The sequence below is a fragment of the Methanomicrobium sp. W14 genome, from assembly GCF_017875315.1.
Lineage (GTDB): Archaea > Halobacteriota > Methanomicrobia > Methanomicrobiales > Methanomicrobiaceae > Methanomicrobium.
In genome coordinates this window covers 1-57,671 of the sequence record NZ_JAGGMM010000004.1, presented here as the reverse complement: position 1 = coordinate 57,671, position 57,671 = coordinate 1, and the positions used below count along the sequence as shown (strand labels likewise).

Annotated in this window: 54 protein-coding genes, 1 tRNA gene and 1 pseudogene (1 of these 56 running past the window's edge); 29 read left to right on the top strand and 27 right to left on the bottom strand. The window is 42.0% G+C overall.

What is annotated here, in order from left to right:
* Positions 1-122, bottom strand: the start of a protein-coding gene (larB, locus tag J2128_RS12480; RefSeq protein WP_209691790.1) for a nickel pincer cofactor biosynthesis protein LarB. Its footprint begins 655 nt before the window's first position; the window shows 122 of its 777 coding nt (coding positions 1-122); the start codon lies at positions 120-122; the stop codon falls past the left edge of the window.
* 16 nt (positions 123-138) lie between these two features.
* Here larB and J2128_RS12475 point away from each other — a divergent pair, with 16 nt between their 5' ends.
* The 5 genes from J2128_RS12475 to J2128_RS12455 all read left to right on the top strand — a co-directional run bounded on the left by J2128_RS12475 (position 139) and on the right by J2128_RS12455 (position 5,811).
* Positions 139-504, top strand: a complete 366-nt coding sequence (locus tag J2128_RS12475) for an ABC transporter permease (RefSeq protein WP_245323797.1) — start codon at positions 139-141, stop codon at positions 502-504.
* 164 nt (positions 505-668) lie between these two features.
* Positions 669-1,886 (top strand): histidine--tRNA ligase, encoded by a 1,218-nt coding sequence (gene hisS / locus J2128_RS12470; protein WP_209691789.1) that lies wholly within the window; start codon positions 669-671, stop codon positions 1,884-1,886.
* A 3-nt stretch (positions 1,887-1,889) separates the two neighbouring features.
* Positions 1,890-3,689: a DNA topoisomerase VI subunit B gene (locus J2128_RS12465; protein ID WP_209691788.1), complete on the top strand. Its 1,800-nt coding sequence runs from the start codon at positions 1,890-1,892 to the stop codon at positions 3,687-3,689.
* A complete protein-coding gene (locus tag J2128_RS12460; RefSeq protein WP_209691787.1) occupies positions 3,686-4,774 on the top strand; it encodes a DNA topoisomerase IV subunit A in 1,089 nt (362 codons plus the stop codon). Before J2128_RS12465 ends, J2128_RS12460 begins: the two co-directional genes overlap by 4 nt.
* Positions 4,774-5,811, top strand: coding sequence for a glycosyltransferase family 4 protein (locus J2128_RS12455; RefSeq protein ID WP_209691786.1), 1,038 nt, complete (start codon positions 4,774-4,776; stop codon positions 5,809-5,811). The genes J2128_RS12460 and J2128_RS12455 overlap by 1 nt, the downstream gene beginning before the upstream one ends.
* A 32-nt stretch (positions 5,812-5,843) precedes the next feature.
* Here the strand turns inward: J2128_RS12455 and J2128_RS12450 are convergent, their stop codons facing one another.
* The gene (locus J2128_RS12450) at positions 5,844-6,704 is read right to left on the bottom strand and encodes a glycosyltransferase family 2 protein (RefSeq protein WP_209691785.1); all 861 of its coding nucleotides are present in this window, start codon (positions 6,702-6,704) and stop codon (positions 5,844-5,846) included.
* A gap of 843 nt (positions 6,705-7,547) precedes the next feature.
* Between J2128_RS12450 and J2128_RS12445 the strand changes: the two genes are divergently transcribed.
* Positions 7,548-8,705: a glycosyltransferase family 4 protein gene (locus J2128_RS12445; protein WP_209691784.1), complete on the top strand. Its 1,158-nt coding sequence runs from the start codon at positions 7,548-7,550 to the stop codon at positions 8,703-8,705.
* A gap of 18 nt (positions 8,706-8,723) precedes the next feature.
* On the opposite strand, the gene J2128_RS12440 is transcribed toward J2128_RS12445, so the two are convergent.
* Positions 8,724-9,665 carry a GDP-L-fucose synthase gene (locus J2128_RS12440; protein WP_209691783.1) on the bottom strand — a complete coding sequence of 314 codons (942 nt, stop codon included), beginning with the start codon at positions 9,663-9,665 and terminating at the stop codon, positions 8,724-8,726.
* A 121-nt stretch (positions 9,666-9,786) separates the two neighbouring features.
* Positions 9,787-11,589 (bottom strand): ABC transporter ATP-binding protein, encoded by a 1,803-nt coding sequence (locus J2128_RS12435; protein ID WP_209691782.1) that lies wholly within the window; start codon positions 11,587-11,589, stop codon positions 9,787-9,789.
* 120 nt (positions 11,590-11,709) lie between these two features.
* Here J2128_RS12435 and cfbC point away from each other — a divergent pair, with 120 nt between their 5' ends.
* Genes cfbC through J2128_RS12420 form a run of 3 tightly spaced genes read left to right on the top strand, consistent with a single transcriptional unit; the run spans position 11,710 to position 14,714 of the window.
* Positions 11,710-12,534, top strand: a complete 825-nt coding sequence (cfbC, locus tag J2128_RS12430; RefSeq protein WP_209691781.1) for a Ni-sirohydrochlorin a,c-diamide reductive cyclase ATP-dependent reductase subunit — start codon at positions 11,710-11,712, stop codon at positions 12,532-12,534.
* On the top strand, positions 12,494-13,585 hold the full coding sequence (locus J2128_RS12425; protein WP_209691780.1) for a nitrogenase component 1: 1,092 nt from the start codon (positions 12,494-12,496) through the stop codon (positions 13,583-13,585). Before cfbC ends, J2128_RS12425 begins: the two co-directional genes overlap by 41 nt.
* Positions 13,578-14,714: a nitrogenase component 1 gene (locus J2128_RS12420; RefSeq protein WP_209691779.1), complete on the top strand. Its 1,137-nt coding sequence runs from the start codon at positions 13,578-13,580 to the stop codon at positions 14,712-14,714. The genes J2128_RS12425 and J2128_RS12420 overlap by 8 nt, the downstream gene beginning before the upstream one ends.
* Before the next feature lie 136 nt (positions 14,715-14,850).
* Here the strand turns inward: J2128_RS12420 and J2128_RS12415 are convergent, their stop codons facing one another.
* From J2128_RS12415 to J2128_RS12380, 8 genes are all read right to left on the bottom strand, one after another.
* Positions 14,851-15,375, bottom strand: coding sequence for a NifB/NifX family molybdenum-iron cluster-binding protein (locus tag J2128_RS12415; RefSeq protein WP_209691778.1), 525 nt, complete (start codon positions 15,373-15,375; stop codon positions 14,851-14,853).
* A 61-nt stretch (positions 15,376-15,436) separates the two neighbouring features.
* On the bottom strand, positions 15,437-16,036 hold the full coding sequence (locus tag J2128_RS12410; protein WP_209691777.1) for a CDP-alcohol phosphatidyltransferase family protein: 600 nt from the start codon (positions 16,034-16,036) through the stop codon (positions 15,437-15,439).
* Positions 16,033-16,545 carry an adenylate kinase family protein gene (locus tag J2128_RS12405; protein WP_209691776.1) on the bottom strand — a complete coding sequence of 171 codons (513 nt, stop codon included), beginning with the start codon at positions 16,543-16,545 and terminating at the stop codon, positions 16,033-16,035. Before J2128_RS12405 ends, J2128_RS12410 begins: the two co-directional genes overlap by 4 nt.
* Before the next feature lie 5 nt (positions 16,546-16,550).
* Positions 16,551-17,609: a histidinol-phosphate transaminase gene (locus tag J2128_RS12400; protein WP_209691775.1), complete on the bottom strand. Its 1,059-nt coding sequence runs from the start codon at positions 17,607-17,609 to the stop codon at positions 16,551-16,553.
* A 55-nt stretch (positions 17,610-17,664) separates the two neighbouring features.
* On the bottom strand, positions 17,665-18,813 hold the full coding sequence (locus J2128_RS12395) for an aspartate aminotransferase family protein (protein WP_209691774.1): 1,149 nt from the start codon (positions 18,811-18,813) through the stop codon (positions 17,665-17,667).
* Between the two features lie 117 nt (positions 18,814-18,930).
* Positions 18,931-19,848, bottom strand: a complete 918-nt coding sequence (guaA, locus tag J2128_RS12390) for a glutamine-hydrolyzing GMP synthase (RefSeq protein WP_209691773.1) — start codon at positions 19,846-19,848, stop codon at positions 18,931-18,933.
* Between the two features lie 142 nt (positions 19,849-19,990).
* Positions 19,991-21,568, bottom strand: a complete 1,578-nt coding sequence (locus J2128_RS12385) for a CTP synthase (RefSeq protein WP_281069321.1) — start codon at positions 21,566-21,568, stop codon at positions 19,991-19,993.
* A 297-nt stretch (positions 21,569-21,865) separates the two neighbouring features.
* On the bottom strand, positions 21,866-22,273 hold the full coding sequence (locus tag J2128_RS12380) for a PaaI family thioesterase (protein WP_209691771.1): 408 nt from the start codon (positions 22,271-22,273) through the stop codon (positions 21,866-21,868).
* Positions 22,274-22,499: 226 nt separating this feature from the next.
* Between J2128_RS12380 and J2128_RS12375 the strand changes: the two genes are divergently transcribed.
* From J2128_RS12375 to J2128_RS12350, 6 genes are all read left to right on the top strand, one after another.
* Entirely contained in the window at positions 22,500-22,736 is a 237-nt protein-coding gene (locus tag J2128_RS12375; protein ID WP_209691770.1) for a hypothetical protein, read from the top strand.
* A gap of 77 nt (positions 22,737-22,813) precedes the next feature.
* The gene (locus J2128_RS12370; protein WP_245323794.1) at positions 22,814-23,332 is read left to right on the top strand and encodes a DJ-1/PfpI family protein; all 519 of its coding nucleotides are present in this window, start codon (positions 22,814-22,816) and stop codon (positions 23,330-23,332) included.
* Between the two features lie 29 nt (positions 23,333-23,361).
* Positions 23,362-24,063, top strand: coding sequence for a glycosyltransferase (locus tag J2128_RS12365; protein WP_209691769.1), 702 nt, complete (start codon positions 23,362-23,364; stop codon positions 24,061-24,063).
* 18 nt (positions 24,064-24,081) lie between these two features.
* A complete protein-coding gene (locus J2128_RS12360) occupies positions 24,082-25,125 on the top strand; it encodes an HD domain-containing protein (RefSeq protein WP_209691768.1) in 1,044 nt (347 codons plus the stop codon).
* Between the two features lie 17 nt (positions 25,126-25,142).
* Positions 25,143-25,757, top strand: coding sequence for a Yip1 family protein (locus tag J2128_RS12355; RefSeq protein ID WP_209691767.1), 615 nt, complete (start codon positions 25,143-25,145; stop codon positions 25,755-25,757).
* A gap of 100 nt (positions 25,758-25,857) precedes the next feature.
* Complete coding sequence (locus J2128_RS12350; protein WP_209691766.1) at positions 25,858-26,637, top strand: hypothetical protein; 780 nt, start codon at positions 25,858-25,860, stop codon at positions 26,635-26,637.
* A 24-nt stretch (positions 26,638-26,661) separates the two neighbouring features.
* Here the strand turns inward: J2128_RS12350 and J2128_RS12345 are convergent, their stop codons facing one another.
* The gene (locus tag J2128_RS12345; RefSeq protein WP_209691765.1) at positions 26,662-27,069 is read right to left on the bottom strand and encodes a winged helix-turn-helix domain-containing protein; all 408 of its coding nucleotides are present in this window, start codon (positions 27,067-27,069) and stop codon (positions 26,662-26,664) included.
* 203 nt (positions 27,070-27,272) lie between these two features.
* Here J2128_RS12345 and groES point away from each other — a divergent pair, with 203 nt between their 5' ends.
* Entirely contained in the window at positions 27,273-27,545 is a 273-nt protein-coding gene (gene groES, locus J2128_RS12340) for a co-chaperone GroES (RefSeq protein ID WP_209691764.1), read from the top strand.
* Positions 27,546-27,557: 12 nt separating this feature from the next.
* The gene (gene groL / locus J2128_RS12335; RefSeq protein WP_209691763.1) at positions 27,558-29,171 is read left to right on the top strand and encodes a chaperonin GroEL; all 1,614 of its coding nucleotides are present in this window, start codon (positions 27,558-27,560) and stop codon (positions 29,169-29,171) included.
* Between the two features lie 148 nt (positions 29,172-29,319).
* Here the strand turns inward: groL and hisD are convergent, their stop codons facing one another.
* Together hisD and J2128_RS12325 are read right to left on the bottom strand one after the other, a co-directional pair.
* A complete protein-coding gene (gene hisD, locus J2128_RS12330) occupies positions 29,320-30,567 on the bottom strand; it encodes a histidinol dehydrogenase (protein ID WP_209691762.1) in 1,248 nt (415 codons plus the stop codon).
* 136 nt (positions 30,568-30,703) lie between these two features.
* Positions 30,704-32,179, bottom strand: coding sequence for a response regulator (locus J2128_RS12325; protein WP_209691761.1), 1,476 nt, complete (start codon positions 32,177-32,179; stop codon positions 30,704-30,706).
* A 238-nt stretch (positions 32,180-32,417) separates the two neighbouring features.
* On the opposite strand from J2128_RS12325, the gene modA reads away from it, so the two are divergent.
* From modA to J2128_RS12285, 8 genes are all read left to right on the top strand, one after another.
* On the top strand, positions 32,418-33,272 hold the full coding sequence (modA, locus tag J2128_RS12320; protein ID WP_209691760.1) for a molybdate ABC transporter substrate-binding protein: 855 nt from the start codon (positions 32,418-32,420) through the stop codon (positions 33,270-33,272).
* Positions 33,273-33,382: 110 nt separating this feature from the next.
* Entirely contained in the window at positions 33,383-33,928 is a 546-nt protein-coding gene (gene tsaA, locus J2128_RS12315; protein WP_209691759.1) for a tRNA (N6-threonylcarbamoyladenosine(37)-N6)-methyltransferase TrmO, read from the top strand.
* A complete protein-coding gene (locus J2128_RS12310) occupies positions 33,921-34,715 on the top strand; it encodes an ABC transporter permease (RefSeq protein ID WP_209691758.1) in 795 nt (264 codons plus the stop codon). Before tsaA ends, J2128_RS12310 begins: the two co-directional genes overlap by 8 nt.
* Positions 34,716-34,726: 11 nt before the next feature.
* A complete protein-coding gene (gene wtpC / locus J2128_RS12305) occupies positions 34,727-35,776 on the top strand; it encodes a tungstate ABC transporter ATP-binding protein WtpC (RefSeq protein WP_209691757.1) in 1,050 nt (349 codons plus the stop codon).
* Positions 35,777-36,084: 308 nt separating this feature from the next.
* Positions 36,085-36,267, top strand: a complete 183-nt coding sequence (locus J2128_RS12300; protein ID WP_209691756.1) for a hypothetical protein — start codon at positions 36,085-36,087, stop codon at positions 36,265-36,267.
* 126 nt (positions 36,268-36,393) lie between these two features.
* Positions 36,394-37,170, top strand: coding sequence for an MBL fold metallo-hydrolase (locus J2128_RS12295; RefSeq protein ID WP_209691755.1), 777 nt, complete (start codon positions 36,394-36,396; stop codon positions 37,168-37,170).
* A gap of 25 nt (positions 37,171-37,195) precedes the next feature.
* Positions 37,196-38,836 carry an ATP-dependent DNA ligase gene (locus J2128_RS12290; RefSeq protein WP_209691754.1) on the top strand — a complete coding sequence of 547 codons (1,641 nt, stop codon included), beginning with the start codon at positions 37,196-37,198 and terminating at the stop codon, positions 38,834-38,836.
* A gap of 176 nt (positions 38,837-39,012) precedes the next feature.
* The gene (locus J2128_RS12285; RefSeq protein WP_209691753.1) at positions 39,013-39,852 is read left to right on the top strand and encodes a hypothetical protein; all 840 of its coding nucleotides are present in this window, start codon (positions 39,013-39,015) and stop codon (positions 39,850-39,852) included.
* Positions 39,853-39,867: 15 nt separating this feature from the next.
* Here the strand turns inward: J2128_RS12285 and J2128_RS12280 are convergent, their stop codons facing one another.
* The 5 genes from J2128_RS12280 to J2128_RS12260 form a co-directional block, all read right to left on the bottom strand.
* A complete protein-coding gene (locus J2128_RS12280) occupies positions 39,868-41,031 on the bottom strand; it encodes a hypothetical protein (RefSeq protein ID WP_209691752.1) in 1,164 nt (387 codons plus the stop codon).
* 68 nt (positions 41,032-41,099) lie between these two features.
* On the bottom strand, positions 41,100-41,771 hold the full coding sequence (locus J2128_RS12275; protein ID WP_209691751.1) for a hypothetical protein: 672 nt from the start codon (positions 41,769-41,771) through the stop codon (positions 41,100-41,102).
* Positions 41,772-41,894: 123 nt separating this feature from the next.
* Complete coding sequence (locus tag J2128_RS12270; protein ID WP_209691750.1) at positions 41,895-42,983, bottom strand: glycosyltransferase; 1,089 nt, start codon at positions 42,981-42,983, stop codon at positions 41,895-41,897.
* Positions 42,984-44,500: 1,517 nt separating this feature from the next.
* Positions 44,501-44,917 carry a hypothetical protein gene (locus J2128_RS12265; protein ID WP_209691749.1) on the bottom strand — a complete coding sequence of 139 codons (417 nt, stop codon included), beginning with the start codon at positions 44,915-44,917 and terminating at the stop codon, positions 44,501-44,503.
* 322 nt (positions 44,918-45,239) lie between these two features.
* Positions 45,240-45,313: transfer RNA gene (locus tag J2128_RS12260), tRNA-Val, on the bottom strand.
* A gap of 1,163 nt (positions 45,314-46,476) precedes the next feature.
* Between J2128_RS12260 and J2128_RS12255 the strand changes: the two genes are divergently transcribed.
* The 4 genes from J2128_RS12255 to J2128_RS12240 all read left to right on the top strand — a co-directional run bounded on the left by J2128_RS12255 (position 46,477) and on the right by J2128_RS12240 (position 50,245).
* The gene (locus J2128_RS12255) at positions 46,477-46,725 is read left to right on the top strand and encodes a hypothetical protein (protein ID WP_209691748.1); all 249 of its coding nucleotides are present in this window, start codon (positions 46,477-46,479) and stop codon (positions 46,723-46,725) included.
* A 1-nt stretch (position 46,726) separates the two neighbouring features.
* Positions 46,727-47,845: a hypothetical protein gene (locus J2128_RS12250; protein WP_209691747.1), complete on the top strand. Its 1,119-nt coding sequence runs from the start codon at positions 46,727-46,729 to the stop codon at positions 47,843-47,845.
* On the top strand, positions 47,842-49,227 hold the full coding sequence (locus tag J2128_RS12245) for a hypothetical protein (protein WP_209691746.1): 1,386 nt from the start codon (positions 47,842-47,844) through the stop codon (positions 49,225-49,227). The genes J2128_RS12250 and J2128_RS12245 overlap by 4 nt, the downstream gene beginning before the upstream one ends.
* Positions 49,228-49,672: 445 nt before the next feature.
* On the top strand, positions 49,673-50,245 hold the full coding sequence (locus J2128_RS12240) for a pentapeptide repeat-containing protein (RefSeq protein WP_209691745.1): 573 nt from the start codon (positions 49,673-49,675) through the stop codon (positions 50,243-50,245).
* Between the two features lie 476 nt (positions 50,246-50,721).
* Here the strand turns inward: J2128_RS12240 and J2128_RS12235 are convergent, their stop codons facing one another.
* The 7 genes and pseudogenes from J2128_RS12235 to J2128_RS12205 form a co-directional block, all read right to left on the bottom strand.
* Positions 50,722-51,915 (bottom strand): hypothetical protein, encoded by a 1,194-nt coding sequence (locus tag J2128_RS12235; RefSeq protein ID WP_209691744.1) that lies wholly within the window; start codon positions 51,913-51,915, stop codon positions 50,722-50,724.
* A gap of 81 nt (positions 51,916-51,996) precedes the next feature.
* Positions 51,997-53,034 carry an ABC transporter permease subunit gene (locus J2128_RS12230; RefSeq protein WP_348632411.1) on the bottom strand — a complete coding sequence of 346 codons (1,038 nt, stop codon included), beginning with the start codon at positions 53,032-53,034 and terminating at the stop codon, positions 51,997-51,999.
* A gap of 4 nt (positions 53,035-53,038) precedes the next feature.
* The gene (locus J2128_RS12225; RefSeq protein ID WP_209691742.1) at positions 53,039-54,052 is read right to left on the bottom strand and encodes an ABC transporter permease; all 1,014 of its coding nucleotides are present in this window, start codon (positions 54,050-54,052) and stop codon (positions 53,039-53,041) included.
* Between the two features lies 1 nt (position 54,053).
* Positions 54,054-54,959, bottom strand: coding sequence for an ABC transporter ATP-binding protein (locus J2128_RS12220; RefSeq protein ID WP_209691741.1), 906 nt, complete (start codon positions 54,957-54,959; stop codon positions 54,054-54,056).
* 78 nt (positions 54,960-55,037) lie between these two features.
* A complete protein-coding gene (locus tag J2128_RS12215; RefSeq protein WP_209691740.1) occupies positions 55,038-56,090 on the bottom strand; it encodes a YcdB/YcdC domain-containing protein in 1,053 nt (350 codons plus the stop codon).
* Positions 56,091-56,327: 237 nt separating this feature from the next.
* Positions 56,328-57,374, bottom strand: a complete 1,047-nt coding sequence (locus J2128_RS12210) for an ABC transporter permease subunit (protein WP_209691739.1) — start codon at positions 57,372-57,374, stop codon at positions 56,328-56,330.
* Between the two features lie 9 nt (positions 57,375-57,383).
* Positions 57,384-57,671 (bottom strand): annotated as a pseudogene (locus J2128_RS12205) (hypothetical protein); the annotation flags it as partial.

Sequence of the window (57,671 nt, the reverse complement as noted above, 5' to 3'; positions counted from 1 at the left end):
TTTGCACATTCCCCTATCATGTCAAGCCTGATTCCTCCAATCTTTACCTCTGCTTCCTCTACAGATATCTCACCGTTTTTGAAGCTTTCGAGTACACTTTTAAGAGTTTTGTTTTTACTCATACCGGATAACTAACATATGGTCAGAAGTCAAATAATAAGTATTGTCATGTCAATGAGCTATCTTGTATATATAGCTGTCTTCGGTGCAGCAGCTGTAGCCTACCTGTGGCTGCGGGACGCGAGAGTCTTTTACAGGACAGGTCTTGCAGGATACCGGAAATCTGCATATTACGGCGTTTTTTATACTGCCCTTTCTCTTACGGGAGTTTTATTCGCACTCCGGGGACTGGACCTGATAGGTCTTGGTCTTATACTCCTCGCGCTGTACCTTCAGGGAGGGATTAAAAAGGAAAAAAAACAGATCTGGTCTGAGAAATCCACGACGGCAGACAGAATTCTGGGAAAAGCTGAAAGGCCGGTCAGGAAGACCAGACAAAAATGAGTTTACAATAGCTGCAATCAGATTAAAGCCTGAATAAGGCTGTGATTTAAAATTATAAGCCCTGAACAGATACAAAAAAATACATGATACAACTGAAAAACGTTTAATAAAATATTTATTCCGAAAAATTATTTTTAAGGGATTATCTGACGGAGATTAAAAGGATGCTTCAGAAACCAAGGGGAACAAGGGATTTTCTGCCCAAAGAGATGGAACAGAGAAGAGATATAGAGATGCGTCTGAGGAAAGTCTCGGGAAAATGGGGATACAGGGAAATATGCACGCCTACATTTGAAAACCAGGAGCTTTACACTGTCCGCTCGGGTGAAGGCATTATAAAAGAGATGTACACATTCGAGGACAAAGGCGGACGCATGCTTGCATTAAGGCCTGAAGGAACGGCAGCCGTTTTAAGGATGTACGTAAACGAGGCAAAAGTCCTTTCAAAGCCCGTGAGATGGTGTTACCTTTCCGACTGCTACAGGTATGAACGTCCGCAGAAGGGAAGGTACAGGCAGTTCTGGCAGTTCGGCGCAGAACAGATTGGCGCCGACACTCCTGAAGGCGAAGCCGAAATTATTCTTCTTGCTTATGAAATGCTCAAAGCAACAGGCGTTACGTTCACTCTTCATATCGGTCACCTCGCACCGATGAAGCACCTTCTTTCAGACCTCCCTGAAGATGACAAAAAAGCGGTAATGGCCCTTTTAGACAAGAAAAACTTTGAAGACCTTAAAATATATCTTGAAAGACTCAAAAAAGAAGAACTTTATGATTCACTGAAATCTCTTATCGAATGCGAAACGATTGATGAGGCACTGAAAATCTGCGGTGACATGCCCGGCCGCGAGAGAATGGAGGACTTAATCAGAATTCTTGACAGCCAGGACATTGAATACAGGCTGAACCTTGGAATCGTAAGAGGCCTTGACTACTACACCGGTATGGTCTTTGAAGGATTTGCAGACAACCTCGGCGCTGAAAACCAGATAATAGGCGGCGGCTCATACCGCCTTGCACACCTTTTCGGGGGAGAAGACGTTGCTTCGTGCGGTTTCGGGATAGGTTTTGACCGCATAATGGTTTCATTAGGAGATTTCACTCCGAAAAAAGCACCCTGCGTTGCTGTGGTATATACTCCCGAAACCGCCTCGTATGCATTTTCGGCCGCAAAAAAATTTCGTGAGGGAGGTATTACAACAGAACTGAACATCCTTAAAAAAGGTATTGCAGCCCAGATGAAGCATGCGGCAAAGACAGCAGACTATGTCGCGGTTATAGGACAACGTGAAGCAGAAGCAGGGACCGTCACCCTGAAGAACATGGAATCGGGCGAACAGAAGGAGATCAAAGCAGAAGACGCCATATCAGAGGTGAGATAAAATTTGGAGTTGGCTGAACAGCTTGCTGAAAAACAAAGAAGTATAAGCGTTGCAGAATTTTTTGAAAAGAACAAGCACCTCCTCGGGTTCGACTCTCCTACAAGGGGAATAATTACTACTGTAAAAGAGGCTGTAGACAACTCCCTTGACGCCTGCGAGGAGGCTGAGGTCCTCCCTGATATCTACGTCGGAATTAAAAGGACGGGAAAAGACATCTACAGAATAATTGTAGAGGACAACGGTCCCGGAATCGTCCCAAAGCAGGTGCCTTTCGTTTTCGGGAAGCTTCTCTACGGGTCAAGGTTTCACCAGATAAAGCAGAGCCGCGGACAGCAGGGTATAGGAATAAGTGCAGCCGTTTTGTATGCCCAGCTTACAACAGGTGTTCCTGCTGTGGTCATCTCAAGAACCGGGCACAACTCAAAGGCAAACCGCTTTGAGCTGATGATCAAAACGGAATCCAACGAGCCGCAGGTCTTAAAGCACGAGGAGATAGAATGGGACAGAATGCACGGCACCCGTGTCGAAATAGAGTTTAAAAGCACACTTTCTGCAAAAAAAAGGCTTCTGGACTACCTCAGGTACACCGCGGTCGTAAACCCGCATGCACGAATAAAGACCGACATTGACGGCGAAAAATACAACTTTGAAAGGGCTTCGGAAGAGACGATAGTCCCACCGAAGGCTATTGCGCCCCACCCCCACGGCATTGAATTCGGGACACTAAAAAGAATGGCCGAGGCAAGCCACCTCAAACTTAAGGAGTTTTTAATAGAGGGGTTTTCAAGGGTGGGAAGCAAAAGCGCTGATGAAATTCTCGGGCTTGCAAATTTAAATCCTGAAAGAAAGGCATCAGGACTCTCATCGGACAACCTGAAAATACTTCTTGACGCGATGCAAAGTGTCCAGATACCCCCTCCACCGGCCTCGCAGTGCCTCTCACCGATAGGCGAGGAGAAGATTGTCCAGGGAATTGACAAGGAATTTGAGCTTGATTTTGTCAGGTCAAGGACCAGAAAAAGTCAGGTCTTCTCAGGCCATCCTTTTATCGTTGAGGCAGCCATCGGTTACGGGGGCAAACTTGATTCAGAAGGGCAGGCACAGATACTGAGGTTTGCAAACAGGGTACCTCTTCTCTACCAGCAGGGCGCATGCATCATAACAACCGCAGTATCAGGGGTAAACTGGAAGGCTTACAACCTGTCCCAGCAGGGAGTCCCGACAGGACCTGTTCTGATACTTGTCCATGTCGCGTCCACAAACGTCCCGTTTACAAGTGAAAGCAAGGACGCTATAGCAGCAATTCCCGAAATAGAAAAGGAGATAGTCCTGGTGCTCCAGGACCTTGGAAGAGAGCTTAAGAACTACCTGTCAAGGCGCGACAAAAACAAACAACAGGAGGAAAGAGCTCGTGCGGTATGTTCGATTCTGCCTGACATCGCATCGAAGGTCGGTGAAATAGTAGGAAAACCGGCACCTGACATAACGCCTCTTGAAGCACAGATAATGCACAAAGTGGTCGTCAAAAAGAAAATTTCTGGCGGGAAAGTTGAAATTTCCGTAAACAACTATACAAGAAACCCTGCCGCAATGACCATATACAACATGTCAGGGGACAGCGCATCCGACGCAACGGTAAAGCCTGACTTTGTCGACAGGATAGGCGACGAATACAACAAACTCTGGAAGATTGAGGTCGAGCCTGAATGTACATGGAACACAGTGTATTCGGGCACATCCCATGGTTCTGTCAGTGTCAGGGGCGTTGATGAAAAACTTCTGGTCGTGGTTGATATAACATGAAAAAAGAGGAAAGTGACAAAATAGCGGACTGCAAACTCCTGGAGATTGCTGAAAAATGGTATCACCAGATGCAGAGCGCTACAATACCTTATATCTCAATTCCTACAAGGACAAAGCACAACATAGAGTACGACGAGGGCTCGGAGGTCTGGAAGTACGGAGACAAAGAGACAACGCGTTCAGCGGGTTCGTACAAGAGTGCTCTTCATATTCTAAAAATGGCTTACGTGGTAAGCTTTCTAAAAAAACAGCTTAATGAAAACAGGTCATCCACATTAAGGGAGATGTATTATATCTCCGAAGGCTGGAAAAAGGCCAAGTTCGGAGCACAGGACGAAAGCAACCACCTCGTTGAAGACCTTGAAATCATAACCGAGCTTTCGAGAGAGTCGTTTCACCTGAGACCTGAAGAGGACGGGGCATCAATATACGGACCTCTTAAAATACGCGAGAGGACAAGAAGGGGTGTACGGGAAATCCACTGCCAGCAGGACATAGGAGAGGCCGGCTACCCTATTCCAAACAATGTCGACAACCTAGAGTTCGTCGATCACGACGCGAAGTTTATAATCGCTATGGAGACAGGCGGTATGTACGCAAGGTTAATGGAGAACGGTTTTGACGAAGAGTATAACGCCGTTCTCATTCACCTCAAAGGCCAGCCCGCACGTTCTACGAGAAGAGTTTTAAAGCGCCTGAACCAGGAGCTCAACCTGCCCGTAGTAGTCTTCACCGACGGTGACCCGTGGTCTTACAGGATATTTGCAAGTGTCGCATACGGCTCGATAAAATCCGCCCATATGTCAGAAACACTTGCAACTCCTGGTGCACAGTTTATCGGCGTTCAGCCCTCCGATATCAGCGGGTACAACCTTCCGTCAGACCACCTGACAGAAGGTGATATTGCGGCTTTGAAGGCAGAACTGTCTGATCCCAGATTTGATACAGAGTACTGGAGAAATGAAATAAACCTTCAGTTAAAACTCGGTCTTAAATCAGAACAGCAGGCTTTTGCTGCAAGAGGACTTGATTTCGTTACAAGGGAATATTTACCGGCCAGGCTTTCAGAGATGGGGATTATCTGATGGCTGATTATACTCTGGGGCTTTTTGCCAACCTCTATCCCAGATATGAAGGAGACAGCAGGGGAATATTTGTTAAAAGAATGGTTGATTCTCTGGAAAAAAATGGTGTCAGAGTCATAAAAGCAGTAAAAAAGAGTACATCTCCATCGGCTTATCTTTCATTTTACACAGATTCGGTTATTAAATCGTTCAACGAAGATATAGACATATTTCAGGCTGAGTATATCCCGCACAGCAGCATTATACCTGCCTTAATGAAAGGTAAAAAACCTCTGGTTCTCAAATTCCACGGTGATGACGGACTGATATACCCATATAAAAATCATTTTAACAGGGCATTATTTAATCATTCAGTAAGTCACGCTGATCACATCATTACATGCAGTAAAGCACTGAAATCCTCTTTGATTTCACTGGGTGTTAAACCTGATAAAATAACTCCAATTGCAAACGGAGTCGATACAAACAGGTTCAGACCAATGAACAAACAAATCTGCAGGGATAATTTTAAAATTCCTGGAGAATCATGTGTTTGTTTATACGCAGGAAGAATCCACCCAATGAAAGGAATTTTTGAAATTATCGAGTCTGCAAAATTAAACAGTGATGTTACTTTTATATTCGGAGGCCCCGGACCAGTACCAAATCATCCGGAGAACTGTATTTTTCTGGGAGACATAAATCCTGAGAATATGCCACTACTTATGAATGCCGCTGACTTTTTGGTTTTGCCAAGCCATTCAGAAGGTCTGGGTCTTGTACTTCTTGAAAGTCTTGCCTGCGAAGTCCCTGTTATCGCAAGCAGTGTCGGAGGATGCCCTGAAATAGTTAAAAACAAAGAATCCGGCTTTTTGGTGACACCAAAAAATGTAGAAGAGCTTTCAAAATCAATCAAAATTTTGAAAAATAACCCGGACCTGAGAGAAAAAATGGGAAAAGAAGGAAGAAAAGATATACTGACTAATTATGACTCTGAAGTACTTAACAGTCAACTTATTTCAGTCCATAAAAAATTAATAGAAGCAGGAAAGGCTTAAAAATCAGACCTGAGGTTATAAAATATAACAGATTATTTATGGTGAATATCAAAGAATAAAGAATATAGCCTCCCTAGCATTTTTCCAACGTACTGCCGGAGCAAATTATCTGAATTTACATATCCATCTATAATGACCTCTGATTCTTCGATGCATACATCATGAATATTAGCAGTTTTACTTAATGAATGATACCTGAATGCTGCAAAATTGCCGTTGCACCACAAAGGTTTTTCAATCTTTAAAAATTTCATAAACAATTCATAATCAAAACAAAAACGTAAATTTTTGTTAAATCCACCTACACTTAAAAATAAATCCTTTTTCCAGAAAGTAGAGGGCTGTGTTATAAAATTTCCAAGATAAGTCATGGTAAACATATTTATCGGGAGATATTTTGGCTGATCATTCATTGGAACAGAAAATTCATCGACAAAAACAGTTTTTCCAGTCAGCCATCCTGAAAGAGGATCTTCTAAAAATTTCTCTGCAACCTTAAAGAAAGTTCCCGGGTAATAGAAGTCATCCGAATTTATATATGCCACAATATCTCCTGTTGCCATCTTAATACCTTTGTAAATCGCATCTGCCTGACCTTTGTCCGGTTTACTTACCCAGTAATCAATAAAATCGTCATATTTTTTTATAATTTCAACACTACTGTCTGAAGACCCGCCGTCTAAAATGATATATTCCAAATTCGGGTAGTTCTGCAATAAAACAGAGCGAACTGTTTCTTCCAAAAAAGAATCCTGGTTAAAACTAGGAGTAATTACTGATATTTTTGGCCAGTTGGTATTTTCATCATTACCAATATAGAATTTTGCTGAATCTTCTGTCCATGGCCACCCCTGAAGATTTTTACAGGGTTTTGGCAGACAGGAATAATCCAAACAATACATAATTATAAATTTGTCAGCTGGTTATTCATAACTTACTGCATAAAAAATTGTTGAATGATCAATGTTAACTTGGTATGAACTTAGAATCCCGACAACACCGTTTCATAAACCTTTTTGGTATTTTCAGCGGATTTTGCCAGAAAAAAAGCTTTGAACTCTGATAGATATTTTTTTGAATATTTGGAAAGATTATGGAATTGCATAAAAAATTACTTTTCTTTGACCAGTGCCTGCCCAGAACTCTCTTTTTCAGAAGGTTTCCATTGTTTGAATATTTTAGACCAATCTTAAATTTAAGATAGGACATTTTTTAAATCTATTCGTTAATTCGGAAAAATACCCCTAAAATTTCTTCATATCGCTGGAAATTAAACACCTGACAATCAAATAATACTTCCATAAATTACTCGATTTAAAATTTTATCAACAAATACTCTTGCCCAGATATTAGGCAGACAATCTAACTCTTCAGAATATGCCCATTCGAAATCCTTTTCCTTTTTTATATTTCCACAAACCGTAAGGCTATAGTCAGGCCTTTGAAAACCTAAAATACCAAATCCAATCCTTTATTTATCATTCCATAACTTCCAAACCAGATAAAATATCTCTTTATTTTATTGAAACCTCTTTCAAAAAAATGATATTTTAGATTTATCTTTCCTAATTTAAAAAAAAATACTTTCTGTAAATTCATTCTTGAGCAACAAAAATGCCCAATTAATAAACTTTTATTTTTACAAAACGTGATATTCATATAAAAACCAGATAACCAATAACAATTCAGTCAAAATAACATGTGTAAATAAAATAATGATATGAGGAGGAATATTGTTGCTTAATGGAAAAAAATTGATATTTCTGAGTTTCTGGGAGATGGATATAGAAAGTTTTCAGTTATATAAAGAAATTGGAGAAATCCCATACTGGTTATCTGTAATATATGGGTACAACGGAATCATCGACAACTTTACAGACACTAACTACAAAAACGATTTTTTCAGAACAGTATATCTTCACAGATACAGCATAAATACAAGAATACTAAAAAATATCTGCATATATTGTTATTTGTTTTATATGGCAAGATCAATAGATATTTTATTCCTTCTTCATATAAGCCCTGAAAATTTATTAAGAATGATAATTTACAGGCTTGGAGGCGGAAAAGGAAAAATATATGTCAAATTAGATATGTCTCCATCTGGAGTATTCCCAAAGAAAAGTCCCTTGTTTTGGGAAAATATGGATATCAAACGCAGGTTATTTCATAGAATTTTTAAAAATATGCCTGATATTTACACTGTAGAAACAAAAAAGGCATATAGGGAAATATCTGCTTCTTATTATGCAGACCTGGTAAAAAGTGAAAAATTATATTTGATGCCAAATGGTTTTGATCCGAATATACTTACAGAAAACAATGTAGAGAAAAGAAACATTTCCGAAAAAGAGAAAATCATAATTACTGTAGGAAGAATCGGGACTTATCAGAAGAATACAGAACTGCTCCTCAAAATTCTGGAAGATGTAGACTTAAAGAACTGGAAGGTTTACATAGTAGGACCTATTGAGTCCCTTTTCAGAGATAAAATTAATGAATTTTATTCACTAAATCCCGCTAAAAAAGACTCAATAATTTTTACAGGGAACGTTAGTCAGAAAGACCTCTATGAATATTACAATAAATCACGTATATTCATCCTTACCTCACGGCATGAGAGCTACGGATTTGTGCTGGCAGAAGCTGCATACATGAACAATTACATAATCTCAACAGATACCGGAATAGCAAAGGAATTACTTGAATATACCTCCGGAACCGTAATAGAATCAAAGAATGAAAAAAACTACGCTGAAGAATTACAAAGAATTATCAACTTACCTGACAATGAACTAAACAATCTTGTACCGGAAACCGATAAAAAGGAAATAACATGGGAATGGATTCTAAGAAATAATGACGGTATAAAAAAACTTTGCAAAGCTTAAAATAAATAAAATAAAACTTTAATGTTTTGTTCCATACCACTCAACAGTTTTTCTCAAACCTTCATCGAATCCCATCTGAGCTTCAAAACCAAACTCCTTCCTTGCACGTGATACATCAAGGCACCTTTTGGGCTGGCCGTCAGGCTTTGTTTTATCCCAGACAATTTTTCCTTTAAACCCTGTTATTTCAGAGATCTTTGACACCAGATCTTTGATTGTAATCTCCATCCCGGAACCCAAGTTTACAGGGTCAGCCCCGTCATACTTTTCAGTTGCAAGGGCAATTCCACGTGCTGCATCCTCAACGTACAAAAATTCCCGCGAAGCGCTTCCCGTCCCCCATACTTCAACAGTCTGGTCGGAATTTCCTGCTTTTACGGCATCTGTAAATTTTTTAATCAGGGCAGGAATCACGTGTGAACTCGCCGGGTCGAAGTTGTCTCCCGGTCCGTAAAGGTTTACCGGAAGAAGATATATTGAGTTAAAACCATACTGATGCCTGTAAGCCTGGCTTTGTACGAGCATCATCTTTTTTGCAAGGCCATATGGCGCATTCGTCTCTTCAGGATAACCGTTCCAAAGCTCTTCCTCCCGGAACGGGACCGGAGTAAACTTTGGATATGCACATATTGTCCCGACAGCAACAAATTTTTCAACATCAGCCAGACGTGCTGCCTCCATCAGCTGAATGCCCATCATTGCGTTATCGTAGAAAAGCGATCCAGGGTATTTCTGGTTATAACCAATGCCTCCAACCTTTGCCGCCAGGTGAATTACTATGTCTGCACCCTTAACAACCTTAACACAGTTTTCCCAGATTCTCAGGTCTATATCCCTGCTTCTTGGAACAATAATATTTTTCCGTCTTGCACCTGCATCTTCAAGCTTTCTGACAACATTGCTTCCTAAAAAGCCGGCACCACCAGTTACAAGTATCTTTTTTCCCTCAAGATTTGACATATTCTATAAAGCACCTTAGATTTCTGTTTATTCAGATTAATAACAGATAATATTATTTATTGTCCAAACCAGTAGAAATGACTTTTTATATCCTTTTCATCTACCCTACGTATCAATTACACTAATTATATCCTTTTTTCTGCCCGAGATACAACCTGCGATATTCTCCGTTTTGTTCAAGAAGTTCCAGGTGAGTGCCTTTTTCAACAAGTTTTCCTCCTTTTAAAACATAGATACTGTCAGCATTCTGCACAGTTGAAAGCCTGTGCGCAATAATTATTACAGTCATATTTTTGGACAGCTTTTCAACGGACTCCATGATTTTCTGCTCTGAAAGGTTATCAAGAGAGCTTGTTGCCTCGTCCAGAAGAAGAATCTGCGGCTTTCTAAGAATAATACGTGCAATGGCAATTCTCTGCCTCTGTCCTCCTGAAAGCTTTATGCCCTGGTCACCGATAACAGTGTCATAGCCGTCTTTTGTATTCATTATAAACTCGTGAGCATCGGCAAGTTTTGCTGCATTAACAATCTCCTCGTCAGAACACTCAAGACCAAACTTAATGTTCTCTTTTACAGTATCATGATAAACAAATGTTTCCTGACCGATATATCCCAGATTTCGCAAATAATCTGAGGTATTTATTTCGTTAAGATTTACCCCGTCTATAAAAATACCACCTGAAGAGGGCTTATACAAAAGTGCAAGAAGATTTGCTGTCGTGGTTTTTCCCGAACCGGAACTTCCTACGATTGCAATTTTCGTATTTTTTTGGATATCTAAAGACAAATTACAGATTGTATCTGACATGTTATCCTTAAACCTGAAAGATATATCTCTGAATTCAATTGTATTTTCAAAAGAGAATCTTTTTTTGTCTGATTTTTCATGAAAATCTACAGAATCTTCAAAAGACTCCTCTGTAAGAATATTATACAGCATTTCAAGTGCAGGGAGATACTGAACCAAAAGAGACATATTGGTCTGGGCATAGCTTAAAGAAGGCACAAGACGGTACAGACCAAGCATAAAGGTTCCAAAAATACCTATATATGATATGAAATTACCACCAGTATACAGGTACAGAAAAATACCACCCAGTGCAATTATTGAAAACATTATAAAATCATTTGCAATTAGAGGGATTTTCCCTAAAGCATAAACATTAGTATAGGCTTTTTTCAGCCTTTTTATTGCAGAATCATATTTTTTGTGCCAGCTTTTAAGAGAGCCTGTGATAAGAATTGTCTTTATCCCTGAGATAAACTCCTGATAAACAACGGATTTGTCCTTTAAAGATTCGTTCAGAACATTGCTGTTCCTGTAAACTCTTGAGAAAAGGTATTTTTTTACTACCAGTGCATAAAAAATTCCAAGAATTATCACTCCTATTGTGAGCCAGAATGACAGATAGAACAAAAGAAGGAGATACAAAAAAGCCATAAGTGAATTCCTTATAAATTCCACAAACTGGTTTATGGCCTGGCTGGAGTCCATTACAGCTCCCTGACCAATGTACAAAAGATCACCCTGTTTTTTTCCTGCAAAATAACTGTAAGGCCGGCTCTGAATTCTTTCAAAAACTCTTCTGTCAAGAGAATCTCTTACAGTTGAAAAAAGATACGAACCTCCGTATACAACTACACTATAGATCACGGCAATAACAACCGTCGTTATAAGAAGAAGAAAAGCTGCTGCAATGAAAGGGTTTACAGAAGAGGGAAGAAGATAATCATAAAAAGCATCAAGAAGCTTCGGCTGGTTTTCAACACCAAGACCATAATTTATTATAGGATATACCAGAGAAATTCTGAAAACTTCAAGAAAGCTTAAAAGTATAACTCCCAAAAGGTAAATCAGAAGCATCTTTTTAAAAGGACTAAAAAGATAATTCATTATTTTTACTGAATCACTTATTACGGACATTACAGTATAAACCTGAAAAACAGATATGGATTTGATGATATTTTAACCAACTGCACAACAAAAAACATTTACATAATTCCATAATACTATTTTCCTTACGGAACAAAACTTACATACAACATGAAGCAAATCGCCCTCTACGGAAAGGGAGGTATAGGAAAATCAACAACTTCTGCAAACCTCTCCGCTGCCCTTTCTGAAAAATCTCTCGATATACTCCAGATTGGATGCGACCCGAAACACGACAGCACGCGCATGCTTATGCACGGTGAGTGGATACCTACGGTCCTTGACCTGGTAAGAGCAAAAGGAGATGCAAACCTTACGGTATCCGATGTCATCTATACCGGTTACAACGGCATAAGATGTGTTGAGGCGGGAGGTCCTGAGCCCGGTATAGGGTGTGCAGGACGGGGTATTATCGCTACATTTCAGCTCCTTGAAAAACTGGAGGCTCTTTACGGTGATGTCATCGTATATGATGTCCTGGGAGACGTGGTCTGCGGGGGATTTGCCATGCCTATGCGGGAAGGATATGCACGTGAGGTCTACCTTGTCACTTCAGGAGATTTCATGGCACTGTACGCTGCAAACAATATATGCAAGGCTATTGCAAGACTCTCAAAAAGAGCAAAGCCCTGCTGTTTTCTCGGCGGGGTCATCTGCAATTCCCAGAATATAAAAGACGAATACGAACTGGTGTCTGAATTTGCCGGAAGAATAAACACAAAACTTCTGGGATTTATCCCCAGAAGCCAGATTGTAAGGATAGCTGAAGTTAACAAACAGACGGTTCTTGAATATGCTCCTGACTCGGAGCAGGCAGGGATATACAGGCAGCTCGCAGAGACCATTATGAAAAATACTCCGGACCCTGCAAAAAAACCGACACCTCTTTCGATGGATGAACTCGAAAAACTTGCCCAAAAATACATCACGGCTTGACGGGTGTACTGTAACAGGTGCACTGACGGTCACTGCATTCATAAAGGATGCGGCAACGATAGTTCACGGTCCGGCCGGGTGCACCCACCAGTCGTCATCGGTTTTTCATTCGACAATGCTCTACAACGAATGCTTCGATATTCCTGAGATTTTTACATCAGGGCTGAACGAGAACGGAGTCATATTCGGCGGAGAAGGGATGCTCAGAGACGCAATAGAAGAGGCATTAACTGACGACTACAAATGCATATTTGTAGTCGGAACCTGCATAAGCGACACTATAGGCGATGATATAGATGCCGTTTGCGAAAGTTACGATGAAATTCCCGTAATTCCCGTTCAGACATCAGGATTTCTCGGGGGCTCTTTTGAAAGAGGTTTTATATCGGCACTGAAAAGTGCATCAAAACTTATTGAACCTGACAAAATAAATCCGGCTGATGCAGGACAATCATCCTCTTTTGAAAGGCCTGAAAATAACAGGCCTGTCGTTAATATAATCGGGGAAAAAAACCTTGAATACGAGGCCGAATCAAACTTCTCGGAAGTAAAGAGGCTTATAAACCTCCTTGGGGCTGACATAAACGTCAGATTCGTGAGAAACATATACGTTGACGATATCAAAAAATTTGCAGACGCATCACTAAACGTAATCCGCGAAGACCCTACAGGAGAGATAAAAAGCCATTTTGATAATCTTACCAATATCCCGTCGATATCCTCATACCCTTACGGCATCTCGGGAACGACTGAATTTTTAAGACTTGCAGGGAAGTACCTAAAAATTTCACCGGCCCGGGCAATAGAGGAGGAAACGGAGAACCAGAAGGAAATGTTCTCACAGTTTGAGGACTTAAAAGGGGAAAAAATCTCCTTTGACTCATTCGGGTTCCAGAAAACGGAAAACAGTCTCCTCGGAGAAATTGCCTATTACGCAGGAATTGTTACCAACCCCGAGGGAACGGTAATACCGGTTCCCTTTTACACGCCTGTCGGCACAACCGGAGTCAAAAGAACTCTTATGCAGTGGAGACGGTTTATAAATGCGTGAAGCCTGCTCAAATCCTCTTTGGCCGTGTGCAATGACAGGAGCCGCCTCCGCTCTTGCAGGCATAAGCGACCTGGGTGTCATTGTAAACGGGTCATCCGGGTGCTACTACTACGCGGATATGGCCATTCCCGATACATTGTACAGCACATTTCTTGTCGAAGATGAAGTAATCTTCGGGACAGCAGAAAGACTGACCGAAACTGTAGAGAGTGTCTCTCAGTTCTGCAAAAAAGTCGCGGTCATAAACACCTGCGTCCCTTCCATTATGGGAGAAGACATTAAAAGTATTCTGTCAGACTATGACGTGTTTTTCGTTGATGCCGGAGGATTTAAAGGTGATTTTGACTCAGGATGGAAGAGCGCCTGTGAAGCACTCGCCCTCTCATGCAACGAGTCAGAAAAATCAGTAAACATTGAAGGAATATGCTCCCTTGACCCCTATTATATAGGCAATTTAAATGAGGCTAAAAGACTTTTAAGCCTTGCAGATATTCCCGCGGGGCCGGTCTTTTTCCATGACACTTATGATGCGATAAAAAATCCGTCATGCCTTTCGGTTTCAGTTAACCCTGACTACAACACAGGCGCTGCAAAGAAATGTCCCGCCATCCTCGGAACTCCTGAAGAGGTAGAAAAGGCAGTTGAAGATATTTCGGCTTACTTCCCGGAATCCAACCCTGAAAAGATAACCAACCTTTCAGAAGAGACCTCGGAAATTCTTACAAAAGCCGGAGACAATTACCTCAGGAAAAACGACCCGCCACGTGTTGCGGTATTTTCAACGAAAAACTACACAGAGTTTGCATGCAGAATACTTACAGAATACATGGATGCCGAAATAGTTTTTGCCGGCGCAAGAAACGGGGAATCGTCCATGTGTTCAGGTGTAAAAATAGAGCATGTGAACAGCATCCGTCCTGTATCATCACGTATAAAAGAAGAAAAACCCGACCTTCTCATTGGGTCTTCATACGAATACGCCAGGTTCCCGGAAATACCGTTTATGGGTCTTACATTCCCGATAAGACATATAAAAATGCTTTTTCACAGACCTCTCGCGGGAATCGAAGGAAGCCTTTATTTCCTGGACTCTGCAATAAACGCTCTTGAATCCAAAAAAAGAAACTGAAAACTGATTTTTATCCTGAAAAACACAAACAAAAAGAAAAAAAGCAGAAAAATCAGCATGAGAAAAATAATCCCTGCCTTGTTATATGAAAACCCAAGTATGCAATCAAAACCAAGCCTATTGACTGAATTATTGATTATTCCATTATATTTCCGCAGTTAGGACAGTAAACCCTTTCACTCTCCCTTTTTCTTGGCATAGTGCACCCGCAGCTTTTGCATATAAATGAACCCTCTTTTTCACAGAAAACAGCGGTCCCGAAATGTATACTCCTTCTGCCCAGATCAGGTCTTTCCGAAGACATTACACTTTGGCTGTCAAGGCACCGGCCCCCGCCTGAAATCATTCTTTCTATAGCTTCACTGACTGTCGCGTTTCTGATAATATACTGCTTTATACCCGAGTCCATGAAGACTCTGGTCGACATCCTCCCAAAATCTCCTGCAACGACAGCATCAGCTCCGAGTTTTACAACAGAGTCAGCAGCAATAAGACCTGCACTTCCCGGCCTGTCCACTGCTTCATTCGAAATTACTGTACTTGTTTTTACTTTGTTCCCTGAAAGATCAACTACACAGAATGTCCCGCATCTCCCAAAAACGGGCGAAACACTGTCATCAGGACTTCCGTTCCCCATGCCTGCGACTACAAGCCGTTTCAATACAATTCCCCCGGTTAACTTTGTAAATCTATATTATTTTATGTATTCATCTAATAGCTTTTTATCTTTTAAGTTCCCGCCACACATGGGCAAAACGCTGAATTGCCGTGAAATGACCAAGGAAACCGAAAATAACAAGAACCCAGCCTAAAATACTCATCCCATAAACCCCTGCCGGAATGAGTACTGTTACCACTCCGCCCCCGATTAAAAGGACAAGCCTGTCAGCCCTGCCGAGCACGCCGCCATAATATCTTCCTGCACCGACAGCCTGTGCCTGCGTGCCAAGATAGGAAGACATTAAAACACCTGTAAGCGCAAAAACACCAATCTGCCAGGGTGCAAGGCTTCCCCCAAATATTCCGCAGATTATGAATATGTCTGCATAACGGTCAAGAACATGGTCAAGAAAATCACCGCGCAGACTTGCAGCATTCATTTCCCGCGCAACAGCACCGTCTATTGCATCGAAGAATGCATTCAGGAATACAAAAACCACACCCGCGATTATCCAGTATTCATAAAAGAAGGCGCCGGCAATAACTGCGGCTATAAAGGCAAGTATAGTGCATGCATTTGGTGTCAGTCCTATTTTTACGCATGTCCTTGCAACAGGGGTCACTATTCCTGCAACATGGGGGCGGTAATTGTCAAGTGTCATATTCTTTCACCTAAGTATTCTGACCAGTCAGTACTGCCGTACCTGAAAGAAGTTTTACCCTCAATAAACATCTCTATTTCGTCGGCGGTTTTTTCAACATCCGCAAACGTCGTGTCAGACTCAAATATTATATCCCCGGGATGAACTTCAAGAGATTCTACCAGAACGACATCCAGGGCCTCTGCCATTGCATTTTCGGATGCTTTTTCTTCCGAATAGCCACGTTTTAAAAGACGTTTTTTAAGGACGTCTGGTCTGCACCGAAGCACTACCAGACGCCTGCACGGAAGCAGATGGGTTATATGCCCTTCGATTATCCCATCAAAAGGCTTAAACTCTTCAACCCATTTGTCCTCATCAATTATTTCAGTATTCCTGTCAGGATCAGCTCCTATGATGTATTTTTTTGCCGTATCATTCTGGGACACTACATTGTAGCCTCTTTTTTTCAGGACTTTTGAGACAGACGACTTTCCCGTTCCTGGTGTTCCTGTTATGCAGACCGTCATTTTTCTTAAATCTCTTTTATGGACTTCAGGAAAAGCTCATTCTCCCAGTCATCCCCGACACTCACCCTGATAAAGGTGTCCCCTAGTGTCGGAAAACTTGCGCATGACCTAACAATTACTCCCTTTTCCGCAAGTTTTCGCATCGCATCATCTCCCTTCATCGGAGATACGTCAATCATGACGAAATTTGATCCTGAAGGGTACACGGGGTAGCCTGACTCTTTTTCAAAACGGCTGCGCCATTCTTTCACGTGGGAGAGGTAATCCCTGACATATTCCCTGTCTTTCAGGGCACCCGATGCAGCCGCGATGGCAACCGAATTCAGCGCGAACGGAGTCTGTGCACGAAGGAAATAAGGCATGAACCATTCCGGAACAAAAGCGTATCCGACTCTCATTCCCGCAAGGCCGAATGCCTTTGACATCGTCCTTCCGATTATAAGATTGTCGTACTTCTCCATAAGAGGTCTGTAATCGGTATCACAAAAATCGACGTATGCGTTGTCCAGAAAGAGCATGCAGTCAATTCTTTTAAGGATATACTCTATGTCAGCTACGGGCGTCACGGTCCCTGTAGGGTTGTTCGGCGTGCATAATATAGCAAATTTTGCGCCTTTGCATCTTTCAATAAACCTGTCGCAGTCGACCGTAAAGTCATTTTCCCTCCTGACATTTACCGCCTCTCCCCCCTGCGCCCTGACCGAAAGACCGTAAAACGAAAATGTTGGTGTACTTATGCAGACTTTGTCTTTGCAGTCAACAAGTGTCCTGACAACAGTCTCTATGACGCCGTCCATCCCGACGCCAGTAACTATATTGTACCCCTGACCGTGATAGTCATTCAAAGCCCCGACAAAGGCCTCTGCAGTCTCGTCGGGGTACCTGTTCAGGGAATCAAGTGACTTTACCGCTTCTTCAACAGCGTATTTTGAAGGACTTTTTGGGTTTTCATTGCTTGCAAGGCGGGCCGGGTTTTCAAACCCTGCATTTTTTGCTATAACCAATGCGTTTGTTGCAAAAACATAGCCCCCGTCCTCAAATACCTTTCTGATGAGATTCTTCATAACATGGCTCCCGGATATGAATAAAAAAGGATAGTATCATTTACTGCCCGTATTTTCAGGCAGTCGCATCAAACGCTTCTTTGATTACGGATACACCCTCTTTCAGCTCGCCCTCAGTTATCGTCAGAGGCGGGACAAGACGTATTGTACCGTGCGATGCACAGTTTACCAGAACACCCTTTTCACGGCATATTGACGCAATCTTTGCGCAACGCTCCTCTCCTGCCGGGACGCCTATAATCAAACCCATCCCGCGGGGTGAATACTCTTTGAGACCGTCCATTATTATTTTGCCTTTTTTCGGGACGTCTTTTAAGTTCTTTTCAATTACGCCGATTGTTGCAAGAGCTCCGGCACAGACAAGAGGACCGCCTGCAAAAGTGCTCCCGTGCTCTCCGGGGTTAAATGTCAGGCCTTTACGGGCCACAATTGCACCCATTGGAAGACCGCTTGCAATTCCCTTCGCTATTGATACGATATCAGGTTTCACACCTGTACTCTGGTAATAGAACCAGTTACCGGTCCTGCCCATTCCGGTCTGGACTTCATCGCAGATCATAAGAGCACCTTTTTCATCGCATATTTTCCTGATGCCTTCATAAAAACCTTCTGGTGCAGGAATTACTCCGGCCTCGCCCTGGATTCCCTCGACAATCACCGCGGCCGTATTCTCATCAACAGCCCCTGAGAGATCCTCAAGGTTTCCGTACTCAACGAACGTACACTTGGGCTCAAGAGGTCCGAAGGGTTCTCTTATCGCAGGTTTGTGAGTAACCGCAAGGGAACCCATAGTGCGCCCGTGAAATCCATTTACAAAGGCGACGAAATTCTTTCTTCCTGTTCTGATTCTGGCAAGCTTAATTGCACCATCGTTTGCCTCCGCACCGGAATTGGAAAAGAAAGCCTTTCCCTCGGGAATACAGGATATCTCAACCATCTTTTTTGCAAGCTCTCCCTGGTTCGGGACATAGAAGAGGTTTGAGATATGAATCAGCTCCTTTGCCTGGCTGCAGATTGCCTTTACAACATCGGGGTGGCAGTGACCTGTACTGCACACAGCAATTCCTGCGACAAGATCAAGGTATTTATTTCCTTTTTCGTCCCAGACGTAACTGCCGCTTCCCTTTACAATTTTAAGATCACGGCTGAAGGCCTTCATGAAATAGAGGTCTTCAAGCTCCTTCGAACCGAGTATTTCTTCCATCTTAATTTCCTGCTTTTTTAGCTTTTTTCAGATTACTGCATTTTCCCGGCGGATGCCGGAATTTCATTTTTTTATTTCCATTCGATTTTCTTTTCTTTAAGGAATTTCCCCTTAAGTTTACTCGTATTCTATTGTCGCCGGCGGTTTCGGAGTTATATCATATACAACCCTTGATGCGCCGGGAATTTCGGCGGTTATCCTTGACGCTATCCTGTTGAGAACGTCCCAGGGTAGTTCAACAGGGTCAGCTGTCATTGCATCGCGGGAATAAACCGCTCTTACAGCTACAATCCACCCGAGAAGGCGGACATCGCCTTTGACACCGGTTCCAAGTCCAATTACAGCGGCAAAACACTGCCACGGCTTGTATTTTTCGACAATCTCATCTTCGACAATAAAGTTGGCCTCTCTTGCGACCTCAACCTTCTCTTCGGTCACCTCACCAATGCACCTGACCGCAAGACCCGGTCCCGGGAAAGGCATTCTGCGCTGTATTTCCTCAGGAAGGCCGAGTGCTTTTGCAACATCCCTGACTTCGTCCTTGTAAAGGTCAATCAGGGGCTCGATGATGCCTTCAAAGTCAATGTCATACGGGAGGCCCCCGACATTGTGATGGCTCTTTATTCCCCCCTCGCTCTCGATGATGTCAGGGTATATGGTCCCCTGCAGAAGATAGGAGGCCCCGGTTTTCCTGGCCTCACGCTCAAATATGCGTATAAACTTCTCACCTATAACCTTTCTCTTCTTTTCAGGGTCGATAACGCCTTTGAGGGCATCCATAAACTCCTTTCCGGCGTCTATCGTAAGAAGGTTCATACCCGAGAATACCATGTTTATCCTCTCAGTCTCACCCTTCCTCATAAGCCCTGTGTCAACATATATGGGGACTAACCTGTCACCGATGGCACGTCTTGCAATTTCCGCACATACTGAGGAGTCAACACCTCCAGAAAGAGCCATGACCACCTTTTTGCCGCAGGACTTTTCTTTTATTTCTTCTATTGCGTTTGCAATGAATTTTTCAGTATTCACCATTTATTCATACTCCACGATTTAGTTCTAACGGATTTTTACCGGCTTCATAATGTTTCCGGACTTTTTGGCTGTAACTTCTTTACTGTATATTTTTGCAGGCATCTCAAAGAGATGCGATAACCCGAATTTACGGTGTCTTTTCTCACTCGCCCTTTCTTCTGTTAGCGCACGCCTCAACAAAACCTATGTAAGGTGGTGACGGGTGTGTCGGGGTCGACTTAAACTCAGGATGAAACTGCGTTGCAAGGAAAAAGTCCTTTTCAGGGATTTCGCAGGACTCCATCCTGGGCCCTGACGAGCCTGAAAACACAAGACCGGACTTTTCGATATCACCGATATACTCAGGGTTGACCTCATACCTGTGGCGGTGACGCTCGACAACCGTATCAGACCCGTAAAGTTTTTTTATCATCGTATTATCCTTCAAATCAACGGTACAGTTACCAAGCCTCATAGTCCCGCCGAGGTCGGTCACATCCTCCTGTTCAGGAAGTATGGCAATCACGTGCTTTCCTTCGCCCATTTCTTCAGAGATGGCGTTCTCCCACCCGAGAACGCTTCTGCAGAATTCCACGACTGCAAGCTGGAAGCCAAGACACAGGCCAAGGAACGGGATGTTGTTTTCACGTGCATATTTTATGGCACGGATTTTTCCTTCGATTCCTCTCGGCCCGAAGCCGCCGGGGATTAAAATTCCGTCGACGTCACGGAGTTCACTCTCTTCATAGGATTCTGCATCCACCCAGTATATGTCAACCTCCGTTGAAAGACTTCTGCCCGCGTGTTTCAGTGCCTCCTTTATCGAGATGTAAACGTCTTCCACACCGTATTTGGTTACGATTGCAACCGAAGCCCTTTTTGTGTACTCCCGGCTGACAATCCTGTACCAGTCGTTTTTCACAGGCCTCTCCTCAAGACCGAGGAAGTCGCGTATGACATCTGCCAGCCCTTCTTTTTCCATTTCCATCGGCACTTCATAGATATCCTTTGCAGTCGCAGCCGAAATGACCGCCTTTTGTGAAACGTCACAGAAATCCGATATCTTTCTTTTTGTCGATGAGTTCATAACGGTCTCGCTTCTTCCGACAATTATATCCGGGTGAAGACCAAGTTCACGCAAAACTTTCACCGAGTGCTGCGTAGGCTTTGTCTTATGATCACCCATATTGTCCTCCGGGACGAGTGTCACATGGACAAGGACTATATCTTTTTTATTAAGTTCGCCTGCCATCTGGCGCACGGCCTCAAGAAACGGCATGCTTTCTATGTCTCCGACCGTTCCTCCAACTTCCACAAGACAGATTTCTGCTGTACCGTTGCCGTTTGAGTTCTCTGCGGCCTTTCGTATGAATTCCTTTATCTGGTCTGTGATATGCGGAATTATCTGGACTGTTGCACCGAGGTAGTCCCCGCGCCTCTCTTTTTCTATAACAGTCTGGTAGACCTTTCCTGTAGTGATATTGTGGTCAGACGTCAGGTTGATATCCAGAAATCTCTCGTAGTTGCCAAGGTCCAGGTCAACTTCTCCGCCGTCTTTTAAAACGAACACTTCACCGTGCTGCGCCGGGTTCATGGTCCCGGCATCTATATTCAGGTAAGGATCTATTTTCACAGCAGTAACACTATATCCCCTGTTTTTAAGGATTCTGCCGATGGACGCAGTGGTTATCCCTTTTCCAAGGCCACTCATCACACCGCCTGTAACAACAACGTATTTCAAGACACCCTCTCCAAAGATAAATATACTATACATTTTCTCCCTGAAAGAAAATAAAATGGCGGATTGCCTGCGAACCCGGGGTCATCAAAAGAGAACAAAGACCTTGTGAAATACCATAAAATACAGAACCGCTGAAATTCGGATCCAATGAAAATGAGGACATATCCTGTCAAACAGGCCAGAATAAAAGATTTAGAGTTATTTATTACTTCATGCTTAAAAAGCGCGGAAAATCCCCGGGGAATTGACTCCCGTGACTAAACTATATATATCATTTTCAGTTCTCAAATTCGAATTTCAGACAACTACAAATGAAGCAGTTGTCCTTGCAAGAACCTTTGCCTCATCACCTTTGACATAACAGAAGCCTTCGGCAAAGATTATTTTTCTTCCCTTGCGTGAAACAACGGCTTTTGCGCAGATTTCCCCTTCACGGACACCTTTGTAAAAATTTGTGGTCTGAGAGACCGTTGCAATACCTTTTCCTTCCTCAAGAACAGTAAAGATGGCAAGAGCCATGGATTCGTCTATTAAGGACACATATATTCCCCCCTGAAGCCAGCCCACGCCATTTAACATATCAGGACGGACATGCATCTTAAGGACTGCCGAACCGTCCCCGAAACTCTCGGGATCAATTCCCATAAGACCAAAATACGGGTTTGCAGCTCTTCCTTTTCTGGATAATTCTTCAGGATACGTCATTATGCTTATTATTTTTTAACCCACGCAGATAAATATACAGTTGTTTAAGGCGGTTTATAATTTCATCTCCCAAAAACTGCCACCTGCCGGCATTATCAAATAAGTTTATCGTCCCACAAATGCCGGTTTGACTTTTGGTTTACAAAATGTGAAACACAGCCCATGTCGAACTGTTCATATTTAAAACAGCAAGTGTTATCTGGTGGTCTCTGCCATATGTCCTTTTATGAGTACGGAAAATGATGATATCGCCGATATGCTGCGCGATCTTCTATGGCTGAACTCGGTTATAGCAACTGAACTTATACAGACAACAGAGAACACCTCGCAGATTTTAAGAAACGGAAACATCCCGGACACGTGCAGGGATGAGCACAGGAAACTGAGAGAAGTTGCGATGAATATTGCAGACAGGTACAAACCCGGCACAGAACTGAGAAAGCACCTGGAAAACCACCAGTAAATATTTGCAAATAATTATTGCGAATACAAATCCAAATATTTAGAGTCAAATTTAAATTATGGTCATTGAGGGAAAATATGATAAAAGTTCTGGTTGTTATAGCACCAAAAAGATACCGTGAAGAGGAGTATGAAGAGACCGCAAAAGCCCTTGACAGGGCCGGAATAAAATACGACGTTGCCTCCACAATAAAAGGAACATGCGAAGGCATGATGGGCGGGACACAGGAGTCATCTCTTCTGATATCGGATGCAAAAGAGGAAAACTACGACGGGATAGTCATAATAGGCGGCCTTGGTGCAAGCGACTTTTTATGGAAGGAAGAGCCTCTTGTTGAGCTTGTAAAGCAATTTGACGAAAAAAAGAAGGTTGTTGCGGCCATATGCCTTGCTCCGGTAGTCCTTGCACGTGCCGGAATTTTGAAGGGAAAACAGGCAACGGTATTTGAGACGCCTGCATCAAGGGAACTCCTGAGACAGGGCGGCGCAAACTTCGTAAAAGTGCACGTAGTATCGGATATGAACATTATAACGGCAGATCACCCCATATCCGCATCAGAATTTGCAGAAGCAGTCCTGGATAAACTTGGCTGCTGAAGACAATTTTTCAGGATATTTACGTTTAAATGGATACAGTCAGGGACGAAGAGTGCACACTGATAGTGCCTGCATACAACGAGGAAAAAAGAATACAGAGATTTCTCTCCGATATTCTTCCGTATAAAGGACCTGTTGTCTTCATATGCGACGGATGCGACAAAACAGCCGGAATAGTGCAGTCTTTTGCAAAAGAAAATGAATGCAGAAATATTTTGGTCATGGTATTCGAAGAGAGACTAGGGAAAGGGGGAGGAATTTTAGAGGGCATAAAAGTGTGCAAAACAAAATATGCCGGTTTTGTCGATGCAGACGGATCAACGCCTCTGTACGAGGTCCAAAAGCTTTTTTCAGGCCTTGCCGGATATGACTGCACAATTGGTTCAAGATGGCTTGCCGGAGCAAAAATCGAAAAAAAGCAGAGACTTACACGCCTTATCCAGAGCAGGATGTTCAATATTTTTGTAAGACTTTTCCTCGGCCTTTCCTTTCATGACACACAGTGCGGCGCAAAAACGTTCCGGAAAAAGGCGCTCGATGAAATTCTCCCGAAAATTCAGTCCACAGGGTTTGAATTTGACGCCGAGGTGCTTTATCTCCTGGTAAAAAACGGCTTCAGCGTAAAAGAGGTCCCGATTGAATGGAAGGACACCGACGAATCGCACGTGGGAAGCTCAGACGGACTTAAGATGTTTACGAATCTTTTGAAGATAAGATTTAGGTGCGGATGAAAGGAGAAGCGCTTTGCAATGGTAAAAAAGATATACATATATTCGATTATTCCGGACATGGCTGTTGACTCACAGTTTGTAATCGAAAATCCGTCCCTTAAGACCGGCAGGAAAGGTAAATTCATCTCGTGCACAATATCAGACAGAACAGGAAAACTCTCATGCAGAATATGGGGACCTTACGGGTGCGGCAGGGATGATATTGAGTCTGTCAGCAGAATAATTACGGAATATGAAGGACACATATTCAGGATATCCGGAAAAGCCGACAAATTCAACGATGAACTTACTGTAAATATAAATGACGGTCTCCGGTACCTTAGTGAACCTGTCGATGAAAAGAAGGTTACGACATCGGATTACATCTATTCCCCGGCTGACATCGACGGAAACAAAACAAAAATTTTTGAGCTTATTGATTCCATCAAAAATGACGGACTAAAAGAACTCGTTCATACTGTAATTAAAAAGTCAGACGGTTTTTTTGATAAGCCCGCCGCAAGGACAAAGCATCACGACTACAACGGGGGACTTGCCGAGCACTCACTTGAGGTCGCACAGATAGCCCTGTCATCCTGCAGCAGTATCTGCGGGGTCAGGCTTAACCGCGATATTACTCTTGCAGGAGCTATTCTGCACGATATCGGCAAATGCCAGTCTTTTAAGAGAAAAGGGCTTTACTTTGCATCCTTACCTGCATATTCCCTTATCGGTCACATTACACCTGCAATGCAGACCCTTTCAAGGTACACCTCGTTTGTGGATGACAACACCTACCAGGAGCTTCTGCACATTATACAGTCGCATCACGGCGAATACGGGGAGATAAGACCACAGACGCCTGAAGCATGGGCTGTTCATTTCGCCGACAATACGAGCGCAATGCTCCACGAAGTCTCCGAAGACCTGAAAACCGCCAAAAAAGGCGAAATTTTGTGGGGAAAAAGGTCTGAGGGAATGGTTTTCTGTACGGAATCCTGCGAAGAAGAACAACCGGATGAAGAGAGAAAATCCCCTGGAGCTGCAAAAAACCAGATGACCTTTACGGACTGCTTTGACTAAAAAGTCAGACTCTCCCGGTGATTAAAAGTGAGAAAAATGTTTCAACAGCGGATACAGGCAAAAAAATGGGCCATATTTCAGAGGGATTAAAGCTTGTACTGCCGGATGCAACAGGTATAATCAAAAGTCCGGTAAAAAAATTCAATGAACTTAAGAAGAGAAATGCAGCAGATGTCCTTTTGTATATTTTTGCAACGTCCGCAGTTTATGCAGTTCTCTATGGTCTTATGACACTGATTGGATACGACATTATCGATGCTTACGGATTTTTAAAGCCTTTTGGCACGTGGCGGATGATTTTCCTGATATATCTCATGTCTGTCGGAAGCATTTTTCTGAATTCAGCCATAATACACGTTTTTGTGATAATAGTTGAAGGAAAAAAAGGCCTTTTTGAATCCCTGAAGGTAGTTGCATATGCAAATACGCCTTCTTTTCTGTTCGGCTGGATTCCTGTCGCAGGTATACTGGCAAGTATTTGGGCACTTGTACTGGAGACGCTTGCAATAAGAGAACTTCACGAAATTTCAACTGGAAGGGCTGTAATTGCAATGATCCTTCCGTATATAATATCTGTGTGCATTTTCATATCCCTCTTCTTTATACCCGCACCTTATCCTATTATGAAATAGGACAGGACGGCAGAAACAAAAAAACCGGTTTTCTTATTTTTGCCGGAAGCCCCAATATTTGGATCATTTTATAATTGTTCAGGACAAAAAAACTTTTAGCATGGTGTCAGTTTCGGATTATATCAAACTCTCTGCGGATGAGGAGGTAATAAAGGAATACAGGGGATTTGACATGAAAAAACCGCAGAGAGCTACTCTAAACATGGCAGTTACGTCAAAACGCCTTATTATTTACGCTATGACAAAGACCGCATTAAAGATGAACAGGCCTTCACTTACCCAGGAGATGAAGACCGGGGATGTCCGCGGACTTGAAGTTTATGAAAAAAGCAGCTGCATGATATTGCCTGCCATTCTTGGAACATTGATATTCCTTGCAGGTCTGTACGGTTTATACAAGCCAACGGCGCCTTTTTTTTACGACTTATTCATCCAGCTTGGAAATCCCCTATACGGGGGTGCTGCTGTCACTCTGATTGGACTTATAATATTTATCATTTCATTTGCGGCAGGAGGGAAAGATGCTGTTATAATAATACGTGGAAAAAACGAAAACCAGAACTGCGGGGTTTTCAGTGATACAAAGACAGTCATAAAATGGGGAAGCGAAGCACAGAAAATGCTGTGTGAAATGGGCTCTGTTATTCTTGACATCCAGGAGAATGCAGAAATAATAAAAAACAAAATAGAAAACAAAGAGACCTACGAATACGAGACGGGCGAGGACTCCACCAAAAACAACGGTGAATATTCCGGGTTTCAGGACGATAAAGAAACGGAATACTCTGAATCAATGGATTTTCTGGATACCCCTGACTACAGCTCAAAAACCGATGAGCTGGAAGAAGAACAATCAAAAAGAGACGACTATCTCTTTTGATTTTGTTTAACATATTTTTAATAATTATTCCCTGTTTTTTATCCCGAAAGAGTCGTCTATTTCCGCCGCTGCCTCTTCAAGATCGTCAAGAATTCTCATGGTATCCTTTCTTATTTCCCTTACCATCGAGCGGAGACTGCTTCCGCGTATATATATTCTCTGCTTGTGCCTGTAAACAAGGCCGCAGCAGATAAGATTTCTTACATGGTGATTAACCCGGGGACCGGATACGTTCAAAATCTCAGCCAGCTCCTCAACAGGCAGGCCTCTTTTTTCCGGCATATTTTCAAGTAGGGATATGATGACTCTCATTGCGATATTTTCGAGGTCACGGCCCTTTCCGATACCCACACTGTCACAGAACCATTCAATATCCTCTTTTGAAGATTCAGGCGGCCTTTCGATCTGTTTAAGTGATATCTGTCTGTTCATAAAGACAACCCGCAATTTTTCTGTACAAGTATTTTTGGTGCGCTTTTCATATAAATTATTTCAAAGATATTCAAATGATTTCAACATTATAGATAATTTTTAAATATTTATCTGGACAACAGATGTAGTGTAAAATTTATATTGCAAAAATTAAGTTGGAATTGTAAAACTGTGAAGAACAAAACAGGGAGGTTAGAACAAAAATGACCATTACTCCCATAGGGGAAAGAGTTTTAATTAAACCGGAAAAGGCTGAAGAGCAGACAAAAAGCGGAATATACATTCCTGAAACCGCCCAGGAAAAAAAGAAAGAGGGGACAGTTATATCCGTCGGGACACGCGATGACGGGACAGTTCTTCCGATAAAACCCGGAGACCATGTGATATACGGCGGGTACAGCGCGGATAAATTTGAAAGGGATTCTGAAGACTATGTTTTTGTTCCGTTCAAGGACATTCTTGCAAAAATCGAGTGAGGTGAATAAAATATGGTATCATCCAAACAGCTTATGTTCAGTGAAGAGGCGAGAAAAGCTCTTCTCTGTGGTGTAAACAAACTTGCCGACACCGTGAAGGTAACTCTTGGTCCAAAAGGAAGATACGTCGTAATCGACAAGACTTCAAACCCTGTAATCACAAACGACGGTGTAACCATTGCAAAGGAAATCTCCCTTCATGACAAGTTTGAGAATATGGGAGCTAAACTTGTAAAGGAGGTTGCACAGAAGACGCAGGACAACACAGGCGACGGAACAACAACTGCAACGCTTCTTGCACAGTCGATTATAACAGAGGGACTTAAAAACATCACCTCCGGCGCAAACCCGATTGAGATCAAAAAAGGAATTGATGCAGCGGTAAACGCAGTCGTCGGGCATATAAAATCAATAAGTACTCCGGTAAACGACCGCGAGAAGATAATCTCGGTTGCGACAATCTCGGCAAACAACGACGAAACTGTCGGAAAACTCATAGCAGATGCAATGGACAAAGTCGGCTACAACGGTCTTATCAGCGTAGAGGATGCAAAAAGCCTTGAAACAAGCCTTGATGTCGTCAAGGGTATGCAGTTTGAGCGCGGCTACATTTCACCGTACATGGTGACAGACAAAGAAAAAATGGTCTGCGAATACGAAGATCCCTATATCCTTATAACCGACAAGAAGATATCGTCGATAAAGCAGATTGTCCCCGCACTTGAGTTTGTTGCTGATGAAGGAAAGCCGCTCATAATCATCGCTGACGACGTCGACGGCGAGGCACAGGCAGCTCTTATATTAAACCTCATCCGCGGATCGCTTAAAGTCTGCGCAGTAAAGGCCCCCGGGTACGGCGAGGAGAGAAAAGAGGTCCTCGAGGATATCGCGGTTCTTACAGGCGCAACAGTCATCTCTGAAGACAAGGGCCTGAAACTTGAAAACTTTACAAAAGACTACCTCGGCGGAGCGCACTCGGTCAAGGCGGACAGCGACAAGACCCTTATTGTCGGCGGAAAAGGAGGCAAGAGTGCAGTTGACGAGAGAAGCACACTTATCAGCTCACAGATAAACATCACAGACTCCAAATACAAGAAGGAAGAGCTCAAAAAGAGGTTAGGAAACCTCGGCGGTGGAGTTGCCGTAATAAAGGTGGGCGCTGCAACAGAAACCGAACTTAAGGAAAAGAAGATGAGAATCGACGACGCTCTCAACGCAACAAAAGCTGCAGTAGAGGAGGGATTTGTAGTCGGCGGAGGCATCACCCTGTTCCGTGCTACAGAGTCTCTTGACAAACTGAACTTTGAAGACGACAGGCAGATAGGCGTTGACATCATCAGAAGAGCGCTTGAAGAACCTTTGAGGCAGATAGCCTTCAATGCAGGTGTCGAGGGTGCAGAGGTTATTGCACGCATCAAAGCCGAGAAAAACAAATCATTCGGATATAACGCCAAGACCGGCAAATACGAGGACCTTACCGAAAGCGGAGTCATCGACCCTGCAAAGGTCGTCAGGACCGGCCTTCAGAACGCAGGTTCGGTTTCGGGACTTGTACTCTCAACCGAGGCAATCATTACCGACTTTGATGACGAAAAGGACGAAAAGTCAACTGCTATAATAATCTGATTTAAGAAACAATGAACTGATAAATGCCAGAATACTTTTTTGGCATCAAAAATTTTTTATTGATTCCGGATTTAAGAGAGATTCTTTGAATTAATACTTTTTGATTTTAAAATATTTGTTCGATTTTAGATATTTAGGAGTATAATTTCTATTTTCTTCGTATTTTAACCGAGTTTGCATGCGCATAAAGCCCTTCTGCTCCTGCAAGCGTCTCAACTATATCTCCAATGCCCTCAAGACCATCTTTTTCGATAATCTGCACAGTTGATGTCTTGCAGAAATGGCTTACATTGAGACCCGAATAAATTTTGGAATAACCTGCTGTCGGAAGGACATGGTTCGTGCCTGATGCATAGTCCCCGCAGGCAACAGGCGTATACGGCCCAACGAATATAGAACCGGCATTTTTGATGTGATTTAACACATAAAGAGAATCCGAAACCTGTACCGAAAGGTGCTCGGGTGCGATATCATTTATCACCGAAACCGCATCATCTATTGAATCCACAATGACAAAACCGGAGTTGGACAGGGCTTTTTCAATTATTTCCTTTCTTTCCGCCGATTTAAACTGCTTTTCAATCTCTGCACATACCTTTTCGGCTACTCTCCTCTGCGTTGTAACAAGGACGCACGCAGCGTTCGGGTCATGCTCAGCCTGCGCAAGAATATCAGCCGCGACATATTCAGGACTTGCAGACGAGTCCGCAATTATCCCTATCTCAGAAGGTCCTGCCGGAAAATCGATTTCGGCATTTTCACGAAGCATCATCTTTGCAGCTGTAACAAAGACGTTTCCAGGGCCTACAATTTTGTCCACCTTTTTTACCGACTCCGTCCCCAGAGCCATCGCGGCAACGGCCTGGGCACCACCGACGCGGTAAATCTCGGAGACTCCGGCTATATCAAACGCAACAATTGTAAGAGGGTTTACAGGAGGAGGCGTACATGCGCAGATTTCCGGTACTCCGGCAACCTTTGCCGGAACGGCCGTCATAAGTGCAGTCGAAGGATATGATGCACGTCCCCCGGGAATATAGCATCCGACCCTTTCAAGCGGTGTTGTCTTAACTCCGAGAGTAATTCCCGGCCATACTTCCCGTAGCCAGAGATCCTCTTTTTTCTGGAGTTCATGAAACCTGAATATTCGCGATTCGGCCTCCCTGAGGCACTCAACAAGTTTTGGATCGACGCTGTCATATGAAGCCTCAATTTCATCCTCTGTAACCATCAGGTTTTCAAGTTCAACATGGTCGAATTTCTTTGCATATTCATAAAGCGCTGCATCACCGTTTTTTCTGACGTTTTCAACGATTGAAGATACGCTGTCATATACTCCGAAAAGACTTTTCCGCCTGCAAAAAACCCAGTCTTTGACATCCAGCTCTTTTAACATAGATAAAATCTCTCCTAAACTTTTAGGGCCTGAACGGAATTTAAGTTTTGCAAAACAGAAAAACCGCTAAAGTGAATAACTTTTTTCCCAAAAAAAGGTCTCTGATTAATTGCGAATGTAAAAATAAATCGCCTGCCTACCGTGCATCAGGAATTGTCCGCCTGAACAGTCCCTCCGGAACACATACTTCAAAACAGGCACCTTTTCCGGCATTACCTGTCTCATGTATTTTTATTCCTGTGATTCCAAGAATTTCCTTTACTAAAAACAGGCCGTACCCTGTATTTGCTCCGAATCCCTGAAGAAATATTTTCTCTTTCATGCCAGGAGAAACACCGGTTCCGTTGTCTTCAAAGTACAATATTCCCTCTCCCGATTCTCTCTTAATAAATTTTACGTTAATTTTGTCTGCCTTTCCGTGCCTGACCGAATTTTCCAGCAGGTTATATATTACCTTTTCAAGCATCGGGTCTGCAAAGATCTCGATTTTATTCAGTTCAGGATCGCATTTAATCGAAATTTCAGTGAATATGCTGCTGTTTTTTGCACTTGAAAGCACTTTGTAAAGATTCTGCCATTCCGGCTTTTTGATGCCCAGACCCTGATAGACACCTGTAAAATCGATTTTTTCCTTTATTTCAAGACAGGAGTTATATATCCTGTCAATGAAGACCAAAGCCGCAGACCCTGCAGGAATTTCTCCAAGATTTTTAAGGATCTCCCAGTACCCGAAGATCATCGCCATCTGGTTTGTAATGTCATGTCTTGTAACTGACGAAAGAAGGTTGAGTTTTTTGTTTGTCTCCTCAAGAGCAATGCGCGCCAACTGGTATTCTGATATATCCCGGACTACGCCAAGAGCCCTCACAGGTTTTCCTGAGGAGTTTTCTTTCGATACACCGCCTGACACGTGAAGCCACATAAAACCCCGTTTCCCGGGATTTTTTGCCCTGAATACTGCCTTAAAGCTGTCTTTTTCTCCTTTAAGGCAGTTATCAACTGCATCTTCCAGATTTTGAAGGTCATCAGGATAAATCCTGTCCAGAACATCTTCCAGCATGGTTAGGGTGTGCAATTCTTCCGGTACAAAACCACAGAAAAGGGCTACCCTCCCGGATATTATATCCCATTCCCAGGTACACTCTCCTGCATATTTCAACGCAAGTTCAGCCCTGTTATTGTCTGCAGATAACATATGGTCATATAAATCTGTACCGCCCTCTACTGCTGAAAAAGACCTGTGGCTTAATGCAGTCTTAACCGCGTACTCGATTTCCCTGTTTCTCAAAGGCTTTAAAAGATAGCCGGAAGGGTTGACCTGCAAACTCTTTTCAAACTGAAAATCTCCTCCTTCTCCGGCTATAAATATGACAGAGGCACCGCAGATTTTCCTTATTTCATAAGCTGTTTCAATACCGTCCAAAACACCCTTTATATTAACGTCTATCAAAAGAAGATCAGGCAGTTTCATTTTTGCAGCTTCTATTGCATCTGATGAGCTGAAGACAACTCCTGCTATACTGTATCCTAAATTTAGAAGTGAAGTCTTTAAGCCCGACGCAGCCTGCTCTTCATCTTCCGCAACAAGTATGCCTGAACCTGATTCTAACATACCGACCTGCCCTGAAAAGTTCTATTTTTTATGCATACTGTACAGTATTCCATACAGATTCATTTTTTAATTTATAAGTTCAACAATCATATACTCTTTGGGACTTTTATTAGATAATGAAATATTTTATTATTACCTCAACGGCAATAGACTAGTTAACTGAACTTGTTTAACAAGTGATATTATAAAAATATAAATCGTAAATTTTTACTATAGCTACTCACTACTGTATACTTATATGATTAAAAGATCTGGCTATGTTTTTTTGATCTCTCTGTTTGTTCTGGCAGTAATGTTCTGCGGATGTACATCACAGAGCAGTAGTAATACTACACCCGATACCGGTGCAACACAGACTGCAACTGTAACGCAGACGATAACGTCTTCATCGGACAATTCACTTCTGATCTACTGCGGAGCAGGTATGAAGAAACCTATGCAGGAGATAGGCGATGCTTTTGAGAAGGAGACCGGAATTCAGCTTAATTTCAATTACGCAGGGTGCGGGAATCTGCTTGCACAGATGGAGCTTACAAAGACAGGTGATGTCTTTATGCCAGGCGCATCAAAAGAGTTTAAAGCGGCAAACGAAAAAGGATTCATCGAAAATTCCACAATCCTTACATACCATATCCCGGCAATAGCAACGCCAAAAGGAAACCCGAAGAACATTAAATCTCTTGATGACCTCACAAATCCCGGAGTAAACATATCTATGGGAGACCCAAAGAGTATGGCTCTTGGGACTGTTGCTGAAAACATCTTCAACAAGAGCGGCATTCTTGACAAGGTCATGAAAAACGTGGTTGTCGAAAGGGCGACAGTAAACGAGATAGTAACGGATGTTACTCTCGGAAACGTCGACGCAGGTATTATATGGGCCGATCTTTACAACCCTGACAAAATGGACCTTATTGAGATACCGGTTGACCAGAACGTAATCGGAGTTATACCAATAGGAACACTTACGTTCTCCGAAAACCCCAAAGAAGCCCGTGAGTTCATAGAATATGTGGCATCGGATAAGGGAGGAATGCCGGTACTTAAGAAGTATGGATTTGTTCCATATCCAAATTCCACATATGAGCAATAAATCTTTTTTTCTTTAAGAGAAATCTAAAGGGACAGAATAATATTCTGATCTTTAATGAATAAGGCATTGAAGCCTTATTATCCCTTAAAAATTTAGGAACGGTAAAAATTATGGCATCTGAAGAAACAGTGCAGAAATGGAAAGGAAAAGAGATTATATATCACCCGATAGGAGTTATTCATTCAGAGCACACTGAACAGGAAAACACACCTATACAGGGCATATTCAATGAATCAGTCGGTGAGATAGAGCTTTACCCCGAATATACCCCCGGCCTCAAGGATATCGAAAAGTTCAGCCACCTCATTCTGCTTTACCACTTTGACAGGGCACAGGGGCTTAAACTTGTGCGTGAGCCGTTCCTTGACGGGGAAAACCCAAAAGGTATTTTTGCGATAAGACATTTCAACAGGCCTAACCCGATAGGATTTTCGATAGTAAACCTTCTTGAAGTCAACAAAAACCGCCTTAAAATCTCGGCTGTGGACATTCTCGATGGAACCCCGCTTCTTGACATAAAACCTTATGTATACAGGTTTGACAACAGGACCGAAGTCAAAAGCGGGTGGGTCGACGAAAAGCACATAGACGACATTGAGGAATGGAACGCGACGCCGAAGGGTTTGAGAGACAGGGAGAGAACAAAAATTGAGTGATATAAGGCATTCATGGCTAAAACGCGTCTCAATCGGAACAGGCATATTCCTGACCGCGTTTATCCTGATTGTCCTGATACTTATAGTAACATATCCGACTCCCGAAAACCTTTTTACAAGCATCATATCAGAGGAAATTCGCTTTGCAATAGGTCTTTCGCTTATTACGTCGGTTACATCAACGATATTCTGCATAATTCTTGCAGTGCCTACGGCATATGCGCTTGCAAGGTACAATTTCAGGGGCAGAAACATAATCAATACGGCTATTGACATGCCGCTTGCGCTTCCTCCGCTTGTCGCCGGTGTGGGACTGCTTCTTTTATTCGGGACGACATCTTTCGGAAAGGAGCTTACCGCCCTCGGAATTAAATTCATATTTACGCCTTATGGTATTATTATCGCACAGTTTTTTGTAAACCTGCCCTTTATGGTAAGAATTCTTCGGTCAGCCTTTTCATCGATAAGTCCACGCTATGAATATGTTGCAAGGACACTCGGGTGCAGCGAATTCAGTGCGTTTTGCAGGGTTACCCTTCCGATGGCAAAGGACGGTTTTATCGCCGGTACAGTAATCACATGGTCAAGGGCGATAGGAGAATTCGGTGCGGCACTGATGGTCGCGGGAGCGACAAGGATGAAAACAGAATCGCTTCCTGTTGCAGTATACCTGAACATGTCAACGGGAGACCTTGACATGGCAACATCAGCTGCTGCAATACTTATCCTGATTGCTGTCATCTCACTGTATGTGTTTGAAAAGTTCGGCGGAACAACCCAGATTTGAACAGGTTAGATATGCTTGAAGTAAAAAACATTTCAATAGAGCTTGGTGAATTCTCCCTGAAAAACGTCAGCATGCAGGTGAATGAAGGAGAGTACATGGTAGTCCTGGGGCCGACCGGTGCCGGAAAGACCATACTTCTTGAGACTATTGCAGGAATCTATATCCCAAGATGCGGCAGAATTTTCCTGAACGGAAAGGACATTACAACAGAAGACCCTAAGGACCGCAAAATCGCAATGGTTTACCAGGACTTCGTTCTTTTTCCCCATTTATCTGTATATGACAATATAGCGTTCGGGCTTAAAAACGCCAAAAAAAGTCCTGAAGATATCTCAAAAAAGGTGGACGATATCTCAGACCTTCTCGGTATTTCGCACCTCCTTAAAAGAAGCCCGGTAAACCTGAGCGGCGGGGAAAAGCAGAGGACAGCAATTGCAAGAGCTATTGTAATGGAACCCGAGGTGCTTCTTTTAGACGAACCACTAAGTGCACTCGACGGAAACACGCGGGAAAAGCTCAGAAAAGAGCTTAAAAAAATTCACCAGAGATACAACACAAAAATCATACATGTAACGCACAACTTCGAGGAGGTCTTCTCCCTTGCAGACCGCGTCAGTGTGATGAACAAAGGTGAGATTATCCAGACAGGAATTCCCGATGAAGTCTTTTCAAAGCCCAACTGCCGTTTTATCGCAGGGTTTGTCGGGGTCAAGAACATATTCAGGGGTGTTATATCATCCGGAAAAAACAGTTCCATCATAACTGTTGACGGCCTTAATATCTCGTCTTACGAGACAGGACTTTCAGGTGAAATTTATGCATCCGTAAGGCCGGAAGACATAATGATCTCAAAAGCTCCTCTTGAAACGCCTGCAAGAAACTCGTTTCGGGGGACGGTCGAGTCGATAACCAACAACGGAACGATGGTGCAGGTAAGGGTCGATGTCGGCATTTCTTTTCAGACGGTCCTTACCAGGAGAGGTTTTTACGATATAGAAATAAAAGAGGGCGACAGTGTTTACCTCACATTCAAGGCAGCCGCAGTGCATGTTTTCAGCTGAAAAAAAATCATATTCATTACTTTTAAAAAATTTTTTCCCTTCGCAGATTTCCCTTTTTATACAGTAAGTTTTTTTATAAAAAAACACCATACTCTTCTGAAAAGGGGGGGGCATTTACGATAGATATAATTATAGGTATCGGAGTTGTAATCATCTTTTTTGTCCTTGGATGTGTATCCGGCTATTTTGCGATGAATTTCTATTTCAAAAAAAGATTTCTTGCCGCAGCCGAAAAATGCATGAACGACGGCTCATTTGAGCCGTTTATTGTTGAGATTGAGGATATATCATGACAGGACGGGATAGAAATGGCTGATGCATCCGGAATTGCACTTCTTGCAATAGTTACATTATGCTTTGGATTTCTGGCGGGATTTCAGGCGGCTCATATAAGGTACTCAAAAAAACTTGCAGAATTTGTGATAAGGTGCATTCATTCCGGGACTATCGCACCGATTCTTGTGGAGCTTGAAAAAGAGAAACATGGGTGATTTAAAGAACCGCTTTTAAAAGAAAAAATAACTTTAAAGACAGTTACATTCATTCAGCTCCAAAAGGTTTTCAGGCTTATCCTTCATACTAAACAAATTTAGAGAATAAGACCAAATATTACTGCAATGAAAGTCACAGTCCTTGCAAGCGGAAGCAAGGGTAACTGCACATATATAGAAGGCGAAAGTGGTGCGCTTCTTATTGATGCAGGTTTAAGTGCAAAGGAGACATTAAGAAGGCTCAGCCTTGCAGGAGGAAAAGAGGAACTTATAAAGGGAATTCTGGTTACACACGAGCACTCTGATCATATAAAGGGCCTTGACGTTCTTGCAAGAAAACTTGACGTGCCTGTTATGGGAACACAGGGAACGCTATGGGAATTTGAGGACAAAAGGAAGTCTGACAGGTATATAGAGATGCAGGTATGCAGGCCGAAAGAAAGCTTTGAAAAGGATGATTTCAGCATAACGCCTTTTTCAACCTATCATGACGCATGCGACCCGTGCGGGTTCTGCATATCGGAAAACGGGTCAAAACTCGGGTTTTGTACCGATACCGGACATATCACCGGGAAAATGGCAGAATATCTCTGCTGCTGCAGTGCTGTTGTACTTGAAAGCAACCACTGCCCGGTCATGCTTGAAAACGGACCGTATCCAAGGTTTCTGAAAGAGAGAATAAGGGACGTCAACAGGGGTCACCTCTCAAACGACGCCGCTTCGGAGTTTATCAGCAAAAACTGCTGTGATATCGGAAGGTTTGTTCTGGCACACCTAAGCGAGGAGAACAATACCCCAAAAAAAGCCCTTGACTCGGCAAAAAGCGCTCTCGGACTGCACTCATCTGATACCGTAATCGATGTATCGCTCCAGTACGAGGTCTGCAGGACCTTTGAAATATAATATTTTCCCCGGGGTAATGGTTAATATGCTGTTTAATGAATTCTCTGAAATCTGCGAAGAAATAGAAAACACGTCCGGAAGGCTTGATTCAATAGAGATAGTTTCTGAATGTCTCGGGGAGCTTTCAAAAGAAGAACTGCCGGTTTTTGTACGATTTCTGATGGGAAGAATCTTTCCGGATTACAGTCCTGAAAAAACAGGAATCGGACCCAACCTGGTCTACGAGGCTGTCGCATACGTTGCAGGAAAAAACAAAAATTCCGTTATAAAAAAGATCAACACAGGCGGGGATGCCGGAAGGGCGATAGAAAACATTCTTTCGAAAAAGGAGCAGACTTCTTTTTTTACCCAGTCTCTTGACCTCCTGGAAGTATACAATGATTTTCTCTACATCTCCGAAGTAGGCGGAAACAGGTCACAGAAAGAGAAGCTGAAAGTATTAAGGCGTCTTTTTGCAAACGCAAAACCAAAGGAGGCCAGGTATATCTCCAGGCTGATGCTCGGCGAATTAAGGATAGGTATAGGTGAAGGCAATGTCAGGGACGCGGTTGCAAAGGCGTTTTCAGTCTCACCGGATTCGGTCGAGCATGCATACCAGGCCTCAAACGACCTCGGAGAAGTTGCAATCATTGCAAAAAAAGGTGAGTCAGCGCTTGCAGAGGTGAAAATCGAGCTTTTCAGGCCTGTAAAAATGATGCTTGCAAAACAGGGCTCCATTTCAGAAATAGTTGAAGAGGAAGGCAGTGTTGCGGCTGAATTCAAATACGACGGAACAAGGTTTCAGTTCCATAAAAAAGGCGGAGAATGCAGGATCTATTCAAGAAAACTTGAGGACGTAACAGAAGCCATACCCGATGTTGCAAAGATGCTTCTTTCATCTACACAAGAAAACGTTATCCTTGACGGTGAGGTTATAGCAGTTGATAACGGACGACCGCTTCCTTTCCAGTATGTACTTAGAAGGTTCAGGAGAAAACACGATATTGCAGGGCATATGGAAAGCCTGAAGCTTGTCCCTAATGTTTTTGACATTATATATATAAACGGTGAGACTTTGATAGACACTCCTTTCTCCAAAAGAAGGGAAATCCTTGATACAAACGTGAAAGATTTTGTCGCACCCCAGATAGTTTCAGGAGATACGGATTACATCGAATCATTCTACCGTTCCGCACTTGACAACGGGCACGAAGGAATAATGGTTAAATCGCTCTCCGCACATTACACGCCGGGAATCAGGGGAAAGGACTGGATAAAGATAAAGCCTGCCGTAGATACGATAGACCTTGCCGTAACCGGAGCGGAATGGGGAGAAGGAAAAAGGGCACACATGTTCGGGTCTTTTCTTCTTGCGTGCAGAGATGAAAGAGGCGGGTTAATCCCGGTATCAAAGGTTGCGACAGGAATATCTGATGATATGCTAGCTGAACTGTACTCTCTTCTGAAGGAGTCGGTGATATCCGAGTCAGGAAATTCCGTCAGGTTCGAACCTGAACTGGTCTTTGAGGTTGGATACTCTGAAATCCAGAAAAGCCCCAACTATGATGCCGGCTATGCGCTGCGTTTCCCGAGATTTATCAGGCTCAGAGACGACAAGGCAATTGATGAGATTGAAACCCTTGCATCAATAGAAGAGCGTTTTTCTGTACAGTCTGCAAAAAAATAACGTTAAATATCAACATTTTAATTCAGGCGGAAATGACCCCACTGCCCCTTTCACATTTTGGGTAACATTTATAAACCTTGTTTTTACGTAAAAAGGGTTTTCCCCTGAATTTTGAAGAGGCAGTTATCAACATATATATATTAATAGCCGACCATTTCTAAAATGGTGGTTATATTATGGCTATAAAAAAAAGTCTGGTCCTGCTTACAACTGCGTTTCTGGTTTGTCTCTTCGCGTTTCAGCCTGCATCCGCAGTTTTGCAGGAAATAAACGGCATGGGAACAATTGTTTCAGTCAACCAGGACGAAAATACTATCGCAATTGATTCCGAGTATCAGTTTGTAACTTCATACTCAGGCTCAATGCCAATAAGCGAATGGATAGCATCAACAATCATAGGAAACGTAACAGGGACAGTACCTGATGATGCGGCTTTTGAAACATTCAGCGTCGGCGACCCCGTAAGGTTTATAGTCCTCGGCGGGGACGGCGGGACATACCTCGGTATTGCAAAGATTACGAATATCTCGGCCGATGCTGTTGTTACTGACATTATAGGAGACCCGGACAGGACAGTATTCAGGCCCCTTGAAGGAGGTTATATGCTTAAAACGATGTCAGTTCCAAACTGCGATGAATGCTCCGGAACGACATGCACAGCCTCATCGGCTTCGGTTACTATTATAAAATCCAGTGAAAACATAACGCAGACAAGTCTTCTTCCGGGTGACATATACATATATAATACACACAACCCTGACGAATATGACATTTCCGTTGAATTCGTAAAGGGTGAAGGATTATCAAGCACCTGCCAGACTGCAACATTCCAGCAGATATCAGGGCCCCAGACAGTATCCGTATATGTTATTCACATCACTAAGGGCATCTCTGATGAGACCACTGTCCCGACTGAAAGCACTACGCCTTCAGCGACGCAGTCCCCGGGTTTCGGCATCTTCACAGTTTTTGGTGCGATGACCACATTTGCAGTATTTATTGCAAAAAGGCACTAAATTCAGTTTATTTTTTCAGAAGTCAAAAAGTGTTTTCTGGGTCTTTAATTCGTTCAGAAGCTTTCCGCTATTAATCCACCTGGTGTTCCCGATAAGTTTTGTTATATACACCGAGCCTTCTTCTACGCTTTCGCATATATAAGGCGGATTTTTCATTGCAAGACGTGCAGCCTCCCTTATTACCCATGTACCTAGAGGAGCCCAGTAATCCCCTGTCACTCTTCTTACGACAACAACCGATGCAGACCTCCTGATGCCTGAAAGGTATTCAAGTACAGCAAGCCTTGCCGAATAATAGGCACCTGCTATGGGAGAATAGCCGCTTTTGTTCTTCAGCGTTTCTCCGTCGGTTGACACTACCTCTGAGTCTCCGGCCCAGAGGCTGTTCTTCTCCCAGATTTCAGTCATCTCATACTTCCAGCCTCCAGGTACAAGCATGCAGATTATCTGGTTTGCATGAAGTGCTCCTGAAAAGACCATGATATCCGATAACGGCGGATACTTTGACACCTCTTTTTTCAGCATCTTTGATATCGTGTCGTCTACTGCGGTTATGCTCCACTTCGTTGGGACATACTTTCTGTTTTTTCCCGCTCCCATGAGTCCTGCCGAAAGGACGTTCTGTATATGGTGCACGTCTATTCCGTTTCCGTAAAGAGAGAATATACCTTCTGATGCATTCAGGTCGGTATCGGAAGTTACCCTGTCGACAATTCCAGGAACACTTGGGTTGTCGAGGACATCCATCTTTTTTATGTCGCCCGAAAGGCCGACCGGCGCAAGGGTACCGTCAAACTGAAGGCTGAAGTTGACAGGTTTTTTAAACGACACTTCCACGTCCACAGGCTTTTGAGATAAGGCAACCTCCTGGATGCTGTCGTTTGTCCTGCCAAGACTTTTTGAGCCGCGTATAGTCTTTGACCTCAGGGATACGATTTTATCTATGGAATAATTTTTTAAAACCCATGACTCGGGGTTGTCGGACTCTCCAGTCATCAGCGGACCACCTGAGATCTGGGGATAATTGTAACTTCCCACAAAGACAGAGGGGCTTTCGCCCATATAGCTGTCAAATGGTTTTGTATCGGCTTTTGCATAAAAACGGCTCATTACAGGGCACCTTGAAAGACCGCAGAACCCGCGGCCCTTGCACATAACACACATCCCGGCTCTGCCCATATCATGCACCTCTAAAATTTTACCTGAAGATATTAACTAAAAAATAATAAAAGACCATAACTACGGTCTTACATAGTTATGATGTGGTCACCGTTTCCGGAATCAATCTTTGCCCTGGCGGTATTCCACCCCGCCTGCGGCCCGGTGAGCGTTATCTCCACGGTGTTCGTGAAGCTGTTGCTTTGCGGACTTAAAAATGTCCACTCGTTCCTTCCTGATGAATTAATGGTTATTTTAACGGTGCAGTCGGGGTCAGCGTCGTATTTTGCATATACATACGTCTCATATTCAGTATTTCCCTGTTCATCCGTAAGATCCATGACAGGCCTTAAAATTTCGGAATTTTCCGCAGGATTTAGGGTGTCTATCAAAGTCTTTGACTCAGCAATGTTTCCAAAATGCGACTCCTTAAGCGTATCCGCAGATACTTTCAGCGCCAAAGCATCCTTTGCACCTAAAAGTTCGGATTTTATGCCGTTTCCAAAACCATAACCTTCAGCTTTGATGTTCTCGCCTGTGGTCGACCTTTCCATGTATGCAGGAAGAGGCAGAAAAAATGTGACACCGGATATTTCCGAGGAGGCGTCTATACTGACATCATAGCTGTATGTACTTTCAGGAGTGATTCCAAGCGCCGTAAAACCCCCGGGATAAAAAAATCCCGCAATAAACATCAGCGCAGCGACGCATACTATAAGTCCGCCCGTTAAAAGAACAAGCATTTTGGAAGTGCTCAGCATTTATAACACCATCTATGTCCTATTAAATCAGCCAGATTATAAAGCCTTTCATTAATTACTATACAAAAACAAAACAGGAAAAAATCTTTTTTTTTCCATTTTTGCCGGAGATATTTAAACCGTTCAGGACATACTCTCTATCAGTTTCAGTGCATTTACCCGGCCGTCTTCTTCATTGAAAAGCTGCTTCATATCCGGGGGTTTCAGCGCGAGAGCCTCGTCTATTGCACCGCTGAGCCGCTTTTTTGTGACCCTGTCACCAGGGATCATAACTCCTGCACCGATTTCCTCGATTTTGCGTCCGTTGTTCCACTGCTCCGGGTGATACGGGTCTATTATCATAACACAGGGTTTATTGAAAAGAAGAGACTCGTGAAGTGATGTAAGCCCGCCGTGCATTATAGTAAGCCTTGATGAGGCCATGTGCTGGAGAATGTCGGGAACGAAACCGTAAGGCTTAAAATTACGGCTCTCTTCCGGAAGGCCCGGAGTTGTCGAAAATACCTCGAAAGTCTGGTAAGGTCTTTCCTCCGAAATTTCCTTCAGCATTTCATACAGTGGAACCTTAAACGGCTCTCCGCCGAAGCTTGCAAATATTGTGTCAGACCTTGAATCATACCCTTCGGGGTCGATATCCATTATCGGGCCGATATAGTGGTATTTGCTCTTGTCTTCATTATTTATGTCAAGGTTATATGCACTTACAGTATTGGGCGGGGAGAAGTCGGGTATCATTACGCTGTCGGGAATCTCAAGATACCTTTCCACCACATTGCTGAGTATGTGCCAGTGCCGGGAATTCTGGTCAGCTGCGGATGCAAACCTGTTCTGGTTGGTTATAAAAAACGAGGGAATGCCCTGAAGCTTCGCCGCCGATACTGCTGCATACATTGTATCAGATATAAGCAGGTCTATCGAGTTCTCCACTATCAGATTTCTTACATGCTTCAGGGATTTTGCAAGCGACACCATGAGACCTTTCGACGACCATAAGGTCTTTGAAAGACTGAAATATCCGCAGTCTCCTTCAAGAGTCACTTCACGGCAGGTCTGCGTGACCGGGAATGCGCCCTGTTTTTTTATAAAATCATACGCCTTTCCGTATGACGCAAAGAAGCAGGTATGCCCGAATCTTTCCAGATAACGTGCCAGTTTGGTTGAACGGGACGCGTGACCAAGCCCTTCACCGCAGACTACAAATAGTATTCTCATCCGGAAAACCTCAACAGAACTGACAGACACTATATATATGATATAATATTTTCATTTTCCCGTCCGGCAGTCTGAGTGTATAGTTTTGAGCCTTTTCAGACATTAGTCTTTTTAGAAAAATACACTTTCAACCGGATAGTTTTAATGCCATAAATACTGCACCACGCGTTGCCTGACCGGCAAAAAATAACTGCGGTTAACTGCGGTTAACTGCAGCAACTGCTAACAGTCAATACTAAAAATCCGTATTATGAAAACTGATTTTTTGGCTGAACTGAAAAAAATCCCCCCCTTTTTCATTTGTTCATTATAGCAGCAGCTTTTTCACCTGTGAAGAATTTTGTTAACTCCTTTCAACTTCGTTTAAACCATCTTTCAAATAAACCGTCCTTTTATATTAATGTCCGGGAAACATTATAGCAGGTACAGGGAAACAAGTAATTTTCATGGACTGTCCCTGGATTTCAGGTCATCATTCATAATCATTAGGAAACCCCCGTTTCAATTCCCTGTACCTAAACGTTGTTAACCACTTTTTCAATCCCGGCGGAATCTTACCGGAACATTTACAGCTCCTGACCCGGCTTCTCTGAAAAGCAACTGACTGAAAGATCAATTATTCATATAAACTCCGGTACAACAACTTTTCCCTGCATCTCATTTTGTTAACCTTATTTTATACTATTTTTCCCCTACCTTACCTTTTATGTTTAATTAAGAGAGATATTGTATCAGGCGTAGGGAAAACATATAATTTTTCATGAACTGCCTGGTTCCAGGTCATCATTCATAATCATTAGGAAAACCCCCGTTCCAATTCCCTATACCTGAAACTTTGCTAACTTCTTTTTCCGTGCAAAAAGTTTCATACGTTGGTGTCAATACGTCCGGATTAACATAAATGTGCCTATGCATCTACAATATACACCACATTTGTTAATTATATATCTTGATTTTTTCCGGCATTTTACCATTTATATTTAACCTGGAGAAACACTGTATCAGGCATAGAGAATATATAATTTTCATGAACTGCTTGACTGTCTGTTATCATTCATAGCTCTTATTTAACTACCATTTAAATTCCCCTATACCTGAACCTGTTAACTCCTCTTTTGACAGCGCAAGTAATCCTCCTGAAACCTTTCAGTTTATAGTCTATTAAACTGGCATTATGGCAGGCCTTAGACAATGAAGAGTTTAGATAAGAATTCCTTTCCAAAATCAAGAAATTTGTATAAGACCTGCTAATTTCATCAAGAACCGATCCGAGAACATAACTGGTTTTATTTGATAATCAATACTTTTTCGTGCATTCCTGTTATCCTGTGCCGGTTTAGCTCCATACTTTCCGTTTCCGGCCAGAAAATCTTTCTGCCTGCCTTTGTCCGTGAAACCAAGACACTTCAGCACTTTTAATTTCTGTAATTTGAGACAAAGGCTAAACCCCACATAAAATTTAAACAGTTATCTTAAACGTCTTGTCCGTGCGGCGTGAAAGAAAAATAAAAAAAAGATTAAGAAATAGTCAATGTATACTTTACAGATCTGCCAGAATTTGCACCGTTGGTAAGCAAATCTATATTGTCAATAATAAAATAATACTGCTGATCGTCTGGTTGCGTGAATTCGATGTTTGCTTCTCTCCTATTCAAGTACAGATAACCATTGATACTATGATGATAATCAGGGTCATCCAGTAAACGGTTGTATATTCTGTTGTTTTCAGGATCAAGAATCATTAGATCAACAGGTGCATTTCCTTCATAATGAATATTGAATACAGTTCCCTTTTCTCCGTTTAAATTATAAGTTTGCATGTAATTCTCACGTAATGTGTCTGAATCAGAATATGGCTCTGAATCACTAGATTCTAAAACATGGTCTGTAACTTTTCCAAATTTTAAAAGAGATGTTAATTTACTTAATTTCATACAGCCTGAAAAACTACAGGTTATGACTATAATCACCACTACCAAAAGAATTAATTTTTTCCCCATGAACAAAAAAATCTCATTCTAAGAAAATACATCTTTTTATTTTTCTCAATATGAAATGTGAAAGAGAGAAAAAGCGAAAACAACGAAAATACACAGGATTAGAAAAAAATTGCATATTACAATTAACCCTGAAAATTACGAGTATATCAAGAATAAAGGTTTAGATGCATCCCGATTTCTTGATACTGCCCAAAATGAGCTTAGGAATAAAACAGACAATGAATTAGTTTTTATTTTACAAAACAATGAAGAAAAGTGGGCTCGGTGAGATTCGAACTCACGACCTCCGCCATGTCAAGGCGACGTCATAACCGGCTAGACCACGGGCCCTTTTATGCTACTGTGGTGCTCTATTAGTTATGTAATTAGACTTATAAAAACGATTCTCTTTGAAACCGGATAAACGGTATCCCGCAACATTCAAAACGGGCAAAAATACAAAACATTATAAAAGGACAATTCACGGGAATATATGAAAACGCTACTGAAAGGCTGAAGAGAAACCAACGTGGAATTGTCTGCTTTTATATGCTGTCCGGGTCTTAAAACGCCGGGACCTGTTAAAATACAGCAGTCAATTATTAAAACAGTCAATTATCAAACAAACCGGCAGATTTTTGCATATGACCTGAAAAAAAGGCAGTTTCCTGCAATGAATTTTCTTTAACTAAAAAGAAAAAAATCAAAAACAATCTGCTTTAAAGGAAATTCTGCCTTAAAATATGTAGTTTCCCGGATTTTTCCGGGATTTACCGAATTATTGTCTTATTGTATTATTCTGGGTGGTCCGGCTAACTTTTTTTCAGTTATGCCTGTCTGAATGTATTACAGAATATATCGTTTCTGGTGTTTAAAATTTAAATCTGATCTTTTCTTTTTGGTGTACTTATTTTTACAATTGTACTTAGAATAAAAGCCTCAAATCTGAATAACGGAATAATATGAAGAATCTTTTCCGGCTTTTTCATTCAATTTTTACACAAATTAAACAGTTTAGAGGATTTTTATCCGTTATCACAAAAAGAATAAGAAACCCTTAAAATCATCCATGTAAGGCTTACGTAATGCACAAGCATTTTAAAGACTGTACAAAGATGACGATTCAGATTTTTACAGTAAGGCATTTTTTTTGTTTTTTTCAGGTTTACCTCTGGTTCACCTCCTTTTTACAGCTATGATACCTTATATAATATCTGATTTATGTGAGAAAGTTTGAACTTTAGCTGTCATCTTAAAACCACTGCTTTTTTAAGTTTTTTACAAACGTTTTGGATCGCAATATATTTCACCAGTATAATTGACATAAATTTATACTAACCGGATATAAAACTGAAATTACATATCAACGGCATCAACAACGTGAAAAATGAAATGAGAAGACACGTCATGAAGACGACAGGGGGTAATTTACGACGAATAGTCTCACAGAAATCACTTACATAAGTGAAGCAAAAAAATCCCTGTATTTTCCAAAATACCAGGAAGTGATTAATATGAAAAGAAAGTCGATTATTGGAATCTGCTTTTTTCTGGCAGGATTCTGCAATATAATATGCGGTATTCCAGTGTCAGCAGACGACAAAATAATATTGTTCCGGCCTATACCGGACGAACTGCTTCAGAAAGAAACTCCTGACATTTTCCTGAAATCTTCATATCATGAAAGCGAAGTTAAAATACCTCTTAGAGGCGCGGGAAACAACTTTGTCCGGACAGTACCAGAACTTTCCGGAGGTCTGTAAAATGAGGGGGAAATCGGGTGCACTTTCCCTGGCATCAGATCTGACAGACGAAAAAAGAGAATCTATTTTTAAAGCAGTAATGAGGTTATTAACAGTCTCTATTCTGATATTCTTCCTTTTCATGCAGACAGCATCAGCTGAAGAATCATACAGCAACTCCGAACTGTTTTCAGAAGGGAAATACATCTCACCCGGATTTACCGCTGACATCGGACTTGAACCGGTGCCGTTATCAGGGGGAACGCTTGCAAAAGGCCAGCCTCTCACCCTGAACGGAAAAGGTGATCCTGATTCTCTAATAGGTGTATGGCTGTACAAAAACGACCTCGTACCAAAGGACAGAAACGTATTCGTAAAATTCAGGACAGGTGAAAACGGCTGCATAGAGGGAGATGGAATAATTCTCAACGACACACAGTCAGAAAAACTGTTTTCAGGAGAATATTTCCTTTACATTGTGTCAGGCGACGAAGAATTCATAAACAGCGGCTACTTCCCTGATACGTATACCAAACTGGAGTCAGGACTTAATGAAAGAGAGAGTACAAACCCTTATATGAAGGTAGTTATTCTCTCCAAAGTTCCGTGGATAATGCTGGACCAGAAAAATATTCCTGACATAGACTCAGGTACACCCCTGACTTTAAATCTGTCAGGGAAAACGAATCTTGCAGAGGGAACCCGTCTTATAATTACAGTTGATCCGGTCCTGACCGACAACAGCTATTTTAAGGACCAGATAATTGAAGACACATATGCAGAAGCAGACGTGGAATACCAGAGATGGCAGAAAAATATTTCAACAGACGGGTTCGGACCCGGGGAATACACCCTTTCGGTTGAAGCAGCCGAATACAACGCTTATACGGACACTATCTTTACCGTTCGCAATGAGGTATATTCTGAAAAGCCTTCTAATGACTCTCTCCTTGTAAAATCATATTCCGTTGATCCCACAACCAAAGACATTTCCAAAAACCCTGAAGAAGAAGCGGAATACACCCTTAAAGGTCCGGGGGAGCCGGAAAAAAGCCCATTTAATATGGCAGTAACTGCTTTTGGACTGATTGCGGGGGCAAAAATTTTCCCGGTCATAAAGAACAGGAGACGAAGACCATGAAATGGCAGGTCTTTTGCTTTCTGACTGCTCTGCTCCTGATAGTAATTCCCTGCCTTGCTCAGGAAATTTCAGACGCGGAATTCATTGCGAAAGGCGATGCGGCAAGATATGACGCATTCGCGTTTAAGGACAATGTCTGCGTCTGGATAGAGTACGACAAGGATGAAAACAATATGCTCCAAAGCTCTATTCATAAATATAACATCTCCACAGGGATGCAGGAAACCGTTATTGCCGACCCCTCCGGTAAGTTCAGCGTTGACTTCTCGGGAGACAGGTATGTCTGGTCAGACCAGCGTGCAATCTACCTGTACAATGAAACTGAAGGAAAACTGACTTATTTATCCGCAAAAAACCCGCAGAATTCTCCGGTGATTGACGGTGACATCATAGTGTGGGTAGAGGACATCGGCGATAAGAGATCGGTTATCAGGATGTATAACATTACATCAGGCGAGTACACTCCTGTTACCAGAGAATCCCTGTTCTATTCCTCGTATTATCCTGCGATATCGGGTGACAAGATTGTCTTCGTAGAGGAGGACATAGTCGAAAATACAAGAGATATCCTGATATACAATATGTCAGAAACAGGTTATCTCTGCGAAATAGAAGACGTCCCGGACGTTCATTATTCTCCTGTAATCAACGGAGACAGGATTGTGTGGACCGGTAAATACGATGACTATTATACCACGTACATGTACAATATGACATCCCGAAAAAAGAGTCCTGTAAACTTTACGAAATCAGCCCAGCTCTGCCCGGACATTTCCGGCAATCACATAGTCTGGCTTGATTTCGGTCCGTACCCGCAGAAACTGCCATTGGGCGGTGACGTCTATCTTCATAATCTCGACACCAATACAACCGAAAAAGTCTCCGGCTCAATGTCAAAACAGGACTACCCTAAGGTTTCGGGAAACTATGTAGTCTGGCTTGACAGCAGATCAGATGCACATGACATATACCTTTACAGTTTTTTAGATGAAGGGAGGGATTTTTCGAGTGAAGACAAAGGAATCATTCCCGGTTCCACACCCACTCCTCTCCCCACTCCGGAAAAAAAGGTCAGATATTACAGTAAAATTCTGCAGGGCGAAACCGAATGGTATTCCCTTACGCCTTCAAAGAGTTCACAGCTCTCCTTTGAGCTTCGTTGGCATGACAATGAAACAGAGCTTTCAATGTCCGTTATAAGTCCTTCGGGCAATATCTGGCGTTTTACGGACATAGATGACGAAAAAAATGACAATGCAATACGAATCACCATAGTCAAATCAGGCAGCTATTTTGTCAAAGACGGAAAATGGAACATTGCGGTTTCAGGGGACGTCGTCTCAAAGGAATCGGACTATGATATCTGCTGGTACCAGGCCTGAGAAGAACTGAATACAGTTTTAAGCACATGCTCATTAAAACTCCGGATAAAGGGTTATTTTTGCCTTTAAAAAAAGCCAGGTTCCCGGTTTTACAGATTCTTATTATTTTATATGCCTGTTTCTGCGCTATGGCAAAAGTAATTATGGAATAAAATTCATAAGAAAGAATGATTTCCGGTTTAGCTGGTGCCAGAAGTCCTGCATACCGGGAACAACGAACAGAGAGGAAGGTCTTAATCATCAAATAAGAAAAATGCCGTTTTATCAGCTGCCGTGAACCCTGCAAAAAGAAATCCTGCAGGAAACCTGAACGGTATGATTATTTTTCATCTGCAAAAAATTTTCCCTAAAACTGGTTTTTTTGTATAATGATTTGATTTTCATGTTTTAACACATTTCACGGCAGTTAAAAGGCATTGAATTGTTTATGCGGTGAGATAAAAGAATGAAAGAAGATTCATACACGGACAAAATTTTTGAAAACACTGATTTTTCAGGGAATGAGATAAGAGACTGCGAATTTGATTCCTGCACGTTTAAGGACTGCAGATTTTCTGAGAGCTACATGTCGGGAGGAGGCTTTCTGGAATGTAAATTCCAAAACTGCGATCTGTCCCTTGCAAGGCTTAACGGAATCAGTCTCAAAAATGTTTTTTTTGAGGCGTGCAAGCTGACAGGCGTTGACTTTGGGTGCTGCAATGACTTTTTGTTTGAAGTCAATTTCAGGAAATGCAATCTAAGTTATTCTGTTTTTCGCAAAAACAGACTTGAACAGTCTTTGTTTGACGGATGTGTCATGTATGAGGCAAAATTTACGGAATGCGACATGTCAGGCGCAAAGATAAACAACTGTGACCTCTTCGGCGCCTTTTTTGAAAGAAACAATATGGCAGGAGCAGACTTCAGGACCGCGGAGAACTATACGATAGACCCTGAAGACAATACCATTAAAAATGCCCTTTTTTCTTTCCCGGGTGTTGCAGGTCTCCTTACAAAATACGAAATAACCATTGAATAAACTTTTTTTGCTTCCCTGATTGACTTTAGTGTACACTACTTCATAAGTTAAAACCTGACATTCAGATATTCTACCTGAATTGTCCAGGGGACTATCTTAAAAAAAAAGTATATATCTTATTAAAATCAATACTAAAATAGTCCTGTGGCTTTTCAGGACAGATTAAATACGGATGATTTCACTCAGACTGCATAAACATCCGCGGTTTTGTTTGTAGTTTATGCTGAAATTAAAAAAACAAGCCCCCCTTCACGGGTTTTAAATGGCATTTTCACCTGTATCCGGCTTTTATACAGGCGAATTGTCCTGTTTTTAAAAGTATCCCTCCAGACATGAAATGTCAGTTCAGATTTTAAAGCATGACCGGCCTGATTTATCCGGCTAAAGTTTTTCCAGGAGATCTGTTATCTTTTTTAAATGGACAAAAAAAGTCCCGTTTTGTCACCTTGTTTTCAAGAAAAAGAATAAGATAATTTTTATTTGTTCTTGGTCATATCTGCCTGAATCTGAGCCATAATTTCCTTTTCTTCTTTTGTATACGGGGGTATTACGATATCCCTGTATCTCAGAGAAAGAATTTCACCCGTGTTTGCATCAATCACGACCTGATTTATACTCTTTCCATTTACTTCACGCATAGACTTGTCGTTGAAATAAATGTACCAGCCTACTGCTGAAGTCCCGTAGTCATCAAAAACCGCCAGATTATTCCCGGAGTTATAAGCAAGATAATATATCCCAAGGTCTTCACCAGGGTATTCCTCCTTTAATTTTGACTCAAAAATATTCTTTGCCTCGTCTAAAGTGACTGACGGTGATTCAATTAAAGAGCTTATATTTTCACGCTCAGACTCACTTTTGGATAAATCATCATAATAAAGAAGTCTGTCTATATACATGTCATACCGAACAAAAGTTGAGTCATCCAAATCACTGACTCCGTTATCATACGTCTGAATCCTTTCAAATGTCGAATATCCACAGCCGTTTTCTGCATCAAGATTTTTCTTTTCTGTAAAAAAATCAGGCCCTGCTTTATTTACATAATCTTCGCCTTTCAGCTTTTTTATATATTCAATGGATTTTTTTTCAGCTTCCTCAAATGAAACTCTCCGGACTTCTTTATTTGAAGGTGTGTCCCAGGAAACTGAAGCATAAAAAACAATTTCACCAGTTTTTCCGTCTACTAATATTTCAACTGGATCTTCATCCTCCCTGTCACCACGTGCAGACATTGCCAAAAGAAAATTGTCAGTTGTAGCATCCGCACTTTCAAATGAAATACAGGGATGACTGTAATGTGACGAAGTTGAAAAGGATACGTAAGATGAAAAATTATCATTAAACGAACCATTTAATGATTCTTCTTTTACATACGGAAAAATACCAAGGATTTCCTTTTTTGCAAGTTCAATGAGTTCATTTTTTGTTTTATCATCATAAGGAGGATTCACATCAGGCCAAAAAAACGGAATGAAGGCAGTTTGCGCAGCTGAAGGTGATTCTGTCACAGGTACAGTTACATCAGGAGAGAAAACCGCAGTTTCTGTAACCGTATCCGATCCTCCTGCTTCATAGCCTGAACTGTCATCCGGGCCTGTACATCCGGATGACATTACGAACACAGTTACTATCAAAACGGACAAGAATAAAAATAAAATTTTTCTCATTAATTTACCACCGGATCATTTTCTCTGGAAAATAAAAAAAAAGGTGATATAAAGCAAAATCCAGACAAAAAAACATAATAATCACCTCAAATCCATTCTCATAAACTTCACGTAGGCGATTCCAAAGAAGACAACAGGGTACGCGATAAGAAATATTATATTACCCCACAGCTTTGACAGTATGTCCCAGAAATCCACGCCCATTTTAGAGTAATCATAAAAACCCGACGCACCGTCACCCTTTCCCTTGAATGCCCAGAAAAATGAAGGCTGTGTAAGGGCTGTTCCAATGCAGTAGTAATTGTTCTTTATCGAAAAATACTCAACAGTACTCTCAACGGTATCCCGGTTTGAGTAATAACTGCTCAGGTCACCGGAGTCTGAAAAAACAGAACTGCCACTATCAAAATTTCCGGGCTCAGGCCCGACTACCAGATCAGTTACTATCGGAGCCGCTATCGTTGCAATATATGAAAATACAATAAATAGTATCAAAGAATATATCAGAGACGAACCGCTGTTTTTTGACAGTGAGGAAACCATAAGTGCAAGCGTAAAAATACATGTCAGATAAAGGACTGTAAACGCAAAAAGCAGAATGATTGAGAAAATATCACTTCCCGAGGGAACAACGCTCATTATAAGAAGAGCGGCCGTAACAATCAAAAACAGGCAGACCGTCGCGGTCCCCAGTGCTGCAATTCCACCCAGGGCTTTGCCGTTAATAAGTTCATCCCTGTATACCGGGTGCGAAAGAATCGATTTTATGGAATTGGACCGTCTCTCCCTTGTTATCAGATCAAATCCCGCCGTTATCGCAATCAAAGGTCCGAATATATAACCTGAAAGTCCGCTGACTATTCCATGATATATGTTGACTACCGAAGGGTTGTATGTAGCTCCGCCGTAATGAGCTGTTCCGTACTCATCAATGTAACTGCTTCCTGAGTTTGCATATGCCTCCATCTCGCTTTCATATGAATTATACTCGGAAATTACGGAAACCCCCGCTAGAACTAGCATCATAAAAAACAGTGCAAGAAATTTTTTGCCTGAGATCTGATCAAAAAACTCCTTTTCAGCAACTATAAACAGTCTTTGTGCATTCAACAAAACCACCTCCTCATCTCAGGTCAAGCCTCATAAATTTCACGTATGCAATTCCGAAAAAAATAACAGGAAACATCAGTAGTGCAAATAATTTTGTCCAGATCATCCCGAATATTTCAAATACCGAAGGTTCTGTATCAAGCAGGTAAGTGTCATCCCTTCCCTCCATCTTCAGTGTAACAAGATAGGATGAAGTTCTTGTGAGGGGCCTTATCATATCCGAGAATACACTCTGCATTGAAAATACCGAAAACAGATTGCTCAAATCTTTTTCCTTTTCCATGTATTCCTGTCTTTCATCAGAGTACTGCTGAATTTCAGAAGCAGACATTGAGGACATGTCATTTGAGTACAGGGTTTTCGGCTCGTCTCCTAGAATTACCGAACCTAATATGCCGGGCCCTGCAACGGGGAACAGGTATGATATGACAAAAAGAACAACCAAAGAAACAACCAGGGCGGTGCTGCTGCTTTTGCAGACAGAAGAAGCCATAAGGGCAAGAGAAAAATTCGCTGCAAGAAACAGAAATACAAGCAGCCAGATTACAAATATTTTTCCGGATGAGTTCAAATCCGGTACAATTCCGCTTATCAGCATCAGGGCGATTACTATCGCAAAAACTATGGTTTCAGCAAAAAGAAGTGAGATAAGTCCTCCAAGAGCTTTGCCATTTATTATTTCGTCACGGTAAACGGGATGGGACAGGAGAGATTTCAGTGACCCGGACTCTCTTTCGCCTGATATCAGATTGAAACCCAAAGCTATTGCAATAATGGCCCCAAACCCATAATATCCGATATTTTCGGATATACTTCCGAATACAATCACAGGAGTGGGGGGAATCAGATATATATCACTGCTTCCGGATTTGTACTCTTCCAGTACATTGTAGTAGTCGCTTATCCCGCTGAAAGCACCTATTCCAACGACAAGTGAAAACAAAACAAGGAGCATGAGAAATTTTTTTCCTGTAATATTATCGGAAAGTTCCTTTTTGGCAACAATAAATACTCTGTTGAAATCCAATCTATTCCCTCCTGTAAACATTCAGGAACAGTTCTTCCAGAGGAGGACTTTCAAGATGCATCTCGATAATTTTAAAATTTTTGTTCAGAAGATTTGAAATATATCCCCGGATATCACTTTTTGCATAGATTTCCGCGTGATTGGTTTTTATTTCCGCCTTCACGATATCAGGATGTACAATTTCAGGAAGAGGCTCCTCGGTTTCAATGACTATTTTTAATGGAATCTGACTTTTTTCGATAAGTTTTTTTTCGACTTCTTCAACACTGCCTCTTGCTACAAGCTCCCCCTGGGACAATATTCCAAGAGTCGTGCATAACTGCTCAACTTCGGATAAAATATGAGAGCATATGAGTATTGTTTTTCCTTCATCAGCCAGAGACCGGATTATTCCACGGAACTGGAAAACTCCTTCAGGGTCAAGGTTTGCAGTAGGTTCATCGAGAATTACAACTTTCGGGTCGTTTAAAAGGGCCTGTGCAAGACCAAGGCGCTGGTTCATACCACGGGAATATTCTCCTACTGTCTGCGTCACATTTTTCAGTTTTACAAGCTCAAGAAGGAATTTGATTCTGTTTTTTCTCTCTTCAGTGCTCATCGGGTAGAACTTCCCGACATAGTCAAGGTTCTGTTCACCGGTAAGGTTACCATAAAAACCGACATCTTCAGGAAGATAACCGATAATCTCCTTTGCCTTAAGGGGGTTTCTTGCAACATCTATTCCGTCGACAGTGCATACTCCTGATGTCGGTTCAATCATTCCGGTAAGCATCAGGATGGTAGTACTTTTTCCAGCACCGTTCGGACCTAAAAAACCAAAGACTTCACCTTCATCAATATCAAGATTCAGGTTTTTTACAGCTGCTTTGTCCCGGTATATTTTTGTAAGATTTTTGGTTGTAATCATAATAATTTACCCCTCCAAAGGGGATTTAAAAAAAAATTTAAGATTTTTTAACTATTCCCCTCTTTTCAAGGCCAGGAACTAGCCCTGATTGTAATACCTGCTATCAGAATCGACCATTATATCCTTATAATAAAGAGACCTAATTTCACCCGTATGAGCATCTACAACTGCACCTGTTGAATAAAACAAGTCATCTCCGGGTTTTGCATAATCACTTTTTGTTATAATATTCAGGTCCCAGACAAGACGAACAGGAGTGGAACTGTCGTAATATACAGAAATTCCTGTGTCCCATGATGGAATAGCTGCACCTGAGTCCTCATATTCAGATGTTATATCAAGATTTTTTATCTCCCCGGGATATTTTTCGTTTATTTTTGATTCAACAATCTCTTTGGCCTCGTCAAACGTTATTGAAGGACTTTTTGATGAGAACGTGAGGTTTTGAATGTCAGGGATAATGAAATAGCACGAAGTTACATTCCCGCTTATAGAATTGATTGTTACAAACATTCCTGCATCGCAGGGAAGACCATCATGAGTTATTGTATATTCTACCATTATCTCGGCAGCCCTTCCTTCCTGCATAAGTTCGGTCTGGTTTCCGGAATAACGGGACGATACATCTGACGAAAACAGGTTATCAGGGTCGTCTCCAAGCGCCTTTGTTATAAAGTCTTTTGCAATACTTTCACCATCATTAAGAGACAGCCTGATTTTTCCTTCAGGTTCGGTATAACCTGTAGTCTCAGAGGCCGAACGGATTATTCCGGTTTCGGCATTTATTTCTACTTCATATTGAGTATTAGCTGAGGACGCGGTTTTTATATGATCATATGTATACACCGTGTGAACGGGGATCCTGGAATCAGTCCCCTCCCATGGAATTTTACCTTTGACCGTTTCAGGTATAAAATCAGGGAACAACTCAAGAATGTAATCACTATACCCGTCAAATATTTCACTTAAGCTTTTTGACTCTCCTGTGCTTTTTTCAGGACTTACTGTTTCTGTAAGAGTATTTTCAGAACCAACAACTGATTCAACAGGTAAAGCTGTAGTTGCAGTGGTAACTACATTTGTACCTACATCTGTCTGGGAAGTACAGCCTGAAGAAATACAGAATAACATTAATAAAGTAATCACTGCTATAAAACTGGATTTGCCCAGTATATGTCCATACCTAACCATTTTAACTCCGGATTATCGTAATTTATTTTGATTTTCAACACAGAGGATTATACTTAAAAATGACTTTTGAAAGTCTTTTTTCACTTTAACCAGAGATTATGATTTAAATTAAAAGACAAAACTTCTTACGCCACAATCCTCTACACGTTATTTCTCCTGAAAAAATATTTTGAAAAATCACCTCAGATCAAGCCTCATAAACTTCACATAGGCGATTCCGAAGAAGACAACAGGGTACACAAAAAGAAAGATTATATTCCCCCAGACCTTTTCAAGAACATCACTCAGACCTATGCCCATATATGAGTAATCCAGCATACCGTACTGATCATGGGCTCCGGCAGTATTTATGTTCCAGAATAATGTAGGCAAGGTTATCGCATATCCCATGTACTGATAATTTTTATTCATTGACAACTGTAAAACAATCCCCTTCATAGCGGTTTCAGCAGAATAATAATTGTTTACTTCCTGCAGGAGCTCCTCGTTGTCATAATAATTTGCAGTATAAATGCTGTCCGGTTCAGATCCAACAATTGTACTTATTACTGACGGGCCCAGTGCAGGCGCCATATATGAAAATGCCAAGAACAAAACCAATGAATAGACCAGTGCTGTTTTGCCCTTTTTTGAGAAAACCGACGCCATCAGAGACATAGAGTAAACTCCTGCAAGGTAAAAGAGTGTAAATATAAATAATACAATTATTGAACCCGATTCAGAAAATGAAGGAACAATTCCCATAACCAGAAGAATTGAAAACGTGAGAATAAATACAACCGCCGTTGCAACTCCTATGGACAGGATGCCTCCAAGCGCTTTTCCGTTTATCAGTTCATCCCTGTAGAGAGGATGCGAAAGGACTGACTTTATAGACCCTGTTTCCCTCTCTCTTGTAATGGCATCAAAACCCATTGCTATTGCAATCATAGGACCGAAAATATAGGATGCCAGAGCATCAACAATTCCATAAAACAGGTTTATTGCCGAAGGTTTGTATGTTGCTTCGCCATAGTGGATTGCTCCGCTTTCATCCATAACCGTGCTTCCGGAACTTGAATAAGCTTTAAGTTCATCATAATAGGCTCCAGCCTCACTAATTACGCATGTTCCGGTGATTATCAAAAGCATTAAAAGAAGGGCAAAAAATCTTCTGCCTGTAATAATATCTGCAAATTCTTTTTTCCCGACGATTAAAACCCTTTCAATTGAAATATTTTTCACCTCCCTTTGTTACCTCAAATCCGTTCTCATAAATTTAACATAGGCTATTCCAAAAAACACAAACGGATATATCAACAGAAAAATTATGCTTGCCAGGGAGCTGCTTAAAGAATTCATTATCGGAATATCCCCTGTCACTCTACTGGAATCTTCTTCATAGCTATTTGAAGTGTAATCCCGGGGTTTTGTCAGTTGATAGCAGATATTAGAATAATCCAGACTAATAGAGAACAAACTAAGAACATCATGTATAAACAGACTGTTTTTCTCATAATCACGAATCTGGTTGTCATGCCA

What these genes read in the sequence shown, in the direction of transcription:
- J2128_RS12240 (WP_209691745.1), top strand. Translation starts at nt 49,673, where the DNA reads ATGAAAGAAGATTCATACACGGACAAAATTTTTGAAAACACTGATTTT.
- J2128_RS12420 (WP_209691779.1), top strand. Translation starts at nt 13,578, where the DNA reads ATGCGTGAAGCCTGCTCAAATCCTCTTTGGCCGTGTGCAATGACAGGA.
- J2128_RS12285 (WP_209691753.1), top strand. Translation starts at nt 39,013, where the DNA reads ATGGCTATAAAAAAAAGTCTGGTCCTGCTTACAACTGCGTTTCTGGTT.
- modA (WP_209691760.1), top strand. Translation starts at nt 32,418, where the DNA reads ATGATTAAAAGATCTGGCTATGTTTTTTTGATCTCTCTGTTTGTTCTG.
- J2128_RS12325 (WP_209691761.1), bottom strand. Translation starts at nt 32,179, where the DNA reads ATGTTAGAATCAGGTTCAGGCATACTTGTTGCGGAAGATGAAGAGCAG.
- J2128_RS12440 (WP_209691783.1), bottom strand. Translation starts at nt 9,665, where the DNA reads ATGTCAAATCTTGAGGGAAAAAAGATACTTGTAACTGGTGGTGCCGGC.
- cfbC (WP_209691781.1), top strand. Translation starts at nt 11,710, where the DNA reads ATGAAGCAAATCGCCCTCTACGGAAAGGGAGGTATAGGAAAATCAACA.
- hisS (WP_209691789.1), top strand. Translation starts at nt 669, where the DNA reads ATGCTTCAGAAACCAAGGGGAACAAGGGATTTTCTGCCCAAAGAGATG.
- J2128_RS12215 (WP_209691740.1), bottom strand. Translation starts at nt 56,090, where the DNA reads ATGTTATTCTGTATTTCTTCAGGCTGTACTTCCCAGACAGATGTAGGT.
- groES (WP_209691764.1), top strand. Translation starts at nt 27,273, where the DNA reads ATGACCATTACTCCCATAGGGGAAAGAGTTTTAATTAAACCGGAAAAG.
- J2128_RS12235 (WP_209691744.1), bottom strand. Translation starts at nt 51,915, where the DNA reads ATGAGAAAAATTTTATTTTTATTCTTGTCCGTTTTGATAGTAACTGTG.
- J2128_RS12245 (WP_209691746.1), top strand. Translation starts at nt 47,842, where the DNA reads ATGAAATGGCAGGTCTTTTGCTTTCTGACTGCTCTGCTCCTGATAGTA.
- J2128_RS12250 (WP_209691747.1), top strand. Translation starts at nt 46,727, where the DNA reads ATGAGGGGGAAATCGGGTGCACTTTCCCTGGCATCAGATCTGACAGAC.
- J2128_RS12290 (WP_209691754.1), top strand. Translation starts at nt 37,196, where the DNA reads ATGCTGTTTAATGAATTCTCTGAAATCTGCGAAGAAATAGAAAACACG.
- J2128_RS12265 (WP_209691749.1), bottom strand. Translation starts at nt 44,917, where the DNA reads ATGAAATTAAGTAAATTAACATCTCTTTTAAAATTTGGAAAAGTTACA.
- J2128_RS12410 (WP_209691777.1), bottom strand. Translation starts at nt 16,036, where the DNA reads ATGACACTTGACAATTACCGCCCCCATGTTGCAGGAATAGTGACCCCT.
- J2128_RS12360 (WP_209691768.1), top strand. Translation starts at nt 24,082, where the DNA reads ATGGTAAAAAAGATATACATATATTCGATTATTCCGGACATGGCTGTT.
- J2128_RS12425 (WP_209691780.1), top strand. Translation starts at nt 12,494, where the DNA reads ATGAACTCGAAAAACTTGCCCAAAAATACATCACGGCTTGACGGGTGT.
- J2128_RS12220 (WP_209691741.1), bottom strand. Translation starts at nt 54,959, where the DNA reads ATGATTACAACCAAAAATCTTACAAAAATATACCGGGACAAAGCAGCT.
- J2128_RS12255 (WP_209691748.1), top strand. Translation starts at nt 46,477, where the DNA reads ATGAAAAGAAAGTCGATTATTGGAATCTGCTTTTTTCTGGCAGGATTC.
- J2128_RS12435 (WP_209691782.1), bottom strand. Translation starts at nt 11,589, where the DNA reads ATGTCCGTAATAAGTGATTCAGTAAAAATAATGAATTATCTTTTTAGT.
- J2128_RS12395 (WP_209691774.1), bottom strand. Translation starts at nt 18,813, where the DNA reads ATGGAAGAAATACTCGGTTCGAAGGAGCTTGAAGACCTCTATTTCATG.
- J2128_RS12375 (WP_209691770.1), top strand. Translation starts at nt 22,500, where the DNA reads ATGAGTACGGAAAATGATGATATCGCCGATATGCTGCGCGATCTTCTA.
- J2128_RS12460 (WP_209691787.1), top strand. Translation starts at nt 3,686, where the DNA reads ATGAAAAAAGAGGAAAGTGACAAAATAGCGGACTGCAAACTCCTGGAG.
- J2128_RS12270 (WP_209691750.1), bottom strand. Translation starts at nt 42,983, where the DNA reads ATGAGAATACTATTTGTAGTCTGCGGTGAAGGGCTTGGTCACGCGTCC.
- J2128_RS12370 (WP_245323794.1), top strand. Translation starts at nt 22,814, where the DNA reads ATGATAAAAGTTCTGGTTGTTATAGCACCAAAAAGATACCGTGAAGAG.
- hisD (WP_209691762.1), bottom strand. Translation starts at nt 30,567, where the DNA reads ATGTTAAAAGAGCTGGATGTCAAAGACTGGGTTTTTTGCAGGCGGAAA.
- J2128_RS12350 (WP_209691766.1), top strand. Translation starts at nt 25,858, where the DNA reads ATGGTGTCAGTTTCGGATTATATCAAACTCTCTGCGGATGAGGAGGTA.
- J2128_RS12275 (WP_209691751.1), bottom strand. Translation starts at nt 41,771, where the DNA reads ATGCTGAGCACTTCCAAAATGCTTGTTCTTTTAACGGGCGGACTTATA.
- J2128_RS12475 (WP_245323797.1), top strand. Translation starts at nt 139, where the DNA reads ATGGTCAGAAGTCAAATAATAAGTATTGTCATGTCAATGAGCTATCTT.
- J2128_RS12365 (WP_209691769.1), top strand. Translation starts at nt 23,362, where the DNA reads ATGGATACAGTCAGGGACGAAGAGTGCACACTGATAGTGCCTGCATAC.
- J2128_RS12345 (WP_209691765.1), bottom strand. Translation starts at nt 27,069, where the DNA reads ATGAACAGACAGATATCACTTAAACAGATCGAAAGGCCGCCTGAATCT.
- guaA (WP_209691773.1), bottom strand. Translation starts at nt 19,848, where the DNA reads ATGGTGAATACTGAAAAATTCATTGCAAACGCAATAGAAGAAATAAAA.
- tsaA (WP_209691759.1), top strand. Translation starts at nt 33,383, where the DNA reads ATGGCATCTGAAGAAACAGTGCAGAAATGGAAAGGAAAAGAGATTATA.
- J2128_RS12380 (WP_209691771.1), bottom strand. Translation starts at nt 22,273, where the DNA reads ATGACGTATCCTGAAGAATTATCCAGAAAAGGAAGAGCTGCAAACCCG.
- J2128_RS12300 (WP_209691756.1), top strand. Translation starts at nt 36,085, where the DNA reads ATGGCTGATGCATCCGGAATTGCACTTCTTGCAATAGTTACATTATGC.
- wtpC (WP_209691757.1), top strand. Translation starts at nt 34,727, where the DNA reads ATGCTTGAAGTAAAAAACATTTCAATAGAGCTTGGTGAATTCTCCCTG.
- J2128_RS12405 (WP_209691776.1), bottom strand. Translation starts at nt 16,545, where the DNA reads ATGACGGTCTGCATAACAGGAACACCAGGAACGGGAAAGTCGTCTGTC.
- J2128_RS12280 (WP_209691752.1), bottom strand. Translation starts at nt 41,031, where the DNA reads ATGGGCAGAGCCGGGATGTGTGTTATGTGCAAGGGCCGCGGGTTCTGC.
- groL (WP_209691763.1), top strand. Translation starts at nt 27,558, where the DNA reads ATGGTATCATCCAAACAGCTTATGTTCAGTGAAGAGGCGAGAAAAGCT.
- J2128_RS12400 (WP_209691775.1), bottom strand. Translation starts at nt 17,609, where the DNA reads ATGAAGAATCTCATCAGAAAGGTATTTGAGGACGGGGGCTATGTTTTT.
- J2128_RS12295 (WP_209691755.1), top strand. Translation starts at nt 36,394, where the DNA reads ATGAAAGTCACAGTCCTTGCAAGCGGAAGCAAGGGTAACTGCACATAT.
- J2128_RS12455 (WP_209691786.1), top strand. Translation starts at nt 4,774, where the DNA reads ATGGCTGATTATACTCTGGGGCTTTTTGCCAACCTCTATCCCAGATAT.